This window comes from Pseudomonas sp. SORT22 (genome assembly GCF_018417635.1).
GTDB lineage: Bacteria > Pseudomonadota > Gammaproteobacteria > Pseudomonadales > Pseudomonadaceae > Aquipseudomonas.
The window spans coordinates 2249136-2305137 of sequence record NZ_CP071007.1 but is presented as its reverse complement, the minus strand read 5'-3'; the positions used below and the strand labels follow the sequence as shown (position 1 = coordinate 2305137).

61 protein-coding genes, 3 tRNA genes and 2 pseudogenes (2 of these 66 only partly in view) are annotated in these 56002 nt (G+C 59.0%); 19 read left to right on the top strand and 47 right to left on the bottom strand.

Annotated elements, in window-relative coordinates:
* Window positions 1-854, top strand: partial view of an aminotransferase-like domain-containing protein gene (locus JYG36_RS10745; protein WP_213603885.1) — the 3' portion only. It extends 568 nt beyond the left edge of the window; 854 of the gene's 1422 nt are visible here — the last part of the coding sequence; its start codon lies off the left edge, out of view; it ends in the stop codon at window positions 852-854.
* Between the two features lie 24 nt (window positions 855-878).
* Here JYG36_RS10745 and JYG36_RS10740 read toward each other — a convergent pair whose 3' ends face one another.
* Window positions 879-1802: a LysR family transcriptional regulator gene (locus JYG36_RS10740; protein WP_213603884.1), complete on the bottom strand. Its 924-nt coding sequence runs from the start codon at window positions 1800-1802 to the stop codon at window positions 879-881.
* Window positions 1803-1899: 97 nt separating this feature from the next.
* Here JYG36_RS10740 and JYG36_RS10735 point away from each other — a divergent pair, with 97 nt between their 5' ends.
* The 4 genes and pseudogenes from JYG36_RS10735 (at window position 1900) to JYG36_RS26805 (ending at window position 6950) form a co-directional block, all read left to right on the top strand.
* A complete protein-coding gene (locus tag JYG36_RS10735) occupies window positions 1900-3102 on the top strand; it encodes an MFS transporter (protein WP_213603882.1) in 1203 nt (400 codons plus the stop codon).
* A 257-nt stretch (window positions 3103-3359) separates the two neighbouring features.
* On the top strand, window positions 3360-4748 hold the full coding sequence (locus JYG36_RS10730) for an APC family permease (protein ID WP_093381219.1): 1389 nt from the start codon (window positions 3360-3362) through the stop codon (window positions 4746-4748).
* Window positions 4749-4823: 75 nt separating this feature from the next.
* Window positions 4824-6044, top strand: a pseudogene (locus JYG36_RS26810) (cache domain-containing protein); the annotation flags it as partial.
* A 150-nt stretch (window positions 6045-6194) separates the two neighbouring features.
* Window positions 6195-6950, top strand: a complete 756-nt coding sequence (locus JYG36_RS26805) for a methyl-accepting chemotaxis protein (protein WP_502937517.1) — start codon at window positions 6195-6197, stop codon at window positions 6948-6950.
* A gap of 72 nt (window positions 6951-7022) precedes the next feature.
* Here the strand turns inward: JYG36_RS26805 and JYG36_RS26595 are convergent, their stop codons facing one another.
* Entirely contained in the window at window positions 7023-7355 is a 333-nt protein-coding gene (locus JYG36_RS26595; RefSeq protein WP_249744419.1) for a YdcA family protein, read from the bottom strand.
* A 293-nt stretch (window positions 7356-7648) separates the two neighbouring features.
* On the opposite strand from JYG36_RS26595, the gene JYG36_RS10720 reads away from it, so the two are divergent.
* Complete coding sequence (locus JYG36_RS10720) at window positions 7649-8986, top strand: ferredoxin reductase family protein (protein WP_213603878.1); 1338 nt, start codon at window positions 7649-7651, stop codon at window positions 8984-8986.
* A gap of 77 nt (window positions 8987-9063) precedes the next feature.
* Here JYG36_RS10720 and JYG36_RS10715 read toward each other — a convergent pair whose 3' ends face one another.
* The 10 genes from JYG36_RS10715 to JYG36_RS10670 form a co-directional block, all read right to left on the bottom strand.
* The gene (locus JYG36_RS10715; RefSeq protein ID WP_213603876.1) at window positions 9064-9930 is read right to left on the bottom strand and encodes a hypothetical protein; all 867 of its coding nucleotides are present in this window, start codon (window positions 9928-9930) and stop codon (window positions 9064-9066) included.
* A gap of 30 nt (window positions 9931-9960) precedes the next feature.
* Window positions 9961-10398: a hypothetical protein gene (locus JYG36_RS10710; RefSeq protein WP_213603874.1), complete on the bottom strand. Its 438-nt coding sequence runs from the start codon at window positions 10396-10398 to the stop codon at window positions 9961-9963.
* A 43-nt stretch (window positions 10399-10441) separates the two neighbouring features.
* Complete coding sequence (locus JYG36_RS10705) at window positions 10442-10852, bottom strand: hypothetical protein (protein ID WP_213603872.1); 411 nt, start codon at window positions 10850-10852, stop codon at window positions 10442-10444.
* Between the two features lies 1 nt (window position 10853).
* Complete coding sequence (locus JYG36_RS10700) at window positions 10854-11273, bottom strand: hypothetical protein (protein ID WP_213603871.1); 420 nt, start codon at window positions 11271-11273, stop codon at window positions 10854-10856.
* A gap of 73 nt (window positions 11274-11346) precedes the next feature.
* On the bottom strand, window positions 11347-11778 hold the full coding sequence (locus tag JYG36_RS10695) for a hypothetical protein (protein WP_213603870.1): 432 nt from the start codon (window positions 11776-11778) through the stop codon (window positions 11347-11349).
* Window positions 11779-12320: 542 nt separating this feature from the next.
* A complete protein-coding gene (locus tag JYG36_RS10690) occupies window positions 12321-12728 on the bottom strand; it encodes a hypothetical protein (RefSeq protein WP_213603869.1) in 408 nt (135 codons plus the stop codon).
* Between the two features lie 26 nt (window positions 12729-12754).
* Window positions 12755-13663: an NAD synthetase gene (locus tag JYG36_RS10685; protein ID WP_213603868.1), complete on the bottom strand. Its 909-nt coding sequence runs from the start codon at window positions 13661-13663 to the stop codon at window positions 12755-12757.
* Between the two features lie 389 nt (window positions 13664-14052).
* Window positions 14053-14226 carry a YhfG family protein gene (locus JYG36_RS10680; RefSeq protein WP_156160163.1) on the bottom strand — a complete coding sequence of 58 codons (174 nt, stop codon included), beginning with the start codon at window positions 14224-14226 and terminating at the stop codon, window positions 14053-14055.
* 136 nt (window positions 14227-14362) lie between these two features.
* Window positions 14363-14806 carry a hypothetical protein gene (locus tag JYG36_RS10675; protein WP_213603866.1) on the bottom strand — a complete coding sequence of 148 codons (444 nt, stop codon included), beginning with the start codon at window positions 14804-14806 and terminating at the stop codon, window positions 14363-14365.
* 294 nt (window positions 14807-15100) lie between these two features.
* Window positions 15101-16366, bottom strand: coding sequence for a phospholipase D-like domain-containing protein (locus JYG36_RS10670; RefSeq protein ID WP_213603864.1), 1266 nt, complete (start codon window positions 16364-16366; stop codon window positions 15101-15103).
* Window positions 16367-16478: 112 nt separating this feature from the next.
* Here JYG36_RS10670 and JYG36_RS10665 point away from each other — a divergent pair, with 112 nt between their 5' ends.
* Entirely contained in the window at window positions 16479-17822 is a 1344-nt protein-coding gene (locus JYG36_RS10665; RefSeq protein ID WP_213603862.1) for a hypothetical protein, read from the top strand.
* Between the two features lie 88 nt (window positions 17823-17910).
* On the opposite strand, the gene JYG36_RS10660 is transcribed toward JYG36_RS10665, so the two are convergent.
* From JYG36_RS10660 to JYG36_RS10650, 3 genes are all read right to left on the bottom strand, one after another.
* Entirely contained in the window at window positions 17911-18762 is an 852-nt protein-coding gene (locus JYG36_RS10660; protein ID WP_213603861.1) for a hypothetical protein, read from the bottom strand.
* A gap of 102 nt (window positions 18763-18864) precedes the next feature.
* Window positions 18865-19155, bottom strand: coding sequence for a DUF3077 domain-containing protein (locus tag JYG36_RS10655; RefSeq protein ID WP_213603860.1), 291 nt, complete (start codon window positions 19153-19155; stop codon window positions 18865-18867).
* A 24-nt stretch (window positions 19156-19179) separates the two neighbouring features.
* Window positions 19180-19464: a hypothetical protein gene (locus JYG36_RS10650; RefSeq protein WP_213603859.1), complete on the bottom strand. Its 285-nt coding sequence runs from the start codon at window positions 19462-19464 to the stop codon at window positions 19180-19182.
* A 426-nt stretch (window positions 19465-19890) separates the two neighbouring features.
* Here JYG36_RS10650 and JYG36_RS10645 point away from each other — a divergent pair, with 426 nt between their 5' ends.
* A complete protein-coding gene (locus JYG36_RS10645) occupies window positions 19891-20853 on the top strand; it encodes a bifunctional GNAT family N-acetyltransferase/nucleoside diphosphate kinase regulator (protein WP_213603858.1) in 963 nt (320 codons plus the stop codon).
* A 113-nt stretch (window positions 20854-20966) separates the two neighbouring features.
* Here JYG36_RS10645 and JYG36_RS26800 read toward each other — a convergent pair whose 3' ends face one another.
* The 15 genes from JYG36_RS26800 to thrS all read right to left on the bottom strand — a co-directional run bounded on the left by JYG36_RS26800 (window position 20967) and on the right by thrS (window position 35109).
* Window positions 20967-21125, bottom strand: coding sequence for a DUF3077 domain-containing protein (locus JYG36_RS26800; protein ID WP_502937516.1), 159 nt, complete (start codon window positions 21123-21125; stop codon window positions 20967-20969).
* 200 nt (window positions 21126-21325) lie between these two features.
* On the bottom strand, window positions 21326-21754 hold the full coding sequence (locus JYG36_RS10635; protein ID WP_249744437.1) for a very short patch repair endonuclease: 429 nt from the start codon (window positions 21752-21754) through the stop codon (window positions 21326-21328).
* A 126-nt stretch (window positions 21755-21880) separates the two neighbouring features.
* Window positions 21881-23275, bottom strand: a complete 1395-nt coding sequence (dcm, locus tag JYG36_RS10630) for a DNA (cytosine-5-)-methyltransferase (RefSeq protein ID WP_213603855.1) — start codon at window positions 23273-23275, stop codon at window positions 21881-21883.
* 608 nt (window positions 23276-23883) lie between these two features.
* Window positions 23884-25098: a type II restriction endonuclease gene (locus JYG36_RS10625; RefSeq protein ID WP_213603853.1), complete on the bottom strand. Its 1215-nt coding sequence runs from the start codon at window positions 25096-25098 to the stop codon at window positions 23884-23886.
* Window positions 25099-25352: 254 nt separating this feature from the next.
* Entirely contained in the window at window positions 25353-25805 is a 453-nt protein-coding gene (locus JYG36_RS10620) for a hypothetical protein (protein WP_213603851.1), read from the bottom strand.
* A 31-nt stretch (window positions 25806-25836) separates the two neighbouring features.
* The gene (locus JYG36_RS10615) at window positions 25837-27348 is read right to left on the bottom strand and encodes a GmrSD restriction endonuclease domain-containing protein (RefSeq protein ID WP_213603849.1); all 1512 of its coding nucleotides are present in this window, start codon (window positions 27346-27348) and stop codon (window positions 25837-25839) included.
* Between the two features lie 287 nt (window positions 27349-27635).
* Window positions 27636-27712: transfer RNA gene (locus JYG36_RS10610), tRNA-Pro, on the bottom strand.
* 106 nt (window positions 27713-27818) lie between these two features.
* On the bottom strand, window positions 27819-28175 hold the full coding sequence (locus JYG36_RS10605) for a MerR family transcriptional regulator (protein WP_010222411.1): 357 nt from the start codon (window positions 28173-28175) through the stop codon (window positions 27819-27821).
* Window positions 28156-28458: an integration host factor subunit alpha gene (ihfA, locus tag JYG36_RS10600; RefSeq protein ID WP_002553164.1), complete on the bottom strand. Its 303-nt coding sequence runs from the start codon at window positions 28456-28458 to the stop codon at window positions 28156-28158. The genes JYG36_RS10605 and ihfA overlap by 20 nt, the downstream gene beginning before the upstream one ends.
* A 3-nt stretch (window positions 28459-28461) precedes the next feature.
* Entirely contained in the window at window positions 28462-30837 is a 2376-nt protein-coding gene (pheT, locus tag JYG36_RS10595; RefSeq protein WP_213603847.1) for a phenylalanine--tRNA ligase subunit beta, read from the bottom strand.
* 36 nt (window positions 30838-30873) lie between these two features.
* Entirely contained in the window at window positions 30874-31890 is a 1017-nt protein-coding gene (pheS, locus tag JYG36_RS10590; protein ID WP_038994580.1) for a phenylalanine--tRNA ligase subunit alpha, read from the bottom strand.
* A gap of 104 nt (window positions 31891-31994) precedes the next feature.
* Window positions 31995-32351, bottom strand: coding sequence for a 50S ribosomal protein L20 (gene rplT / locus JYG36_RS10585; RefSeq protein WP_010222414.1), 357 nt, complete (start codon window positions 32349-32351; stop codon window positions 31995-31997).
* A 29-nt stretch (window positions 32352-32380) separates the two neighbouring features.
* On the bottom strand, window positions 32381-32575 hold the full coding sequence (rpmI, locus tag JYG36_RS10580) for a 50S ribosomal protein L35 (protein WP_045194535.1): 195 nt from the start codon (window positions 32573-32575) through the stop codon (window positions 32381-32383).
* Between the two features lie 60 nt (window positions 32576-32635).
* Window positions 32636-33187 (bottom strand): translation initiation factor IF-3, encoded by a 552-nt coding sequence (gene infC / locus JYG36_RS10575; protein WP_174242331.1) that lies wholly within the window; start codon window positions 33185-33187, stop codon window positions 32636-32638.
* Window positions 33187-35109 carry a threonine--tRNA ligase gene (gene thrS, locus JYG36_RS10570; protein WP_213603845.1) on the bottom strand — a complete coding sequence of 641 codons (1923 nt, stop codon included), beginning with the start codon at window positions 35107-35109 and terminating at the stop codon, window positions 33187-33189. Before thrS ends, infC begins: the two co-directional genes overlap by 1 nt.
* Before the next feature lie 383 nt (window positions 35110-35492).
* Here thrS and JYG36_RS10565 point away from each other — a divergent pair, with 383 nt between their 5' ends.
* Window positions 35493-35795, top strand: coding sequence for a hypothetical protein (locus tag JYG36_RS10565; RefSeq protein WP_082075393.1), 303 nt, complete (start codon window positions 35493-35495; stop codon window positions 35793-35795).
* Window positions 35796-35958: 163 nt separating this feature from the next.
* Window positions 35959-36171 carry a cold-shock protein gene (locus JYG36_RS10560; protein ID WP_007956027.1) on the top strand — a complete coding sequence of 71 codons (213 nt, stop codon included), beginning with the start codon at window positions 35959-35961 and terminating at the stop codon, window positions 36169-36171.
* Between the two features lie 131 nt (window positions 36172-36302).
* Here the strand turns inward: JYG36_RS10560 and JYG36_RS10555 are convergent, their stop codons facing one another.
* Together JYG36_RS10555 and JYG36_RS10550 are read right to left on the bottom strand one after the other, a co-directional pair.
* The gene (locus JYG36_RS10555) at window positions 36303-36620 is read right to left on the bottom strand and encodes an I78 family peptidase inhibitor (RefSeq protein WP_045194542.1); all 318 of its coding nucleotides are present in this window, start codon (window positions 36618-36620) and stop codon (window positions 36303-36305) included.
* 130 nt (window positions 36621-36750) lie between these two features.
* Window positions 36751-37053: a hypothetical protein gene (locus JYG36_RS10550; protein ID WP_093381147.1), complete on the bottom strand. Its 303-nt coding sequence runs from the start codon at window positions 37051-37053 to the stop codon at window positions 36751-36753.
* A gap of 191 nt (window positions 37054-37244) precedes the next feature.
* Here JYG36_RS10550 and JYG36_RS10545 point away from each other — a divergent pair, with 191 nt between their 5' ends.
* Entirely contained in the window at window positions 37245-37457 is a 213-nt protein-coding gene (locus JYG36_RS10545; RefSeq protein ID WP_195884595.1) for a hypothetical protein, read from the top strand.
* Here the strand turns inward: JYG36_RS10545 and JYG36_RS10540 are convergent.
* The 7 genes from JYG36_RS10540 to JYG36_RS10510 all read right to left on the bottom strand — a co-directional run bounded on the left by JYG36_RS10540 (window position 37429) and on the right by JYG36_RS10510 (window position 44370).
* Complete coding sequence (locus tag JYG36_RS10540) at window positions 37429-38400, bottom strand: nucleoside hydrolase (protein ID WP_502937508.1); 972 nt, start codon at window positions 38398-38400, stop codon at window positions 37429-37431. The genes JYG36_RS10545 and JYG36_RS10540 overlap by 29 nt on opposite strands.
* 72 nt (window positions 38401-38472) lie before the next feature.
* The gene (gene rbsD, locus JYG36_RS10535; protein ID WP_213603841.1) at window positions 38473-38877 is read right to left on the bottom strand and encodes a D-ribose pyranase; all 405 of its coding nucleotides are present in this window, start codon (window positions 38875-38877) and stop codon (window positions 38473-38475) included.
* Complete coding sequence (gene rbsK / locus JYG36_RS10530) at window positions 38874-39782, bottom strand: ribokinase (RefSeq protein ID WP_213603839.1); 909 nt, start codon at window positions 39780-39782, stop codon at window positions 38874-38876. The genes rbsD and rbsK overlap by 4 nt, the downstream gene beginning before the upstream one ends.
* Before the next feature lie 14 nt (window positions 39783-39796).
* Window positions 39797-40819, bottom strand: coding sequence for a LacI family DNA-binding transcriptional regulator (locus JYG36_RS10525; protein WP_213603837.1), 1023 nt, complete (start codon window positions 40817-40819; stop codon window positions 39797-39799).
* A 4-nt stretch (window positions 40820-40823) separates the two neighbouring features.
* The gene (locus JYG36_RS10520; RefSeq protein ID WP_045194554.1) at window positions 40824-41816 is read right to left on the bottom strand and encodes an ABC transporter permease; all 993 of its coding nucleotides are present in this window, start codon (window positions 41814-41816) and stop codon (window positions 40824-40826) included.
* Window positions 41813-43363 carry a sugar ABC transporter ATP-binding protein gene (locus JYG36_RS10515; RefSeq protein ID WP_213603835.1) on the bottom strand — a complete coding sequence of 517 codons (1551 nt, stop codon included), beginning with the start codon at window positions 43361-43363 and terminating at the stop codon, window positions 41813-41815. Before JYG36_RS10515 ends, JYG36_RS10520 begins: the two co-directional genes overlap by 4 nt.
* A gap of 47 nt (window positions 43364-43410) precedes the next feature.
* A complete protein-coding gene (locus JYG36_RS10510) occupies window positions 43411-44370 on the bottom strand; it encodes a sugar ABC transporter substrate-binding protein (RefSeq protein WP_213603833.1) in 960 nt (319 codons plus the stop codon).
* Between the two features lie 335 nt (window positions 44371-44705).
* Between JYG36_RS10510 and JYG36_RS10505 the strand changes: the two genes are divergently transcribed.
* From JYG36_RS10505 to JYG36_RS10495, 3 genes are all read left to right on the top strand, one after another.
* Window positions 44706-45794, top strand: coding sequence for an asparaginase (locus JYG36_RS10505; protein ID WP_038994567.1), 1089 nt, complete (start codon window positions 44706-44708; stop codon window positions 45792-45794).
* Between the two features lie 165 nt (window positions 45795-45959).
* A complete protein-coding gene (locus tag JYG36_RS10500; protein WP_045194563.1) occupies window positions 45960-46229 on the top strand; it encodes a DUF1654 domain-containing protein in 270 nt (89 codons plus the stop codon).
* Between the two features lie 6 nt (window positions 46230-46235).
* Window positions 46236-46928 (top strand): endonuclease, encoded by a 693-nt coding sequence (locus tag JYG36_RS10495; RefSeq protein WP_045194565.1) that lies wholly within the window; start codon window positions 46236-46238, stop codon window positions 46926-46928.
* A gap of 3 nt (window positions 46929-46931) precedes the next feature.
* On the opposite strand, the gene JYG36_RS10490 is transcribed toward JYG36_RS10495, so the two are convergent.
* The 4 genes from JYG36_RS10490 to JYG36_RS10475 all read right to left on the bottom strand — a co-directional run bounded on the left by JYG36_RS10490 (window position 46932) and on the right by JYG36_RS10475 (window position 48533).
* Window positions 46932-47357 carry a bifunctional (p)ppGpp synthetase/guanosine-3',5'-bis(diphosphate) 3'-pyrophosphohydrolase gene (locus tag JYG36_RS10490; protein ID WP_045194567.1) on the bottom strand — a complete coding sequence of 142 codons (426 nt, stop codon included), beginning with the start codon at window positions 47355-47357 and terminating at the stop codon, window positions 46932-46934.
* 135 nt (window positions 47358-47492) lie between these two features.
* Complete coding sequence (locus JYG36_RS10485) at window positions 47493-48065, bottom strand: SPOR domain-containing protein (RefSeq protein WP_093381124.1); 573 nt, start codon at window positions 48063-48065, stop codon at window positions 47493-47495.
* 155 nt (window positions 48066-48220) lie between these two features.
* A tRNA-Val gene (locus JYG36_RS10480) sits at window positions 48221-48297 on the bottom strand.
* A gap of 159 nt (window positions 48298-48456) precedes the next feature.
* A tRNA-Val gene (locus JYG36_RS10475) sits at window positions 48457-48533 on the bottom strand.
* Window positions 48534-48719: 186 nt separating this feature from the next.
* Between JYG36_RS10475 and JYG36_RS10470 the strand changes: the two genes are divergently transcribed.
* Window positions 48720-50003 carry an NAD(P)/FAD-dependent oxidoreductase gene (locus tag JYG36_RS10470; RefSeq protein ID WP_045194571.1) on the top strand — a complete coding sequence of 428 codons (1284 nt, stop codon included), beginning with the start codon at window positions 48720-48722 and terminating at the stop codon, window positions 50001-50003.
* A 22-nt stretch (window positions 50004-50025) separates the two neighbouring features.
* Here the strand turns inward: JYG36_RS10470 and JYG36_RS10465 are convergent.
* A pseudogene (locus JYG36_RS10465) lies at window positions 50026-50764 on the bottom strand (peptidase C39 family protein).
* Window positions 50765-50925: 161 nt separating this feature from the next.
* Between JYG36_RS10465 and JYG36_RS10460 the strand changes: the two are divergent.
* Entirely contained in the window at window positions 50926-51102 is a 177-nt protein-coding gene (locus JYG36_RS10460; protein ID WP_177329140.1) for a hypothetical protein, read from the top strand.
* A gap of 77 nt (window positions 51103-51179) precedes the next feature.
* Here JYG36_RS10460 and JYG36_RS10455 read toward each other — a convergent pair whose 3' ends face one another.
* Entirely contained in the window at window positions 51180-51929 is a 750-nt protein-coding gene (locus JYG36_RS10455; protein WP_045194575.1) for a TerC family protein, read from the bottom strand.
* 32 nt (window positions 51930-51961) lie between these two features.
* A complete protein-coding gene (locus JYG36_RS10450; RefSeq protein WP_045194576.1) occupies window positions 51962-52204 on the bottom strand; it encodes a hypothetical protein in 243 nt (80 codons plus the stop codon).
* 137 nt (window positions 52205-52341) lie between these two features.
* On the opposite strand from JYG36_RS10450, the gene nhaR reads away from it, so the two are divergent.
* From nhaR to JYG36_RS10435, 3 genes are all read left to right on the top strand, one after another.
* Window positions 52342-53238 (top strand): transcriptional activator NhaR, encoded by an 897-nt coding sequence (gene nhaR, locus JYG36_RS10445; protein ID WP_213603829.1) that lies wholly within the window; start codon window positions 52342-52344, stop codon window positions 53236-53238.
* A 198-nt stretch (window positions 53239-53436) separates the two neighbouring features.
* Window positions 53437-54648 carry a serine/threonine transporter SstT gene (gene sstT, locus JYG36_RS10440; protein WP_195884603.1) on the top strand — a complete coding sequence of 404 codons (1212 nt, stop codon included), beginning with the start codon at window positions 53437-53439 and terminating at the stop codon, window positions 54646-54648.
* 96 nt (window positions 54649-54744) lie between these two features.
* Window positions 54745-55389: a YceH family protein gene (locus tag JYG36_RS10435; protein ID WP_045194583.1), complete on the top strand. Its 645-nt coding sequence runs from the start codon at window positions 54745-54747 to the stop codon at window positions 55387-55389.
* Between the two features lie 85 nt (window positions 55390-55474).
* Here the strand turns inward: JYG36_RS10435 and JYG36_RS10430 are convergent, their stop codons facing one another.
* Window positions 55475-56002: the 3' portion of a shikimate 5-dehydrogenase gene (locus JYG36_RS10430; protein ID WP_213603827.1), read on the bottom strand. 291 nt of this gene lie beyond the right edge of the window; only the last 528 of its 819 coding nucleotides appear in the window; its start codon lies off the right edge, out of view; the stop codon is at window positions 55475-55477.

Genomic DNA, 56002 nt, shown 5'->3' with positions numbered 1-56002 from the left:
TGGCCGTGCGCACCCTGGTGCGCCCGGGCGACGTGGTGCTGGTGGACGACCCCGGCTACCCCAACCTGATGAGCATTTTGCGCTTTCAGGGCGCGACCCTTCTGGGCGTACCGCGCACGCCCAACGGCTACGACCTCGACCACCTCGAACGGCTGCTCGAACACCACCGGCCGACGGTGTTCTTCACCCAGCCGCACCTGCACAGCCCGACCGCCTCGCGCACGCCGCTGGCGCAACTGCACCGCCTGCTGCAACTGGCTGCGCGCCACGGCTTTCGCCTGGTGGAAAACAACCTCTACGCCGACATGATCAACGAGCCGCTGCCGTGCCTGACCAGCCTCGATCACCTGCAGCAGGTGGTGTACGTCGGCAGTTACTCGAAGAGCATCTCGCCGAATGTGCGGGTCGGTTTCATGCTGGCCAACCCCGAACTGATGCAGCAACTGCTGCAACTGAAAATGCGTTCGGGCCTGACCACCTCGCAGGTGATGGAACGGGTGGTGTACGCGGCCATCACCGACGGCCGCTGGCGTAAGCACCTCAAACGCCTGCGCCAGCGCCTGGCCGATGCGCAGCAGCAGGTCAGCGAACAGCTCACGCGGCTGGGTTTCGAGCGCTTTATCGAAGGCGATGAAGGCATGTACCTGTGGACCCGCCACCCGGCCATCGCCGACAGCGCGGCGCTGGTCGACGACGCCCTGGAGCAAGGCATCATGCTCGGCCCTGGGCAGTTGTTCATGGTCGACTCACAAGCGACCGGGTGGATGCGCTTCAACGTGGCGTTCAGTACCGAGCCTGCGTTGTGGGAGAAGCTTGAGAAGTTGCTGGTCAAGCATGGGCGGCGCGGACAGTAATGCCTGCTACCGCTTTGCCGTCGATCACTGGAAAAACCGCGAATCCAGCTTCTCCACGAGAAAATCAATAAACACCCGCACCCGCTGCGGCAATTGTCGGCCGGGGCCGAAGAACAGCGCGTGCAGGGTGTCGACCTCTGCGCTTTCAAACGCTTCGAGTAGCGGCACCAGGCGCCCCGCCTCGATATCGGCGCCAACATGAAAGTCCGCCAGCCGCGCAATCCCCGCGCCGCCCAGGGCCAGCTGGCGCATGCTTTCGCCATCGTTGAGCAGCAGGTTGCCTTCAGGCTCCACCTCAATCCGCTGCCCCTGCCCATCGCGATACACCCACGCCTGTGACTGGCGATGAAAGCCAAAACCCAGGCGGTTGTGCCGGAGCAAGTCCTCCGGCGTTTGCGGCGTGCCCATGCGTTGCAGATAGGCCGGCGCCGCCACAGTGCGCAAGCGACTGCGCCCCAGATGACGCTGCACCAGGCTCGAGGCCTTCATCGGCCCGGAACGAATGGCGACATCGGCCCGTCGCTCAAGCAAATCGACCACGGTATCGGTCAGCTCGATGTTGAGGATGATCTGCGGGTAAGCCTCGACAAACTGCGGCACCAGCGGCAGCAGGCAATGCAAACCGAACGGCAGATTACTGTTGACGTTAATCAGCCCGCTCGGCCGTGAAGCATTGGCCACATCGCGTTCGGCGTTATCGATCTGCTCGAGAATGCGCAGGCTGTCGGCATGGAAGCGCTCGCCTTCGGCAGTCAGCTCCAGGCGCCGGGTCGAGCGCAACAACAGCCGGGCGCCGAGGCGTTGCTCCAGGCGCGCGACCAGCTTGCTGACTGCCGATGGGGTCATGTCCAGGCGCCGCGCCGCCTCGGAGAAGGTCCCGGCGCCGACCACTTCGCTGAACACCTGCATCTCGCCGGAACGGTTGATGTCCTTGATACGGCTATACATGAACTCAATTCACAGATGATTTGAATTCCACCAGTCTACATCACAGCAGCCTGTACTCGTATCGTGGGCGCCATTGATCCCACTTGCGAGTTTTCCCATGACTTCCAACGCTTCTACACGCATCCATCCCGGGGTGTTCGTACTCGCCATGACGGCCTTTGCCATTGGCGTGGCCGAGTTCATCGTGGTCGGCATTTTGCCAGCGATTTCCGCAGACCTTGGCGTACCCCTGGCCACTGCCGGTGGCCTGGTGGGCCTGTATGCCCTGGCCCTGGCCATCGCCACGCCGTTTATCGTCCTGCTGCTCGGCCGCTTGCCGCGCAAGCCGGTGCTGTTCGCCCTGGTGGCGGTGTTCCTTGGCGGCAATCTGCTGTCGGCGTTGTCCAGCGACTACACCACGCTGCTGATCGGGCGGATTGTCACCGCCGTGGCCCACGGCAGCTTCTTCGCCATCGGCGCCACCGTGGCCGCAAGCCTCGCGCCCAAGGGCCAGGCCAGCAAGGCGATTGCGATCATGTTTGCCGGGCTGACCCTGGCCATGGTCATTGGCGTGCCGCTGGGCAGCTTTCTGGGCAACGCCATGGGCTGGCGCCTGCCGTTTTTCGCCGTCGCCGGGTTGAGCGCCGTTGCACTGCTGGCCACAGTGTTGTGGCTGCCGGCGCTCAAGGCCGGTGACGCCGGCAGCATCCGCACGCAACTGGCGGCGCTGGGCCAGCCGGCGATCTGGGCGATGATGCTGGTGACCATTCTTGGCTTTGGCGCAAGCTTTGCGGCCTTCACCTTCATCACCCCGATTCTGACCGACATCAGCGGTTTTTCTTCCTCCACGGCCAGCAGCCTGCTGGTGGTGTTCGGCATCGCCACCCTGATCGGCAACCTGGCCGGTGGCCGCCTGGCCGACAAACTCGGCTGGCAGCGCGCCCTGCGCCTGCTGTTCGTGCTGCTGGCCGGGATCATGGTGCTGCTGGCGTTGTCGTTGCAATCGCAAGTGGCCATGGTCGTGGTGCTGTTCATCTGGGGCGTGCTGGCCTTTGGCATGACCCCGGGCTTTCAGGCCGGGATGCTCAGCACCGCCGAGCGCTACACGCCCAAGGCCGTCGACTTCGCCTCGGGGCTGAACATCTCGGCGTTCAACCTCGGCATCACCCTGGGCGAAACCGCCGGCAGCTACCTGGTGACCCACGGCCAGCTGGCTCTGACGCCCTGGGCTGGTGTCGCCGCCGCGGTGCTGGTGCACCTGCCGCTGGCCTGGCTGGTTTGGCGTGGCAAGCGTGGGCAGTTCAGTGCTGCTACTACCTGAGTAATGGCCTTGCAGATCACCGATAAAAATCGGTGATCTGCAATACTCAACGTAAAACCGTCTGTTTTTATCAACAGACGCGCCTCGCAAAAATCATTGAAATAGAGCCTTAAAAAGTAGATTCCCGGCAAAAAACCGGCGCAACCCCGAAACACTTTGTGAAAATTTAATTGACACACCTCTGTCACTCTTCTTATTTTCCCTCCCTGCCTCACCTTCATAAAAATAATTTCAAACCCTACGGGCAAGCGCCATCCATGCCAGTCTCTTCGCGTGCAGCACACCAGCAGAACACAGGAACGGTTCTCGACTCCGCAGCGGACGCACACTTCAAAAAGACCCTGAAACTCTGGCAGGTGGTCATCATTGGCCTGGCCTACATCGCCCCGATGACCGTGTTCGATACCTTCGGCATCGTCTCCGGCATCACCAATGGGCATGTGCCTAGCGCCTACGTGCTGGCGCTGCTGGGCATCCTCTTCACCGCGGTCAGTTATGGCGTGCTGGTTCGGCGCTTTCCCGAGTCTGGTTCGGCCTATACCTACACGCGCCGGGCAATCAACCCACACGTGGGCTTTCTGGTCGGCTGGTCGTCGCTGCTCGATTACCTGCTACTGCCGATGGTCAACGCCCTGCTGGCCAAGCTCTACCTGTCGGTGATGTTCCCCGAGGTGCCGGCCTGGGTCTGGGTGGTGGGCTTCGTCACGGTGATGAGCCTGATCAACATGCGCAGCATCAACCTGGTGGCCAACTTCAACACCTTGTTCGTCGCCATCCAGGCGCTGATCATCGGCGTGTTCATCTACCTCACCATACGCGGCCTGCACAGCGGCGAAGGACTCGGCACTTCGTGGAGCCTGCTGCCGTTTGCCGATCAAGGCACGCACTTCAACGCCCTGGTCGCCGGCGCCACCATCCTCTGCTTCTCGTTCCTGGGTTTCGATGCGGTGACCACCCTGTCGGAAGAAACCGAGAACGCGCAGAAAGTCATCCCACGGGCGATCTTCCTGATTGCTTTGATCGGCGGCCTGGTGTTCATCGTCGTGTCCTACTACATCCAGGCGTTTTTCCCGACCATGGACCGGTTCCAGGACCACGAAGCGGCCCTGCCGGAAATCGCCCTGTATGTCGGCGGCAAGCTGTTCCAGTCGATCTTCATCTGCTGCACCTTCATCAACACCCTGGCCTCGGGCCTGGCTTCGCAAGCCAGTGTGTCGCGCCTGTTGTACGTCATGGGCCGCGACAACGTCATCCCGCGGCGCTACTTCGGCCGCCTGCACGGCAAATGGAAAACCCCGGTGATCAACATCGCCATCGTCGGGCTGATCTCGCTGTCGGCGATCTTCTTCGACCTGGTGACCGCCACCTCGGTGATCAACTTCGGCGCGCTGGTGGCCTTCAGCTTCGTCAACCTCTCGGTGATCGTGCACTGCTACCTGCGCGAGGGCTGCAACAAGACCTGGCTGGACAAGCTCAAGTACCTGGTGGTGCCGACCATCGGCTTTTGTATCATCGCCATCCTCTGGCTGGACCTGGACAGCCACTCGCTGCTGTTCGGCGGGGTGTGGGCGACGCTGGGGGTGTTGTACCTGGCGTACCTGACCAAAGCCTTCAGGGTTGCACCGCCCAGCTTCATTGCCGAGTAACTGCCCGTAGGAAACAGCCCGTCGATACTGACGGGCTTTGTGCATTCAACAACCCGACAGAACAAGGACGCCCTCATGCTGCTGCGCCGCCTGCTGATTCAATGGAAGATCACTTTGCTCGCCGGCCTGTGCCTGCTGGCTATCGTGGTGGTGCTGATGGCGGCCACGCTGATGCAGTCGAGCCGCAGCGCCGCGCTGGTCAACACTGCCAACACGCAGATGCTCGACCACAACGCACGGCTGCGCCTGCACACCTCGGCCCAACTGCAGGCGGCGAATATCCAGCGCTACTTTCGCGATGCGTATTTGTATGGCGATGGCGTCGCGCAACTGGTGATGTTCTTGAAGGCCCAAGGCAACGACAACCTGCGCCACGACCTGACCGAACAGACCCGCAAGGCCTTGGGCAAGAACCCCGACCTGCTCGGCCTGTACCTGGTGTTCCTGCCCAACGCCCTGGACGGCAAGGACAGCGCCTTCAGCGATCAGGCCGCGGTCGGCAGCAACGAGAACGGACGCTTCTCGCTGTACTGGTCGCAGCCCAAGCCCGGCGAGCTGGAGTCTGAAGCCATGCCCGAGTCGATGCTTGCCGACACCAGCCTGTCGGCCAACGGCTCGGCCTACAACCGCTGGCTCACCTGCCCGCTGGAAACCGGTGAAGCCTGTGTAGTCGATCCGTACTTCGACAGCGTCGGCGACCGTACGCCATTGATGACCAGCATCGCCTTCCCGCTCAAGCAGGACGGCAAGATCGTCGGCGTCATGGGCCTGGACATCAGCCTCGACAACCTGCAGCAACTGAGCCTGGACGGGCGCAAGGAGCTGTTCGACGGCAACGGCCAGGTCAGCATCGTCAGCCCCGCCGGTTTGCTCGCAGGGCATAGCCGCGATGCCGCGCAGCTAAGCAAGAAATTCGAGCAAGTGTTCGGCCAGCAGGCCAGCGCCGTGGCCGCGCAGATGCACGCCGGCAAGGCGGCTGAGTTCAGCGACAACGGCGTGCTGCAGGTCAGCCAGTCGTTCGCCCCGGTGCCCGGCGCACAACCGTGGAGCGTGCTGCTGGAAGTGCCCGAACAGGTACTGCAAGCGCCGGCGATTGAACTCAACGCGCGCCTGGATGCGCACAACAGCAGTGCCAACCTCAGCAGCCTGCTGATGGCCCTGGCGGCGGCCTTGGTGGGCCTGGTGGTGATCTGGCTGACCGCCCGTGGCGTGACCCGGCCGATCCTGAGTGTGGCGGCGATGCTCAAGGACATCGCCAGCGGCGAAGGCGACCTGACCCGGCGCCTGGACTACGCCAACAAGGACGAACTCGGCGAATTGACCCACTGGTTCAACCGCTTTCTCGATAAGCTGCAACCGGTGATTGCCGACGTCAAAGCCTCGGTGCAGGACGCGCGCAGCACCGCCGACCAATCGGCGGCGATTGCCAGCCAGACCAGCGCCGGCATGCAGCAGCAATACCGCGAAGTCGACCAGGTGGCCACCGCCTCCCAGGAAATGAGCGCCACCGCCCAGGATGTCGCCCGCAACGCCGCGCAAGCCGCCGAAGCTGCGCGCGGCGCCGACCTTGCCAGCCGCGAAGGCCTGAGCATGATCCGCAACACCACCCAGGCGATCGAACGCCTGGCCAATGAAATGACCGCCGGCATGCAAGAAGTCCAGCAACTGTCCAGCCGCAGCGAGCAGATCGGCTCGGTGCTGGAAGTGATCCGCGCCATCGCCGAGCAGACCAACCTGCTGGCCCTCAACGCCGCCATCGAAGCGGCCCGCGCTGGCGAGGCCGGGCGCGGCTTTGCGGTAGTGGCCGATGAGGTGCGCAACCTGGCCAAACGCACCCAGGACTCGGTGGACGAAATCCGCGTGGTGATCGAAGGCCTGCAACAAGGCACCCGCGAAGTGGTCGACACCATGCACAGCAGCCACCGCCAGGCCCAGGACAGCGTCGCCCAGGCCGAACAGGCGCTACCGGCGCTGCAGCGAATTGGCGAAGCGGTGACGGTGATCACCGACATGAACCTGCAGATCGCCTCGGCGGCCGAAGAGCAAAGCGCGGTGGCCGAAGAAGTGAACCGCAACGTAGCGGGGATTCGCGACGTGACCGAGTCGCTGTCGGGGCAGGCGCAAGAATCGGCGCAGATCAGCCAGGCGCTGAACCGCCTGGCCAATCATCAGCAGGGGTTGATGCAGATGTTCCGGGTGTAGCGCTCCCCTGTGGGAGCGGCGGTGCGACGACTCGACTTGACCCGCGATGAGACCAGCAGCCAATGCACGATCTCACCGCCGCCGATAACTCTTCTTGCCACTGGGCGTCAGGCAGTACACCCCACCCCGCGGCCCCGTGCAGAAGCTCCCGGTCCCACAGCCACAGCCCTCACTTGCCCCGCGCAACGGCTGTAGCGCGGGCCGAGCCGCCCTGCCACCCATGGTCGCCGAGCAACTTTTCTTAGAAGCACTGATCGACCCGTCATTACACAAAAACAGATCGCCATCACATCCAGCAATCCCCCCCTTGCGCCCGGAGCAAGGCGTGTTGCCCGCCAACGCCGTGGACGCCGCCAACACCAGTACCAGGGCCAACCCTAGCCGCCCGTAAAAACAACGTGCCACAGCATTCCCTCCGTAGAATATGGCCGAATGCTATCAGCGTTGCCATAGCTCAGCAAAACCCGGCCATCCGTGCTCCCAGGGCAAAGCTGATTGTCCCCGTCGACTATCAACCCGGTGGCGATCCGCTAAAGGCGTAATGAGTAACGTTCACAGCAAAGTCCAGCGGAAAATCTCACTTTAATCGCTAACCGATTGATCTATATCAATATTTAACCAGTTAACCTATCAACAGATGCCCGCAACTGCCCGTTTAATGCCGAGAATGTCTACACCATTCACGGTGGAGAGTAGAGTTGAAGCGCATCAAGATAGTGTTGTGGTCGTTGTTCATCGGCTTGACCCTGCTATGGGCACTGGCAGATACCTTTGTGCCCACCCCACTGACTTACTTCTCGCTACGTTCAGTGCTGGTGCAATACACCGGCGTCATCGCCATCGCCGCCATGAGCGTGGCGATGATGCTGGCCGTGCGCCCGCGCCGCCCGGAACCGCTGTTGGGCGGGCTCGACAAAATGTACCGGCTGCACAAATGGCTCGGCATCAGCGCCCTGATATTCGCCAGCGTGCACTGGGTCTGGGCCAAGGGCACCAAGTGGGCGGTCGGCTGGGGTTGGCTGGTCAAGCCGGCCAAGGGCGGCGGCGCGGCGCCGGAACTCGGCGCGATCGAGCAGGCGCTGCGCAGCCAGCGCGGCCTGGCTGAAACCCTGGGGGAATGGGCGTTCTACGCCATCGGCGTGCTGATCATCCTGGCCCTGGTCAAGCGCTTCCCGTACCACTGGTTTGCCAAGACCCACACGGTGCTGGCGGCGCTCTATCTGGTGCTGGTGTTCCACACCGTGGTGCTGCTCAAGTTCGACTACTGGCTGCAACCCATCGGCATCGTCACCGCACTGCTGCTGGTCGGCGGCACGCTGGCAGCGCTCCAGGCACTGTTCAAGCGCATCGGCAAGCAGCGCAAGGTCCAGGGCCAGATCCAGACCCTGATCCACTACCCGCAGGCGAACCTGCTGGAAACCCACATCGCCCTGCAAGCGGGCTGGCCCGGGCACCAGGCTGGCCAGTTTGCTTTTGTGACCTCGTCCGAGTCGGAGGGGCCGCACCCGTACACCATCGCCTCGGCCTGGGACCCGCAAGCGGCGCAACTGCGCTTTATCACCAAAGGCCTGGGCGACCACACCCGCCGGCTGCCAACGCGGCTGAAAGAAGGCGACCCGGTGACAGTGGAAGGCCCGTACGGCTGCTTCACCTTCGAAGACCAAAAGCCCCGGCAGGTCTGGATTGGGGCCGGCATTGGCATCACCCCCTTCGTGGCCCGGCTCAAGCAACTGGCGCTGGAGCCGGACCGGCAACACAGTATCGACCTGTTCCACCCGTGCGGCGCGGATGCTGCCGACGCCATCGACAACCTGCGCGCCGACGCGGCCGCGGCCGGCGTGCGTTTGCACCTGTGTGTGTCTGGCCAAAATGGCCGGCTCAGTGGCGAACGCCTGCGCAAGGAAATTGCCGACTGGCAGCAGGCGAGCTTCTGGTACTGCGGCCCTGCCGACTTTGGCCAGGCCCTGCGTGACGACCTGGTAGCCCATGGGCTGAAGCCGAAAGACTTCCATCAGGAGTTGTTCCAGATGCGCTGACGATCAGGCGGGCGCAGCCGCCACCAGCATCGCCGAACCGTGTGGGAGCGGGCTTGACCCGCGATGAGGCCAGCACATTACCGACCAGCCTTACGCAACCGCATAACCACAGCAAAACGCTTACAAAACTGCCGATGGTGGTGACTGCTCAACAAAACCAGCGCCACCGCAGGCAGTGCAATCGACGTCGCGGAAAAAAACAGATGGAGACCGGCTCCCAAACTGGCGATGGCCATCAGCAGACTCGTCACCGCAACCGCAACGAGACACCATACCCCCCAGGCAAAACCGTTAGCGATCAGACCAGCGCCTACGCCACACACCGCCGCCCCGAGCAAAATCACAATCAGCACATACCCCATGTTCTCGAGATGCCCGGCAAAGTAGGCGTACTCCAGCTGCACCGTTGCCAGCGCAATAGAGGCCATGGTCAAGAAAAACGCGGCGAAAGATCGGCCCATGTAGCGCCTTAAAAACGCCGCCATCCCCGGATACCGCAACACATCCACAGGCTGCCCCGGCAAGCGCTTGGCCCGCGGAGCCTTGCTGATCTCGACAAACCTTGCATATAGCCGCCGATAGCCCTGGCTGTTGAACACCAGCAGGCCGGCCAGGGGACAGAAAAGCGCCAGGTAACAAACCAGCCCAGGTGGACGCTGGGCATACATCCCCAAAGCGACCAGCAAGCAGCACACCAGCAGTGCCACCAACCACCAGATCAACCGCGTGCTCCCCCACACCAGCAAGAGGTGCAGCAGGGTCGGGATAACCACGCCGTTCTTCACGCCGCGCAGGATGTCGGATGAACTCATGGCGCTCAGAGAGTGTGCGCCGTTAATCACCAGCATCAGGCTCATGAGGGAAGCAACTGACAGCAACCAGCTTAAAGTCAGCAGCGGGAAATTGCGGCGCAGGCAGGCGTTGATTTGTTCTTGGTGATTCATCCGTGAACCTTTGAGGGTGAGGGTTCGATTTTATCGGTTGCCAGACACAGGATTTAAGTGATTGCGCCGGATATCCGACAGGGTTTTGCTCATTTCTCGATAACGGCGGCTGTTATACGCCAACAGCGCCAACAAGGGGGCAATTACTGAAGCCACTGCCAGGAGTGCATCGTGAGCAAAGGGATAGGTCAGCACGCCGGCAATCAGACAAACGAGCAACAGCCCGACTACTGCACGGTTTCCGGATGAGTAGCCGCGTATTACAGCGAATTGGCCGATGCCGAGGGTGAATGATCCCAGCATGATAAAAGCGACGATGTATCCGGGCTCGGCGGGGTTGCCTACGAAGATGGTCTCACCTGCGCGGATGGATGCGCTGGTGAGAGATATGACTGCTAGGAAAAATCCGCTCCACAGCGTGGGGTAGTAGCGCCGTATGAAGGCCGGCAATTGCGCTAGATCTAGCACAGGGTCGCTCTCCTTGCCAGACCTGCTAAACGGACTCGTCTCTTCATCGGTTTTCCCTCTGCCGCAACCTCATCAGCCGCCGTCGCATCTCGCGGTGGCGCTCGCTGTTGAACAAAAGCAGAGCCAGCAAAGGTGCCAACAGCGCTAGGGTAAAAAGTGGCATGGGCGTGCGGGGACCATAGGTGGAAAGGGTTAGTAACATGCACGCGCCAAGCACCATGACGACAAGCCACATGCCGGAGCGCCGCCCTCGAAGCTGAAGCATGTTGCCCACGCTCAGCAGCAAAGAGCAGACCACGAGTGAAGAAATGATGTACTCGGGTAAGTCGGGATGGGTCTTGAAATGAAGCAGGCTCGCGAGTGCTATCGCCAGTGAGAAGGAAAAACAGCTCAGCATCAATGCTGCGGCGTATACGGGGAAGTAGCGCTGTGAAAACCGCGAAGCCATGCTCATCTCAGCGGACTCTCCACTTTTTACGCTGCTTACGTATCACCACCAGGCGTTTGCACATCATCCGGTAACGGCGGCTGTTGATCGTGAGCAGGGCAGACAAGGAGGTAGCCAACGACACCGCGAAAAACATCCGGTGGGTGGAGGGTCCGTATGTCGAGAGCGTTGCCAGCAGGCTGATCACAACAAATGTGACGCTGATCCAGACCGTGCTAGTAAAGCCGCGTAGCAACATAAAATGGCCCACACACAACACGAATGTAGCTGCCAGTAACACAAGCAATAATCGTTTGATGTCATGCACGTAAACGCCAAGGACGTGCACCATTGCAAATGTTATGGAAAAACCTGTAAGAAAAAACCCGGTGACGAAACGGGAAAAATATCGCTTCATCCGTTCAACGACGGCAGGGAGGAGCGTCACCTCGCCACCTCCAACCTGCCACGGTGGGAGCGGGCTTGCCCCGCGATGCGACCAGCAAAAATTGCCTCGTCATTCATTCGTTAGCACCGCCCGCCACACATCGGTTCCGCATCCTGCGTATGACCACCACACGCTTGCACATCTGGCGAAATCTTCGGCTGTTGATCACGAGCAGCGTCGACAGCGGAACCAATAGAGAAAAGACGGAAAACAGCTTATGAGGCGTTCTCTCAACAGTTGAAATCACGGCGAGAAGACAAGCCAATAGAAGCCCGACGATCACCCAGACTCCCCATACCCGCCCCCGAATAAGGACGTAGCTGCCATAGGACAGCAAAAATGCGGCAGTCACTACCGAGCCGACAGCGTATTCATTTTCATAGGGATGATTATGGAAGAAGGCATACGTTACATTCAAAGTGGCAAACGAGAAGGAAGCGGTGGCTAGCAAGATTGCTGAGATCAGTCGCGGGAAATAGAGTCGCCTAAAGGTACGAACATTCACGAATGAATTAATTTTTCAGCCCCCCAAAAAACGTACGAGCAGGAATTGGTGAAGCGAATACAGTCGTCATAATTTTTCACAGACGCCCCTACTAGCGGCTCCTTGAATCCGCATCCGGCGTATAGCTACCAACTGTTTGCACATCTGACGATAGCGCCGGCTATTCAGCAGCAAAGAAAATAGTGGAAAGCAAACGGAGATTGTCACTAACAGCTTATACGAGGAACGATAGTAGGTTGAAAGGCTCGCTAGTAGACAACCGCACAAAAGTGCAACCATTGCCCACACACCCCAAACACGCCCTCGGATGACAAAAAATTGCCCGATGCTTAGTAGAACGGCCCCAACGGAAAGCAGGATAAAGGCGTATTCCACTTTATGTGGAAAGCCTGAAAGGTAGACATCAAAGACATTGAGCGTTGCCAACGTGAAGGAAGCGATCGTTGAAAACATAGCAGCTAACATCCTTGGAAAAAACCGACGCACGAATGCGTTCCATAGCTCGGCGCTGATCATATACTTCTTCTCAGTTACCACACGGCTCAAAGTAACGGCCACGCGCCACGCGCTCGCTGGCGCCTGACAACAGCCAGACGTTTGCACATTTGTCGATATCGTCGGCTATTAATCAGGAACAACGCGAGCAGAGGAATGCAACCCGACACCAGAGCTACAGATTTGTAAGGAGAGCCGCCAAAAGTCACCAGCGTCGTCAGCAAGCATACTACCAATAAAACAGCGATGATCCAGATGCCCCACGACAACCCCCGAATCACAATGAAGTTCCCCACACTGGTGACCAAGGCCCCCACGGCAATAATGCCAAGCGAGATTCCCGACACTTGTGGATGAGCCACAAAATGAGCGTTGATTACATTGGCTGATGCTATAGAGCACGCAAAAATGGTCAGGCAATATGCCGTGATCAGTAGAGGAAAATAGCGGCGCATGAAGGTTCGTATGTTTACGACAGGTCTCACTGTTCAGGCTCCTCAAACAGGCTCAATGCTATGGTTTGAACGTTACTACTGCCCGCAACGCCAAGAGCACCTGAAATCGAGTCTCGGATCATTGCTGTAGTCGAGTGTTTGAGCTCTGTCGGTGTGTAGCGCTTTTGAATAGTACCCATATGTTGGGCCAGCTTGAGCTGTTTAGCCGTCAGAGAAGGATGTTTGATTAACAACAGCTCGGTAGTCAACGCCTTGCGCTGCTGTCGACTCAAGGTTCTGGTGATTTCATACCAGTTGACGCCCGTTGCTGCTTTGCGCACCAGGAGAAATCTCACCGTATTCAGCGCGTTTGATACCACGCCAAGTAGTGAAACCACATCAAGTATGGGTACGGCTGTACGATACCAACCTTGCTGATCAAGCAGGTCATTGAGCTCTGGGTTGACCACTTCCTGATAAACCCTGTGAAGACCGATCCCACATTGGAGCCCGGTTGCGACAATACTTGAAATACCGGCAGCGGACACCATTAACCCCAAAGGCCCCGTAAACATTGTCATCATGCCGCCCTTGAGTATCACCACGGCACTGATAATCAGACCTATACACGCTGGCGCCGCACCTGCCGCCTCCCACCACACCCGTGACTCCCGAGGTGTGCGCATGGCCTGGTCTACATACTGCTCAGGCGTCAAATACCGCTTCACCTCCTGCAACACCACCCGCTTAGTCAACACACTACAAATCGGCCGAAACTCCCGCAACGTCACCACGTTGTAGTCCGCATCGATGTACACCACCCCTGCGCCGACGATCCCAGGATCGGCATCAATCGCTGCAAACAGCCTCGGCACGTTGACCAGGCTTTCAATCCGCTGGCGCGCAAAGTACTGCGACGGGCTCGCGCCAAGCCCGCTCATCCTTGAGTCGTTCATGGGGTCTCCTGAAACGTGAAAGCGCCTGCAAACCCGAAGATTGCAGGCGCTTGAGCGGCCTAGTTTTAGCAGCTAAAAATCAACGTTTCAGAAGTGTATTTTTGCTGTGTGTGTCGTCCTACACGCTCAAAAGAGGAAGTAAACGAAGGGGGCGTAGGACGCATCTTTTTATGCTTGAATGATCGTGCCCCATCAGATTGCTAGTTGCCGATATCCTGGACCGGTGTACACGAGTGATACGACAAACGTCTGCTATGCACACGGTTTAAGTCGTGCCAATAGTCATGCCAGACACTCGAACAAATCTTAAGCGCGTAGCAGAGTGCCGTCTTGAATCGTCATACCGGTATAGCGGTATGGATCCTGACCTACCCCATACTGATCCAGAATTAGCCCTTGGCTTGTTGTCGATAGGCTTCGAGGATCGCTTCACGGGCAGGTAGCTTGCGTTCAGCATCATCCGGTGTGACATCGATGCCTGCGAGACGCAGGCTGGCCGAATAATTGGACTGACGTGTCTTGGCGCAATGGGCTTTCTTGGCGTGCAAGCTTGGCGCTTTCAAAGGACTGACCTCATGGCTGGGCAATGACGCCGAGTAACAACTCCAGGAACGGCCATCCCCTCTCCCTCTAACCGCTGTCGGCCAGAGTGGGAGCGGGCTTGCCCCGCGATCAAGCCTGTACTGCTTACCTTGCCAATCATACTGTATCACCGCTTGCTAGCCATCGATTCCGCATCCTGCGTATGACCAACACACGTTTGCACATTTGGCGGTAACGTCGGCTGTTGATGATTAGCAAGCCGAGCAAGGATGCAGTCAATGAGGCCACAAACAGAAGCATATGAGATGACCAACCGTAGGTTGAGAGCGTGGCAAGGAAGCAAACAAACAGCAGCACAACAATCATCCATACCGCCCAAGTGCAACCACGAATCAGGATGAAGGTCCCTAACGTGATCGCCAGCGTACCGACCGCCAGCATGCCCATCGCAAGCTCTGACTCGTAGGCGTGCTTCAAAAAATAGGTATTGATTACGCTTAATGTAGCCATTGCCGTAGCGAAAAGTGCCAATAGGTATGTACCGATCAAACACGGGTAGAATCGACGAATAAATACCCACATCTGGGCCTGACTGATCACGATTCACTTCCCTCGACTAGACTAAGCGCTACTGACTGTACAGCACTGCTTCCCCCAAAGTACTGCGACGGGCTCGCGCCAAGCCCGCTTATCCTTGAGTCGTTCATGGGGTCTCCTGAAACGTGAAAGCGCCTGCAAACCCGAAGGTTGCAGGCGCTTGAGCGGCCTAGTTTTAGCAGCTAAAAATCAACGTTTCAGAAGTGTATTTTTGCCGGTTATGTCGTCCTACAAACTCAAAATAAGAATGAAAACAATACCTTGTAGGAAGAAACCCTGAGAGCGCTTGTAGACCTGTTACCCAGCCATTGTTTCCACCGGGTCAATCACCTGTAACGCTACGTTTGAGCTCAGTTCGACCAGGCAGAGCAGGTGCGAAGTTCCATCACCGCCGAAGAACTTGTCCGCTCGATCGCCGGTCAGTTTTTCCTGGAACTTGAACGGTGTCGTGATAATTCGCTTGATATCTTCCTTGAAGCTCTGCGTATTGGCGTTGATCCATTCGGCTGCCTTGCGTCGCTCGGCAATCGGCGCTTTGGGCGTGTCTGTGCTCCTGAGCAAGACGGCAGGATCAATATCAAGGTCTTCGGTGTTGTAGCGCATGAACACATGGCACAGCTCATTACCCTGGTGGTCAGCAACCGCCACACGCAAGTTGTACCCGCCCCTCCTCGCCTTGCACGCCTGCTCGGTTGCATCAACGCCAACCTCCCACTGCACCTGACCTCTGATTTCGCCCTTTTCCATATCGATCTGGTTTTCGATGAACGAGTACACCGTCCTGTTCACCCTGACCCAGCCGAGCTTGCCGGCACCGGATATACACAAATAGCGGTGCTGAGGTTTGAGCTCGTGGGGGGCCTTGCCGACGGACCAGGTCAACAGCTCTTCGCCTTTCAACGAGTGTTGAAGCTTGGCGTTTTTTTCATCGTAGCGCGAAACGATGGTGCACTTTCTGGGGTTGGACTGCGGCCGCTTGGCCAACTCCGAGCGAACCTCGGCATCGATTGCCCGCTCGCCGCGTTGCACACTTGCGCGCGATTTCTCGGCAGCAATCAAGTCGCGATCCAGTTTGTCGGCCTGCTCACGCAACGCCTTGTATTCGCCAGCCAGCGCCTGCGCAGCTTTATTCACCGACTCCAAAAAGCCTGGCGTCAGCAAGGTGGCCTGGCGTTCCATCTTCGCCACCAACGCCTGCACGCCCTTGCTGACCCCACGAACGCGAATGTTGGTTTCAAGGTTTGCAGTCGCACCCCGCTCGGTAAAATTCTGGCTGCCCAAGGTCACAAAGCGGTCCTTGGCAACGACCATCTTCGCGTGAAGTTTGGGCAATACGTAGACCGGGATCTCATTGTCCAATAGGGTTTTGATGGTGTCGCAATTCGAAGCGCCCGAGGCAAGCACCTGCACATTGACCAACGTATAAACCTTGGCGCTTTTACCCAGCTGGGCAATTTCCAGCGCGGCCGAACCGGTCAGGTACGGCGAGAAAATCTTCAGATCAACCTTGTCGTTTTGCAGCTGTTCTTTTATCAGCGGCACAATATTGCTAGTGAACTTCAATCGTCGGCTTCCTTGTACGAATCTCTGCCGACAATACTACATTGCCACTATCAACCGATTAGCCCAAAATCCCGCCCCTTGCACGCCCAAGCCGCCCTACAAGGAAACCGCCATGGCCCAGCCCCTGCTCGACGCCTTCATTGCATGGATGAGCGCCAACCTGGACAACGCCACCCTCGCCCACGGCTACCAGAACCGCATGAGTGGCGAGCCCTGGCACTGCAGCAGCCTGTTCAACGCCTATGAAACCTACCACTGGCCGCACCCGGCGATTGCGCACCTGGACATCGACAAGGGCAGCGACATCACCAGTAACACCCGCGCACTGACGGCGCTTGAGCAGCAACTGCAACGCGCCCTGGCGCCCGCGCCTGAAGACCTCGCCGCCAGCCGCGCAGCCATTGATGTGATGATCTGGGGTGGCGTACAAAACGGTAACGTCAGTTGGCTGACCAACAATGCCGAGGGCTTGGCCCAGCTGTTGATCGACACCCGCGACGCAATCGACAGCGGTGCTCTGCACCATCAACTGCTACTGGACCCCGAGCTGCGCTTCAACGCCGGCATGACCAAGGTCTACTCGCTGATCTGCAAGCAGTTGGTGATCTACGACAGCCGCGTTGCTGCCGCGCTGGGTTGGGCAGTGGTGAAGTTTTGCAAGCAGGTCAAGCCTGAACTTACCCAGGTACCGCCCCACCTGGCCTTCCCCTGGGCGTCGGCCAGGCCGAACAAGGGCATCTCCAAACAGCGCGATCCGTCCCAGGGCAACTTGCAGTTCCCGCCGCTGCAGGGCGGTACGCTGCACGCGCAGTGGAACATCCGCGCCAGCCAGATACTCGCGGCGGTACTTGCCCATGACAATGCAAAGCACAGCGGCTTCAACCAAGACGACGGTACAGGCAGCAGCCCGTTGCGACGCCTGGAAGCGGCGTTGTTCATGATCGGCTACGACCTGGGCGGCGGTACGGTGACAAATTCGCAGCCAAAGGCTACCAGCCAGAGCGCGATGATCGCACCAACGGTCGGCTGGACTGAAGGCTGGACGCCCAAACAGCGCAAGGCTTTTCTCTATCGCCTAACCGATCAGGGCTTCGAAGCCCGCGGCACGAGTATCACCCGCTACCCGCTGCAGGTAATCAACGACACTCTCAACTACCTGTGGCAGCAGTTCGGTCGCGGGCAATTCCCCCTGGCCAACAGTGCCGACGGCGTGCCGGCTGGCACCAGCGAAGCAGGCATCGGCACCGCTTACTACCAGGCAATCAACCGGCAACAGCGGGTGCCGGAGTCGAGCCGCCTGGCTGCGATCCTTGAGGACCTCGGGGTGATTCAGCTAGTGAGCCGTGGGAAAAAACACTGGGTGTTGAACCTGGAGTTGCTGGACGCTACTGATAAAGGCACTTTGGATATCGAGCCGCTGGTGCTGCGTTTGCTTGAAGACGAGGCGCAGGACTGAGTTAACGATATACAGGGGTGACCGAGCACTGAGCGCTCGGACACCCGCCCCTACATCACGAATTCGCGCTCGTCAGTCCTCCCAACACTCAGGCCGACTCAGCTCGAGCCTTATCCAGCACCTCGCGAGCCTTGCGTACCATCGGGTCCAAGCGGTCCACCAGTTGGATCATCGCCTCCAGGGTGTCCATCTCCTCATCACCGTCATGCTTGTCCAGCAGCTTGCCGATACACTCCACCACCGCTGGCGACCAGCGCGCATCTTCTTCACCCATTTCTATCAGTGAATGCAAGGTATTGAGCCCGCGCTGCCCGCCCGCAGTAATCGCCTCGGCCTCTTCGGTCAGCGCAAACGCTGGCTGTGCTTCGGCCAAAAACTCTGGCGCGAAGTCTTCATCCTCGACCCTGGCCGTTACCTCTGTAGAGGCCGCGTCCGAACCTGGTTCCCCCTCAATCTCAACCGCCCGCACCAACTCGCCGATAAAGCTTTTAGCCTCACCGCTGAGGTACTGCACCGTGGCCAAATGGGTGTTGCGCTTGGGCGACTGCGGCAGAAAGAAGCGCACCTGCTCGCCTTCGCCCAACACCGCATCGCTCCAGTCGCGCAAGGTGGCGCCGTAGGCCAGTCGCGGGTAATTGACACGCGGATACAGACGCTCAACCACCTCATCGCTCAACGACTCTGGATCAACCAGCACGCCATACTTGTAAAGCAGATCGAAGGTCACCTTCGAGCGCTGGTCCAACAGCTGCGGATCGACCCCCTTGTGATACGGCCCTGCCTGCACCCGCTGCGCGGCCAGCAACGTACGGTTGTCCAGCACCCCCAACAACTCATCCAGCGCCTGCTCGGCGCTTATGCCCTCTGACGGAACCCATTGAGCAAGAATCGACTGGGCGTTGGCCACCGCGTCGGCAATGGTCTGGTTGGCACTAGGCATGAGAGGTCCTTTCACAATGGCTTGGAAATCAAGGCGTTCCCGCGAAATGGCGAATTGCTAGCCATCTATGCAAGCACACCTTGATTGGCGCCAATCAGCGCATCATTGCGGCCGGTCCAGCATGGCGTGAGCCACATCCTCCACCAGAGCTTTGGCCATGCCGCTAAGGTAATGCGCCGCCCAGGTCAGCTTGGGGTCGTGCTCGATGCCGGCTTGCAGGGTCAGCCGGTTTACGCAGCCCATCAGCAGCGACGACTGCTCCAGAGCGAACGCCGCACTGTGGCCGGGCTCGACGCGGAACAGCCTTTGTGTGGAATGCCCACTTTCGCCTTCACCGAAGGCCGCGATGCCAGCGGTCTTATAGGTGCTGGCTGCTTTCAAGTCCTCATCCATTGACAGGTCCTCCTGCTGAAATCGCTAGCCCGCGTTGCCAAGGGATTTCGTCAGCAACGCGGGCGCCTGCTGATTGGCAACTCTGTGGCGCGACTGCACCTTGCTCAAGGCCACTTCGACCAGAGCCCAGGCGTGTTCGATTTCATGCAGGGTCGCCAAGGTGAGGACCTGGTCGGGAGCTTTGGGATGAAGCAGGACGGATTGTCGGGCGATGGTCTGGGCGCGGACCAGGTATTCGGAGGTCTGGACCAGGAGGTCTTCGAGGGACTGGTTGGGGTGGTGAGGTGGGTCGGGGACGATTTTTAACATTACGAACTCCTTTGCTTTACGGAGCCGCCACACATTTGCTGTCAAACAAAAGGTGGCAGCCATACGTGGGTTGACAGACCGGCAAAGCAAAGGAAAACCCGGCGCACACGAAGGTGCCCCACGTACAGCCGCCATAACGCGAGCACATGCGGATTCACTTTGAATTCGGTCTGTCAAAACCGGTCGTTGAATTGGCAACGACTGGCGGAGACTAGAGCGCCAAAGGAACCACTGCAATGGCTTAAAGGCGGTGCGAGTATGATTGGGAAATGGACTACAGGGAATCAGGAAATTCTGAAGAATTTGAGGGGCGGATGTTCATCGGCAAGGTCATCGAAAAGAACGGCAGCGCCTGCCAGAGTGCGCAGGCTGTTCGCCATTCACTAGCGTTTTGCCATAAAATGGCCGGTTGCCGAAAGAACCGTCATGGCCATAGCCATGAAGGGCTTTCATTCTTTCCAAATAACTGTGGTGAAGATGAACAAGCCTTTCATTTCGCTGTGCCCGGAAATTACTCGGGCACACGCACTGACGCTCATGGATTGGTTGGAAGATGAGCGCGTTACCTGCTACTTGAGCGATTCGCGTCATGTCTCCCGCTCCATCGAGCAAGTTATCGATCGGACCCAATTGCCGATCCTGACCCATCTATTCAACCGGGGCGGCCGATTCTTCATGGCCTACGACCGGCATGACGCCCCGGTGGGCTTTGTCCGCCTGATCAAGACCGGCTCCAATTGCGAAATCGTCCTGGTCATCGGAGACAGCGACAAATGGGGCCGAAACCTTGGCGCCCGCACAATCCGCGAAGGCATGAAACTGGCCTTCCTCGACATGCGCGCCGAGAAGCTCATCGCCAAGATCCACCCCGACAACACCCGCTCGCTGAAAGCCTTTGTGCGCAGCGGTTTTCTGCTTGAAAGCGAAACACCGACATTGCAGTCATTTTCCATGACGGCGGCGCGCTATCTGCAGTTCTTGCGCGAAGGTGCCGTGGCCGACTCCACGGAGATCTACATCACCGAAATCGACAAGGCCAGGCTGGAGAGCCTGATCGCGCTCGAGCAAGGCCCGGCCGTTGTTGAGCTCGAACATGAGCTTGAGAGAGCCATCGTCGTCACACCGCAGCAGGTGGCGCGCAATGTCGTCACAATGAACTCCAGGGCCTTGCTGCAGCTGGACGACGAAGAGATCGAAGTGGCCCTGGTCTACCCTGAAGACGCCGACAGCAGCGCCGGAAAGTACTCCGTGTGCTCCGACATCGGCGCCGCCATCCTCGGCTACCAGGAGGGGGACGCCATCGACTGGCGAGTTTCTGACCGCACCCGCCGGATCGGGATCAGGAAAGTGCTTTACCAGCCGGAGGCTGCGGGCGATTTCCACCTGTAATTGAACCTTTAGCTCAGTGTTCGTCCATCAGGCGCGAAGATCCCCAAGGCTTTCCGTGCCTGATGCAAACCCTCGTACTGACCGCAGGACTACGCAGCGTGCTACTCGCGAGATCAACCTGCGCCCTGTCCGGCCCCCGACTCAACGACCATGCAATGGGCCACATCCTCAAACAGCGCATTGGGTATCCCCGCCAGATAATGCGCTGCTCGCGTAGACGTACCTTCCTGCTCAAGGCCGGCTTGCAACGTCAGTTGGTGCGCACAGCCCATCATGATCGAAACCTGCTCCAGCACAAACGCCGCACCGTGCCCCGGTTCGAAACAACCGCTCAGCGCCTGCCCCGCTCTCGCCTTCAGCGAATGTACCGATGCCTACTGTCTTGAGCTACAACGGCGAATCCTCATCCAATCACCAGGAGCCTTTCTATATGCGGATGACTGGTCAGAATCAGGTATAATTTTTAAAGCGGTTACGAGAGTTTTCGTACTAGCTCATCAAACTCGGCGTACTCTCCCCCCACCTTGATCCAGTCCGATATTTCGTCGATCAGAGTTGAGGTCTTCTCTTTGACCATAAGTCGCACCGCACACTCCCATATCACCAGCACCCTCCACTCCGCTTTTCTTAGAAGGCCAATCTGCAATGCATCTCGTGCCTGGTTTTTGCCAATTTTGTCGAGCCAGAATTCAGGACGAGTTTTGGGTACTTTGAAGTACCTGCAGGTGTGGCCATGCCAAAAGCAGCCGTGGACAAGTATCACAACCTTATACCTCGGAAATATCAAATCAGGTCGACCCGGCAATTCCTTTGCATGAAGGCGGAAACGAAAACCGCGTGCATGTAGTCCTTTCCGGATAAGCACTTCGGGGCTGGTATCCTTCCCTTTAATACCGGCCATCATTCTGGAGCGCGTTGCTGGGCCAACTACGTCTACCAAACATCCCCCGTGATCCGTGCAAAGTGAACAGAATCGAACTCACCGTACCCTTAGCCGAGTAACCAGCATAGGCAAGGTGATGATGGACTACTCCGCTATATCAAGTTTCATCTGGCCTATTTCAGCCTCGTCTGTCTTGGCTTTAGCAGCCATGATCCGGCCCTTCATTAATCGGGCAACAGCCTCAAACACCGGCACAGCAACTGAATTACCAAATTGTCGATAAGCCTGAGTATCAGAGACAGGAATGACAAATTTACTCTCACCCGGCTTGTCAAAGCCCATGAGGCGGGAACATTCCGTAGGAGTCAAGCGCCGAGGCCGGTTCATCTGGTTCTCTGGGGAATAGAAATCTGCCAGATCATTGAAGCCCCGATCAACCAGAATCTCTGAACCATCCTTGTGGTAGCGTGCCGATAAAGTCCGCGCTACATCTGTGGAACGCGTCAATCCAAAACCGAAGCCATTACCCTTCTCGCGATGCTTCTGGGCGTAGCGATACAAATACTCCCACAGCTTGGGTGTCAGCACATACTTACTGTTCACATCTTTATCGAGCAGGTCTCCGAAGGAAGGACGTGACGCAGGGTAGTATTGCTCAATAGCTTTGAGGGTGAAGCCTTGGTGAACATCAAGGTCCTTCCTGAAGCCTACTAGCACAATGCGCTCACGGTGTTGTGGAAGAAAATGCCTTGAATCAATAACTTTCGGGTCGCTGCCTTTCGGTGCGTCAACATCCGCAACTACATACCCGAGCTCTTCCAGGGTCTCGCAGATAATGCGAAATGTATTGCCCTTATCGTGACTTTTGAGGTTTTTAACATTCTCAAGCAAAAAAGCTGCCGGGCGCTTGGCCTGTAAAATCCGGGCAACATCGAAGAAGAGCGTACCTTGCGTGTCACACTCAAAACCGTGCTTTCTTCCCAATGAGTTCTTCTTCGAGACCCCCGCCAATGAAAACGGTTGACAAGGAAATCCGGCCAGAAGGACGTCGTGATCGGGGATGTGTTCGTCGATGTGCCTGTAGGCCTCGTCCTCAGCAACTTCGAGATTGCCCGACAGAGTAACCTCACGGATATCCCGGTTAAATGTATGCCGATCCGGATCAGAGTAATGGTTGGCTTTATAGGTTCGGACAGCGTACTCGTTCCATTCTGAGGTAAATACGCACTCCCCTCCGATAGCTTCAAAGCCTTTGCGAATGCCGCCTATTCCGGCAAACAGATCAATAAACTTGAAAGCCCTCTCACCACCTTTTGGTTTCGGCAGCAGACCACTTAACCGGTCGAACTCAATGTGTGAGAGCTTGGGGGACGCCTTGCCTTTTGACCACCGATTCACGGTTTCTCTGCACCAATGCCCCGGCGTCACCGAGTTCAGCGTCTCGGCGATGAATCCTTGGTCATAGATCTCCAGCAATTTGTGGAGTAGGTCCAGATCGGACGAGTCGTTTGGGTGGCTAGGGGACGTCAATGTGTTCACGGCATTTTCTCTGGGTCAAATCTGTGACAAGCGATCACTAGTCTATCCCTTTCCCCCCAAAAAAGCGCGCAAAATCTGAATGCACGACCTCACTGGGAGCATAGCGGACCTATAACTGTATATAAACACAGTGAAGCGCTCAGCACCACTGATTGGTCGAGAACTTTGTATCTACCGTGACGCATAAGCACCAACGCTGGGCACGATCAGTTAGACGTTGATTACATCGTTGCTTCTTAAAGCTGGGCTGCACCGGGATCATCTGGGATAAATAGGAGCCAGGATAGGATGGCTGGAGAACACGTGCCCTCTTTGCTAGCTGTGGACGGTGGGATCACAGCATAATCGACACCAGAGTCGTGTCGACACACTCGAAAAACAGATCCGCCCCGCACTGGAAACTGTCCTAGATTCGGTTGGGACGACCAAGCGCATCAAGTTCAATGCCACAGCGCTCGGCATGGCAACCGGACCAATAGCCCTGCATAGGACGACTGGTCACAGTCTAAGATAAGCCGTTACAAAAAGTCGTGCATTAGCAACCATTCCTGGGGACCAAAACCAAGAATCTGAGTTATTGATGCACTCATGACCAACTTTGAAAGTTCTTAGCCTATGGGGTCAAGATTTTTTGTTTCGGCGATAAATCTGTTAAGAGTCATCAAATTGGGCCGCACTTGTTCAGGGTACTTCTTATGCAAAGGCTCTGGAACAACCAAAACAACATTCTTACCTGTCATTTCTGAAAATTGGTGAGGAGATACTCCCTCTTGAAGTGTGAACAGATGGATTTTTTCCACTCTGTCAGCTTCGTTCAGAATCTGACGCCAGCGGTCTTTGCAGGTCGTCTTTACAGCCAACATACGCAAATCTTGACCAGGGTAATCGAGGTCATGATAGGCAGAGCAGGAAGGGAAGATGAAATCTGGGCGCTTATTACCTTCTGTTTTACATTGCGCACTAAACGCCGTGAGACCAAATTTTCGAAATAAATGCTCTAGATGAATTTCAAGCGACTTCCCCGATCTTGACTTGCGGCGATTACTAACCGAATTTGCCAGTCGCATAAACTCATCCACCGAGCCAAACCCTTTCCGCACCTGACTGAGTATATGAAGTTCTTCAATCTGACGAAATAGCTTGTACTCGTTATAGCGCCTTTCGATGATAAGCTCATCAGGCGTCGTTTTTACAAAGCGAAATGCAGTTAATAAGTGGACTATAACTTCCTCCGCGCTTGGGAAATCGCTCGCCCAAGCTGGTGGAATGATCACACTGCTAGGCTCTATATCTGGGAAATTAACGACACCCGCGAACAAATTGTCTCCTCTGTCGAAAAGCCAAGTACCGGGAACTACTTCTCCAATCTGGTGCTCTACAAGCTCTTCTTCCTCGAGGTTCTTACATATCCAAACATCCAGAAATTCTGCATCTTTAGCGACACTGGGAGTGTAGAAGGCAAAGAACGCCAGTGCCCCTGTGTTTTCTGGGTCCTGGACAGGGTTGTCCTTGACGTCCGTGTTCCACCTCGTCAGGCGGTGCTCATTGCGTGACTTTCCAAAAAAGGAATTATTGTAATAGATTCCGCGCAGCGTCTGCTCCGGAAAACTATGGGAGGTAACCTGAGCCTTGACATTGCAATCGGGATTTAGAAATCCAGTAACGGAAATTGAGGGCAGCACTACGTTAACGATAGACTTTGGCAGATAAACGCCAACCCCATGGCCGCCAGTCAACCCAGTATCATTGGCAGAAAGTCGTTTGACGTAGATCCACCAGTCGTCACGGCTCTTGCCGTCAATCCATTGAGAAAAGCTTGTCATAGTAAAGGTTCTGACCAGTATAGAAATCGAAGTAACGTTTGCCCTACAGGTTCGCACGCATACTGATTCGAGTGCCTCACCTTGAACATATTTCTTATTCTAACAAATGCTAACACCCTACATTAACCTCTCACACCTGCCCACGACAAAAAAACAAAGCGAACTATCTTTTTCACGAAGCCGGCGCTCTAACTCACAATTAACAACACATCCAAAAGACACGAGTGGCGCCCATATAGAAACGTCAAATAAACCTATCTCGCAGCTGTTCTATGCACTGCACTCTCTAACGCAACCAAAACCTGATCAGCGCATTTTATTGTTTCTTCAAGCTCAGCAAATGTAGCATTACAAGTACCTTTATGAGCAATATCATGCCTCTTTGACAAAGCACTAGCATAAACAGTTACGGCCCTCTCATCCAACGCCCGATTAAATTCGTCTTTTGCACCTTGACCAAAGTATCCAATAAATTTGGACAAATCGGTCTTGCCAACACTTCGAATCAATTGCTTTGTCGTTGAGGACATGAAACTCTTAATACTATCATCACTTATCACCTGACTGCGCTCATCCGCGATCTTATAAATCTCCTGCTGAACCTCAGCACTTAGAAGTATCAAGATATGCTGCGTTAGATATGAAGATATCTCCCAACCCACATCGGCGGCACCGTCAAGAAATTGCTTTGTATTCTCGTAGGCCAAGGTAGTTTTCAGTAATCGGCTAGACATTCGGCTACCTACCAATTACTTCTAGTGCCAAATTAATACGACCATGCACATTTTTTTCATCGCTAGTGCTCATGCGACACATTGCCTCATATTCAATGTTCGCCAAAAGGCTATCAAATTTTTCTTTTAAAGAATTCGCGTCACACCCTTGGGAAACTGCAACAAACATAGAGTCAAGTAAAGCAAAATTTAGACGCCCATACACATTGAACGGTTTCTCTCCAAGTGCATCAACAATATCCTCACAGGCTCTATTAAAACCACTTTCGATTTCATCAAGCTCAGCAACCAACTCAAGCTTAGCTTTATTCTTCAGATCTATTAGAAACTTATTAAGAAAACCTTTCATAGGCTTTTCATATTGCCGCCAAGATTTCCATAGCGCTACGCAACGCAAAGCAAGCTCAACATCTCGCATTCGTTTATCTGGCTCATCCGTACCGAGAATCTTCCTCCAAGACGAATTCAAGTTCATATTTTCTAACCGCCGAATGAAATCACCATAATAGACACAGCGACGAACCTCCATAGGGTTCAGGTTTATCCCCCCGGTATTCAATCTTTCAAATATATAGTAGATACTCGAATCATCATGAGGATCCAGCTGCTGAATGATCGTAGCGCGCAAGACAGTGTCACTTATCTGAAATCTATCTGACTCTTCCAACTCTTCAAATGTCTTCCCCTCCCATTTACTATGCACCCCCTTCAAGCGAAACAATTTCTCCCCGAAAGCCCCCTTCATGAACCTTAGCGCAGATGTAATCCGTTGCTGCCCGTCAATTATCAGCAGCTTGTTACTCTTCCTATCCTTATAAAGAAAAACGCCAGGCACAGGCAGACCAAGCATGAAGGACTCTATGAGCTTACTTGCCTTTACTTGATCCCAAACGTAGTTTCGTTGAAAATCTGGAATTATCAACTGGTCCTGCCTGTCCTTTTCAAGATACCCACTGATTGTCATATCAGCCGGATAACTCGTAATCTGATACTGCACAATATCCTGCTCTTCCGACTCAGGAATCTCAGTATTATCAAACTCAAAAACCTCACCCACAATAAGCCCCCTCAATATTTTAATCTCATAAACCGAAGAATATTTATCTCTAGAGATTTCTAAAACATCACCCTCTTTAGCAGCAACATCCTGAAAATACTCGGCAACACAAGTGATGCGATACTCATCCCTAGTCCCATTATCAGTATGTTTGTTATTGTAATAAACAAATCGAAAGCTTCGCTCTATTCCATCTTCATCTATACACAGCAAGATGGAATCAGGATTTTTAACACTGAGATCCAGCTCAGGAAACAACGCCCCTCTAGCATCAGATTTTGGTATTAAAATACCGCTTTGATGAGCACCAGTAGCGCCCACATCATTTGGGCTCAGTTTTTTCCTTACAATATCCATGGCATACCAATAATTTCGATAGTTATCAAAGTTAACCACTCTAGATTGGCGACCTCTGGCCAGCTCCAGAATGGCACTCTTAACAAAAACCAGCTCGCCCACATCAACACATCCAAGACTATCCATTCCACAGGATGCACAAACCGTAGGCTATCAAAATGCCAGACGAGCTCATAAGAGCAAAGTGCCATTATTTTTCTGGTAACTCAAGACCGAGAGAAGGCACATTCTTAAGCTAGGTGACGCTCAGCTAGCGATCGAGAGAAAGATACCGGTGCTTTGACCCCACGAATGGGAGATAAAGATAGCAAAAAACTGTGAACTATTTTCTGAGCATAAATTTAAGCAACAAAAAAGCCACCCGAAGGTGGCTTAGTCGTTCTAAATAATGGTCGGGACGGAGTGATTCGAACACTCGACCCCTTGCACCCCATGCAAGTGCGCTACCGGGCTGCGCTACGCCCCGACTGGGCTTGAAGCATGTTCCCCTGGTTGCTGAGAACGTTGAAGAATGTACCCTAACCTTTTGAATTATGGAAGCATTTTTTCCAAAATTCCGGGCCCGATAAGGGCTACTTCTTCAGCACCACCAACACGTCTTCCAACTCGACAATCATCTGCCGGATCAGTTGCTTGTACTGGGTGGTGTCGTCCTTGGCTTCGTCGCCAGAGAGGCGCAAACGCGCCCCGCCGATGGTGAAGCCTTGGTCGTACAGCAGCGCGCGGATCTGGCGGATCATCAGCACGTCCTGGCGCTGATAGTACCGCCGGTTACCGCGGCGCTTTACCGGGTTGAGTTGCGGGAATTCCTGCTCCCAGTAGCGGAGCACGTGCGGTTTTACCGCGCAAAGCTCACTCACTTCACCAATGGTGAAGTAGCGTTTGCCTGGAATCGGCGGAAGCTCGTCGTTATGACTTGGTTCCAGCATAGGCCTCAACTCGGGCTTTCAACTTCTGCCCTGGACGAAAGGTGACGACCCGACGCGCCGTGATCGGGATTTCTTCCCCGGTCTTGGGGTTGCGGCCCGGCCGCTGGCGCTTGTCGCGCAGGTCGAAATTGCCGAATCCGGACAATTTGACCTGCTCGTTGTCTTCAAGAGCGTGCCTGATTTCCTCAAAGAACAGCTCGACCAATTCCTTGGCCTCGCGCTTGTTCAGGCCCAGCTCCTCGTACAGCCGTTCGGCCATCTCAGCTTTCGTCAGAGCACCCATACGCTATTTCCTTAACGTGGTGTTCAACCTTTGTTCGAGCGAGGTGAGGATGTTCTGGGTTGCAGTATTCACCTCTTCATCATTAAGAGTGCGCGATGGATGCTGCCAGGTCAAGCCGACGGCCAGGCTTTTTCTATCAGGATCAATGCCTTTACCCTGATAAACATCAAACAGCCTGAGGTCTGTGAGCCATTCGCCTGCATTGTCACGAATTACTTCAAGCACCGAGCTCGAAGCAACATCACGTCCTGCGACCAAGGCCAGGTCACGACGCACTTCCGGGAATTTCGACAGTTCGCTGAACTTCGGCAGGCGGCCTTCGGCCACTTCACCCAGCACCAGCTCAAACACGTACACCGGACGATCCAGGCCCAGGGTCTTGGCCAGCTCCGGGTGGATGGCACCCAGGTAGCCGACTTCGCGACCGTCGCGCTCGATGCGTGCGGTTTGGCCCGGGTGCAGCGCCGGGTGTTGGCCCGCAACAAAAGTGAACTCGGCGAGCGAGCCAGAGAAGCCCAGTACCGCTTCAACGTCGGCTTTCACGTCGAAGAAGTCGATGCTGTCACGGCCGTTGGCCCAGCCTTCCGGCAGGCGGCTGCCGCAGACCACACCGGCGAGCATCGGCTGCTGCTTGAGGTCGCCCAGCTGGCCGACGAAGCGCAGGCCGCTTTCGAACATGCGCACGCGGTCTTGCTGACGGTTGAGGTTGTGCTGCAGCGACTTGACCAGGCCCGGCCACAGCGAGGCACGCATGGCCGCCATGTCGTTGGAGATCGGGTTGGCCAGCAGCAGCGGCTCGACGCCCGGGCTGAACAGCTCGAACAGTTTCGGGTCGATGAAGCTGTAGGTGATGGCTTCCTGGTAACCACGGGCCACCAGCAGGCGGCGCAGCGCTGGCAGTTCGCCACGGGCCTCGGCCTTGGCTTGCGGGGCCAGGCGCGCTTGCGGGTAACGCACTGGCAGGCGGTTGTAGCCGTACAGGCGCGCCAGTTCTTCGATCAGGTCGACTTCCAGGCTGATGTCGAAGCGATGGCTTGGTACTTCAACCTGCCACTGGCCTTCGCCGGCGGTGGTTTTCAGGCCCAGGCCGTTGAGCAGTTGTTCGACCTCGGCGCTGGCCATTTCCATGCCCAGCATCTGGGTCAGGCGCTCGGCACGCAGGGTGACCGGGGCCACCTTGGGCAGGTGCGCTTCGCTGGTGACGTCGATCACCGGGCCCGCTTCGCCGCCGACGATCTCCAGCAGCAGGCCGGTAGCGCGCTCGATGGCTTCGCGGGCCAGTTGCGAGTCGACGCCGCGCTCGTAGCGGTGCGAGGCATCGGTGTGCAGGCCGTAGGAACGGGCCTTGCCAGCCACGGAAATCGGCTCGAAGAAAGCGCTCTCGAGGAAGATGTCGCGGGTGCCCGCGGCAACGCCACTGTGCTCACCGCCCATCACACCGGCGATGGCCAGGGCGCGGCTGTGGTCGGCGATGACCAGGGTATCGGGGCGCAGGGTGACTTCCTGGCCGTCGAGCAGTACCAGCTTCTCGCCCTCTTCGGCCATGCGCACGCGGATGCCGCCGTTGATTTCGGCGAGATCGAAGGCATGCATCGGCTGGCCGAGCTCGAGCATCACGTAGTTGGTGATGTCGACGGCAGCGTCGATGCTGCGCAGGTCGGAGCGACGCAGGCGCTCGACCATCCACAGCGGGGTCGGCCGGGTCAGGTCGACGTTACGGATAACGCGGCCCAGGTAGCGTGGGCAGGCAGCCGGTGCCAGCACTTCAACCGGGCGCACTTCGTCGTGAGTGGCGGCAACAGCCGGCACTTGCGGACGGGTCACCGGTACGTCGTACAGGGCGCCGACGTCGCGAGCAAGGCCGGCCAGCGACAGGCAGTCGCCACGGTTCGGGGTCAGGCCGATCTCGATGCTGGCGTCGTCCAGGTCCAGGTACAGGCGAATGTCGGTGCCAACCGGGGCGTCAGCCGCCAGTTCCAGCAGGCCGTCGTTTTCTTCGCTGATCTGCAGCTCGGCCGCCGAGCAGAGCATGCCGTTGGATTCAACGCCACGCAGCTTGGCTTTCTTGATTTTGAAGTCGCCCGGCAGTTCGGCGCCGATCATCGCGAACGGGATCTTCAGGCCAGGGCGCACGTTGGGCGCGCCGCACACTACCTGGAAGGTCTCGCTGCCATTGCTGACCTGGCACACGCGCAGCTTGTCGGCATCGGGGTGCTGTTCGGTGCTCAGCACCTCACCGACGATGATGCCGCTGAACTGGCCGGCGGCCGGGGTGACGCTGTCGACCTCAAGGCCGGCCATCGACAGACGGGCGACCAGATCGTCACGGGATACCTGCGGGTTGACCCAACCGCGCAGCCACTTTTCACTGAATTTCATCCTGCTCTCCTGAAAGATTCGTTACGGGTGCGCGACCTAGCGAAATTGCGCAAGGAACCGCAAGTCGTTGTCGAAGAACAGGCGCAAATCGTTGACGCCGTAACGCAGCATGGCCAGGCGCTCGGCGCCCATGCCGAAGGCAAAGCCCTGGAACTCTTCCGGGTCGATGCCGGACATGCGCAGCACGTTCGGGTGAACCATGCCGCAGCCCATGACTTCCAGCCAGCCGGTCTGCTTGCACACACGGCAACCTTTGCCGCTGCAGATCACGCACTGGATGTCGACTTCAGCCGAAGGCTCGGTGAAGGGGAAGAACGACGGACGGAAACGTACCGCCAGCTCTTTTTCGAAGAACACCCGCAGGAACTCTTCGATGGTGCCTTTGAGGTCGGCGAAATTGATGTCGCGATCGATCAACAGGCCTTCGACCTGGTGGAACATCGGCGAGTGGGTCAGGTCCGAGTCGCAGCGGTAAACGCGGCCCGGGCAGACAATGCGGATGGGCGGCTGAGTGGACTCCATGGTCCGCACCTGCACCGGCGAGGTGTGGGTACGCAGCAGCATGTTGGCATTGAAATAGAAGGTGTCGTGCATTGCCCGGGCCGGGTGGTGGCCGGGAATGTTGAGCGCTTCGAAGTTGTGGTAGTCGTCTTCGACCTCAGGGCCTTCGGCAATGCCGTAGCCGATGTGGGTGAAGAACTGCTCGATGCGTTCCAGGGTACGGGTGATCGGATGCAGACCACCGGAGGTCTGTCCACGGCCCGGCAAGGTTACATCAATGCACTCGGCGGCCAGTCGGGCGCTGAGCTCGGCCTCTTCAAACGCCGCTTTGCGCGCGTTGAGGACCTCGGTGACGCGTTCCTTGGCGTCGTTGATCAGCGCACCGACTTTCGGCCGCTCTTCGGCTGGCAGGTTGCCCAGGGTCTTCATCACCTGGGTCAGTTCGCCTTTCTTGCCAAGGAATTGCACCCGGATCTGTTCCAGGGCATTGATGTCTTCAGCGCGTTCCACGGCCTCCAGGGCTTGGGAGACCAGCGCGTCCAGGTTTTCCATGTACAGACTCCAGATACGAAATAGGGGAAGAGCGCAGGCTCTTCCCCTATTAAGACGTTTAACACCAGGCGCCGGAAATGACGCCAGGTGATTGTCGGGGGTACTTAAGCCAGCGAGGCTTTAGCTTTCTCGACAATCGCAGCAAACGCCGCTTTTTCGTTCACTGCCAGATCGGCCAGAACCTTGCGGTCGATTTCGATCGACGCTTTTTTCAGGCCAGCGATCAGGCGGCTGTAGGACAGACCGTTGATACGCGCACCAGCGTTGATACGAGCGATCCACAGAGCGCGGAACTGACGTTTTTTCTGACGACGGTCGCGGTAGGCGTATTGGCCTGCCTTGATGACCGCTTGCTTGGCAACACGGAATACGCGCGAGCGAGCGCCGTAGTAGCCTTTAGCCAGTTTCAGAATTTTCTTGTGACGCTTACGAGCGATGACGCCACGCTTTACACGAGCCATGAGTAACTTCCTCTATCTAGAACCAAAAATTAACGAAGGCGCAGCATGCGCTCGACTTTTGCCACGTCCGACGGGTTCAGCAAGCTGCTACCACGAAGTTGACGCTTACGCTTGGTCGACATTTTGGTCAGGATGTGGCTCTTGAAAGCGTGTTTGTGCTTGATGCCGTTAGCCGTTTTCAAGAAACGCTTGGCCGCACCGCTTTTGGTTTTCATTTTTGGCATGTTCGGATACTCCGCATTCAGTTGATAAACATAACCGCAAGGCCTGCCGTGCCCTGGTGGTTATTTCTTTTTCTTGGGTGCGATGACCATGATCAGCTGGCGTCCTTCCATCTTAGGATGCTGTTCGACGGAACCGTATTCCAAAAGGTCAGTTTCGACCCGCTTCAACAGTTCCATACCCAGCTCCTGGTGGGCCATCTCACGACCGCGAAATCTCAAGGAAATCTTGGCCCTGTCCCCATCACTCAGGAAACGTACCAGGTTGCGTAGTTTTACCTGGTAATCCCCCTCCTCCGTCCCTGGACGAAACTTGATTTCTTTAATCTGGACCTGCTTCTGATTCTTCTTGGCCTCGTTAGCTTGCTTCTTCTTTTCGAAGAGGTGCTTGCCGTAGTCCATGACCTTGCAGACAGGCGGTACTGCGTCGGCAGAAATCTCTACCAGGTCCAGCTTCGCTTCTTCAGCGATACGAAGCGCTTCATCAATCGAGACGATGCCAATCTGCTCGCCGTCAGCGCCAATTAACCGAACCTCGCGTGCCGAGATATTCTCGTTGATCGGGGCCTTCGGTGCAGCTCGTTTATCGTTTCTCATTTCACGCTTAATAGTAATTACTCCGATTCTTGGCGACCACGCCGGGAAACCGCTTGAGCGAGGAATTCAGCGAATTGAGCGACGGGCATCGAGCCCAGGTCAGCGCCTTCACGAGTACGCACAGCGACGGTTTGCGTTTCGACTTCGCGATCCCCTATAACCAAAAGGTAAGGGACCTTGAGCAAAGTATGCTCGCGGATTTTAAAGCCGATTTTCTCATTTCTCAAGTCGGACTTGGCACGGAACCCGCTTTCATTGAGAGTTTTTTCAACATTCTGGGCGAATTCGGCCTGCTTGTCGGTGATATTCATGATCACCGCCTGGGTTGGCGCGAGCCAGGCCGGGAATGCACCTTCGTAATGCTCGATGAGAATTCCGACGAAACGCTCGAACGAACCGAGGATTGCACGGTGCAGCATCACCGGATGCTTGCGGCCGTTGTCTTCGGAGACGAATTCTGCGCCCAGACGGATCGGCAGGTTGAAGTCGAGCTGCAGGGTACCACACTGCCAGACGCGGCCAAGGCAATCCTTCAGCGAGAACTCGATCTTCGGCCCGTAGAAGGCCCCTTCGCCCGGCTGCAGGTCGTACGGCAGGCCGGCGCTGTCGAGGGCGGCGGCCAGTGCGGCTTCGGCGCGATCCCACAGCTCATCGGAACCGACGCGCTTTTCAGGGCGGGTCGAGAGCTTCATTTCGATGTCTTTGAAGCCGAAGTCGGCGTAGACATCCATGGTCAGCTTGATGAAGGCAGCGGATTCGGACTGCATCTGCTCTTCGGTGCAGAAGATGTGCGCGTCGTCCTGGGTAAAGCCACGCACACGCATGATGCCGTGCAGCGCGCCCGACGGCTCGTTACGGTGGCAGGCACCGAACTCGGCCAGACGCAGCGGCAGCTCGCGGTAGCTCTTCAGGCCCTGGTTGAACACCTGCACGTGGCATGGGCAGTTCATCGGCTTGATGGCGTAGTCGCGGTTTTCCGACTGGGTGGTGAACATGTTGTCGGCGTAGTTGGCCCAGTGGCCAGACTTTTCCCACAGCGAACGGTCAACAACCTGCGGAGTCTTGATCTCCAGGTAGCCGTTGTCGCGCTGAACCTTGCGCATGTACTGCTCGAGTACCTGGTACAGGGTCCAGCCGTTCGGGTGCCAGAACACCATGCCCGGCGCTTCTTCCTGGAGGTGGAACAGGCCCAGGCGCTTGCCGATTTTACGGTGGTCGCGTTTTTCTGCTTCTTCGATGCGCTGAATGTAAGCAGCCAGCTGCTTCTTGTCGGCCCAGGCGGTGCCGTAGACGCGCTGCAGCTGCTCGTTTTTAGCGTCGCCGCGCCAGTAGGCGCCGGACAGCTTGGTCAGCTTGAAGGATTTCAGGAAACGGGTGTTCGGCACGTGCGGGCCGCGGCACATGTCGACGTATTCTTCGTGGTAGTACAGGCCCATGGCCTGTTCATCCGGCATGTCCTCGACCAGGCGCAGCTTGTAGTCTTCGCCGCGGGTCTTGAACACTTCGATCACTTCGGCGCGCGGAGTGACTTTTTTGATGACGTCGTATTCGGTGTCGATCAGCTGCTGCATGCGCTGTTCGATCGCCGCCATGTCTTCGGGCGTGAAAGGACGCTCGTAGGCGATGTCGTAATAGAAGCCTTCATCGATGACCGGACCGATGACCATGCGCGCAGTCGGGTACAGCTGCTTGACCGCGTGGCCGACCAGGTGGGCGCACGAGTGACGGATGATCTCCAGCCCCTCTTCGTCCTTGGGCGTGATGATTTGCAGGCTGGCATCGTTCTCGATCAGGTCGCAGGCGTCGACCAGCTTGCCGTCGACCTTGCCGGCGACGGTGGCTTTGGCGAGGCCCGCACCAATGGATGCGGCGACTTCGGCAACCGAAACTGCCTTGTCGAATGAACGTTGACTGCCATCGGGAAGAGTAATAATGGGCATGGCGCCTCCTCTCCTAGTGGTGACCCCTACCAAAGGTCACGTGGGTTGGGATGAGCCAGTACGCGATCCGCCCCTGTCTTTGCACAAGCAAAGCCTGCCTCACAGTGGCAGAAGCCCGAAGGCCTGCCAGGGAACGAACCAGAGTGACTGGAATAGTAAAAAACAGTTGGGAGCTGCAAGCTGCAAGCTGCAAGAAACAGCCGGCGGCGAGCTCAAGGCCAGCATGCTAGCACAAAGCTTTCGGGCGATTGCGGGCAGATTGACCGGCTGGGCAGAAATATTCGCAAATTGAGCTTTGGCGGTGAACTTGCGCGGATTTTTTCCGCTCAGAGTTTGTGAAGCGTCCTACTCTTGTGAGACTCGACCCCAAGGAGTGTTTGGTTATGCGACTTCAGTCTCTTCTGGCCCTGGCGGCTGCCTCTGCCCTGCTGCTGCCGTTGGGAGCCCATGCTGGCAAACTGCCCGGCAACTACCAGTCGACCTGCGTAGCGCAGGCGCAGAAGCAAGGCCTGGCAAAGGATAAAGCCGAACAGCACTGCAAATGCGCCGGAGACGTGCTCCAGAAAAATCTCAGCGACAAAGAGATGAAAGACCTGGATACCCTGGAGGATGGCGTTGATGCGGCAGTAATGGAGCGCGCGCAAAAAAATATTGCAGCGGTCTGCGGCCCGAAAAACCCGAAATAATAGGGCCTTTGGCCAGTTATCCATCGCTAATTTGCTCCAGATCAGCAATCTGCGAAGGTAAAAGGGGCTACAAGCCCATAATTAGACTATGATGGTCGGCGTGCACCCTGTTGGCCTCGGCAACACCGCACTACTGAAAATCATGTTTCCTGGAGATACACCCATGTCTAATCGCCAAACCGGCACCGTAAAATGGTTCAACGATGAGAAAGGCTTCGGCTTCATCACTCCACAAGGTGGCGGCGACGACCTGTTCGTTCACTTCAAGGCTATCGAAACCGACGGTTTCAAAAGCCTGAAGGAAGGCCAGACTGTCTCCTTCGTTGCCGAAAAAGGCCAGAAGGGCATGCAGGCTGCACAAGTTCGTCCAGAGTAAGATCTGACCGAATAAAAAAACCCGTCCTTGTGGCGGGTTTTTTTGTGCCTGGGATTTGGGAGCGGGCTTGCTCCGCGATAGAACCAGTAATGGCCCTATCGCGGGTCAAGCCCGCTCCCACAGAGACCGTTTTAGCCGCAGTTTACGCGGGTGATCACGCCTTGTTCGTCGGCGTTGAGGTTCAGGCGCTCGGAGCGGTATTCCAGGGTCATGACGTCGTGAGGCTTGAGCACACGGGCCAGTTGCGAGCCGCTGGCTTTACGCGCCTGCTCGAGCAACTCGGGGGTGGCCGGCTTGCCGATGGCGAACTCGGCGCCGCTGGCCTGGCAACGGCCATCGGTGTTGGCAGTAGCCTGCGGGGCCTTCGACGAAGAGCCGCCAGTGCTGCTGCAACCTGCCAATACGGCGACAGCCAACAGGCTTACCAATGATGCACGCGTGCGGAACATGAATCCTCCTTAAATACTTGAATGCTGCCTATGTGACAGCACTCCTGGTTTTTCGTTGCAAAACCGGACCATTGTGCCCGAGCCAGAGCGCTCTAGGCCAAGGCTAATCGTGACCGGATTTTGCGCAAGCTCAATACAGGTCGATGTAATCGCTGGCAGGTTTGGGCCAGTTATTTCTCAGGGCGTTGTACACCTGGCGTATCCAGCGCTCGTCATCGGCCACCTGCGGGCCGACACAACCGGAGCCCGCCGCCCAGGTTTCCAGACGAAAGGACAGGCCCTGCAGTTCGCGGCCACCGGTGACCTGGGACAACCAGGCGATGCCCTTGTGATTGACCCGCAGCTGGTTGTGAACCGCACCATTGCCGGCCACCAGCAGGGCCCGGACGTTGTCGAGGGTAAAGTCGTTGGGGTTGTTGAGGTCGATCTGCACTGCGCTGTCCCGGCAAGCTAAAACACCGATAGTTTGCCACGCCCCTGCGCTTATGCCTAAGTCGCAGTGCGATGCAGGCGGCGGCCATGATTTACTGCAGCTATCGGCGGAGCGCAGGCCAGCCTCCCCTTCAAACGCCAGGGCCCGGCATTTGAACCGACAGCGCGCGCAGGTTTCACTCGAGAATGTTCATGACAAGCCACATCATCGATGCCGACATCAAGGTCAAATGGCCCGAGGGCCAGAGCGCCTACAGCCCGGCCAGCGCCGAGGAACTGATGCTGATCGCGATCGATCTTCTAGTCAAAGACCTTGGCTCAGGCAACGCCCGCAGCTTCGTCGACCAGGTCTTTGAACGCTACACCCCTCAGGAAGCTACGGCAGTCGTGCCAGACGGGCACTGAGCAGATCAAAAAAGCCCTGGGCATCCCCCTCGGTAATCCAGGTGACGTTGCCCGGCTCTTTCAGGGTGCCGTACCAGTCGGTAATGGTCTGGCCGAAGGTCGGGCCGTCGCGGCTGTCGACCTGCATGAACACCTGGCGGCCGCGGAACAGCTCGGGCTTGAGCAGGTAGGCAATCACCGTGGTGTCATGCACCGGGCCGCCAGGCATGCCGTAGTGCTTCATGTCCTGCTTGATGTAGGCGTTGAGGATATCCACCACGCGCTTGCTCGCCCCATTGTTGAGGTCGGCAATCTGTTTGAGCCGCGCCTCGCTGGTCAGCACCTTGTGGGTGACGTCCAGCGGCAGGTAGGTGAGCTTGACCCCGCTATTGAGTACTACTTCGGCAGCGTGAGGGTCGGCGAACAGGTTGAACTCGGCCACCGGGGTGATATTGCCGCCATTGAAGTGGGCACCGCCCATGACGATCACTTCCTTGATGCCATTGACGATCTGCGGCGCTTCAATCAGCGCCAAAGCCAGGTTGGTCTGCGGGCCGAGCATGGCGATAGTGATGCTGTGCGGCTTGGCGCTGCTCAAGGTGTCGATCAGGTAACGCACCGCACTGCCGTTGGCCAGCCCCTTCTGCGGCTCGCTGACCGTTACCCCGGGCAAGCCTTCTTCGCCATGGATATCGGCGGCGTAGATCGGTGTACGCACCAGCGGTTTCGGCGCGCCGGCGTATACCGGAATGTCTTCGCGCCCGGCCCATTCGCGAGCCAGGCGGGCATTGCGCGAGGTCTTCTCGAGTCGCACGTTGCCGGCCACGGTGGTGATGGCGCGAATCTTCAGTTCATCTGGCGAAGCCATGGCCAGGAACAGCGCCACCACGTCGTCAGCGCCGGGGTCGGTATCGATAATCAGGTCAATGGGCGCCGCCTGGGCGCCAGCCGAAAGCACGGACATCAGCAACACTCCTTGGAGCAAACGTTTGGCACAGCTCAACATAAGACACGTCCTTATGATCAGATGGAACAGCTAGAAGGTCACCCCGGCAACCAAGGCAATGTTGCTGTAGGGCTGGCACTCGCCGGTGCGCACGATGGCGCGGGCGCTGCGGCTCAACTGCTTGAACTCTTCGTGACTGAGCAGGCGTCGGGCGCCCAGTTCGCCCTGGGCGGTCAACTGCTCGACGGCGGTAAGGCCCGGCGGCTGATGCTGAAGGATTTCCTTCGCCAGCACGTGGCTTTCGACCTGCATTTCCGTCAGCACAATGCGCAGGGTGCTGGCGAAATCCGGAATACCCGGGGTCAGCGCCAGGTCGATCAGCTCCACCCCCGCCGGCACCGGCAAACCGGCATCGCCAATCAGCAGGATGTCGCCATGGCCGAGGGAGGCGATCAGGCGCGACAGGGCAATGTTCAGCAAGGGCGTCTTCTTCATGGCTGCAGCTCGCTCAAGTGCGGGATTGAAGGCTGCGCACCGGCGCGGGTAACCGACAGGGCCGCTGCACGCTGACCAAAGGCAATTGCCGCGCCCTGCGCTTCGCCACGCGCCAGGGCCGCGGCGAAACCGCCGACAAAGGTGTCGCCGGCCGCCGTGGTGTCCAGCGGCTGCACCACTGGCGCCGGGAAATGCCTGAACCCCTGGCCATCGGCAAACAGCGCGCCCTGGGCACCGAGGGTGACGATGACCTTGCCAACGCCCATGCCCAGCAACCGCGTGGCGGCCGCCTTGGCGCTGTCCAGGTCGTTGACCGGCAGCCCGCTCAGGGCTTCGGCTTCGCTTTCGTTAGGGATCAGGTAATCGATATGGGCAAACCATTTGGCCGGCAGCGGGCCGCTGGCCGGTGCCGGGTTGAGGATCACCGTCTTGCCCAGCGCCCTGCCCCGCTCAAGGGTGTAGGCGACGGTGGCCATCGGCACTTCCAGCTGGCAGATAATCACCTCGGCGTTTTGCAACAAGGCGTCGAAGCGCTGTACTGATTCGGGCAGCAACTGGCCATTGCCACCAGCAACAATGACGATGGCGTTCTGGCTGGCGGCATCAACCACGATCAGCGCCACGCCACTGGACACCCCGGCAGCGATGCTCACTGCCTGGCAGTCGATCTGTTCATCAGCCAGGGCCTGGCGCAGTTGCTGGCCGTAAGCGTCGTCACCGACGCAGCCGACCATCGCCACCTGCGCGCCCAGGCGCGCCGCCGCTACCGCCTGGTTGGCGCCCTTGCCGCCTGGCACGGTGACGAAGCTTTCGCCCACCAGGGTTTCGCCGCCGCGCGGCAGGCGCTGGGCACGCGTCACCAGGTCCATGTTCAGGCTACCTACCACTACTACATTGGCTTGCATGTGCGGGCTCGTTCTCAGCGGTAATCATTGAAAAGGTCGGGGCGCGGCGCGGTGGATTCGCGCAGGACGATGCTCGGCGCAACAATGCGCTGCTCTGGCGCGCCGCGCAGGGGTTCGGCGATGCGCCGCAGCAGCAGTTCGGCGGCGCTCTCGCCCAGCTCGCGGATCGACTGGCCGACGGTGGTCAGCGCCGGGAATACGTACTGGCTGATCTGGATATCGTCGAAGCCGATCACCGACAGCTCGCTGGGCACGCAGATGTTGCGTTCGGCGGCAGCGCGCAATACGCCGATGCCGATCATGTCGTTGCCGGCAAAAATCGCCGTCGGCCGCTCGCCTTCGAGCAGCGCCGCTGCCGCGCTATAGCCACCGATACTGGTAAATTCGCTATTCAGCAGCCACTCCTGGCGCGGGCAGACCCCGGCTTCGGCCAGCGCCCGATGGAAACCGGCCAGGCGCATCTGGGCGACGCTGGTGGTCGCCGGGCCGCCGATGCAGGCGATGTCGCGATGGCCGAGCTCGAGCAGATGGCGGGTCGCCAGATAAGCGCCCTGCTCGTGGTCGATACGTACCAGGTCGGCGGCCACGCCTTCCAGGGCGCGGTCGACGATGACCATCGGCGTGCGCACGCTGGCCAGGCTATCGAGCAGGTCGTTGTCTTCACCGACCGAGGCGACGATCAGGCCGTCGATGCGTTTTTCCAGCAGCACGCGCAGGTAGCTGCGCTGCTTTTGCGGGTTGTCGTCGGAGTTGCAGAGGATCACGCAGTAGCCGTTGCGCTCGCAGCCGTCCTCGATGCCGCGGGCCAGCTCGGCGAAATACGGGTTGACGCTGTTGGGCACCAGCAGGCCGATGGTCGCGGTGCTGCGCGCCTTGAGCGAGCGCGCTACGGCGCTGGGCACGTAGTCGAGTTCGGCGATCGCCGCTTCGACCTTGAGGCGCACCGGCTCACTGACCGGGCGGGTCTTGTTCAGTACATGCGACACGGTGGTGTAGGAAATCCCCGCCAGTGCCGCGACATCTTTGATGGTTGCCATTGTTTCAGTTCCGCCTGCGCGCGCGCCGGCTGCGGTAGGTGTCGAGGACCACGGCGATGACGATCACCGCCCCGGTGATAATGCGTTTGGTTGGCTCCGAAGCGCCGATCTGCGCCAGGCCTGCGGCCAGCACCGAGATGATCAACACGCCAAAGAAGGTGCTGATCACCGAGCCGCGCCCGCCCATCAGGCTGGTGCCACCGATGACCACGGCGGCGATCACCTGCAGTTCAAGGCCGGAGCCGGCGTTGGGGTCGGCGGCTTCCAGGCGGGAAATCTGGAACAGCGCAGCCAGCCCTGCGAGCAGGCCCATCAGCGAGAACACCAGGATCTTGTACGGGCGCGGGTCGATGCCGGCCAGGCGCACCGCCTCTTCGTTGGTGCCAATGCCGATCAGGTAGCGGCCGAACACCGTGCGCGTGAGTACCAGCTGGGCGAGGATGATCACCAGCAAGGCGATCAGGAACGACGGCGAGATGCCAAAAGCCAGCGGGTTGGACAGCCAGGCAAAGGCATCGCCAATGTAGGCGGTGCGCGAATCGGTCAGTTGGTAGGCCATGCCCCGGGCCATTTCCAGCACGCCGAGCGAGACGATAAACGACGGAATGCGCCAGGCCACGGTGATCGAGCCGGTGATGCTGCCGGCCAGCGCCGCCACGGCCATGCCGAGCAAGGCGGCCGGCATCACGCTCCAGCCCCAGCCGAGCATCGCCACACTGACCGCGGAACCGGCCAGGGCCAGCACCGAACCCACCGACAGGTCGATGCCGCCGATGATCAGCACAAAGGTCATGCCCACCGCCAGCACCATCAGGTCGGGGATCTGGTTGGCCAGGGTGCTGAAGGTGGCGTAAGACCAAAAGTGGCTGCTCAACAACGAGAACAGCACGATCATCGCCAGCAAGGCGCCGGCCAGGCCCAGGTAGGTGCCGAGGCCGTAGTAGCTGCCGCTGCGCTTGGCGCTGGGGGCAGCGGTGTCCAGTTGGGTGGTTTTCATGGGGTCGTCCTGGGCGCCGCTTCGTGCAGCAACGCATCACGTTTCTGATAGCCGGCAAAGGCTGCGGCCAGTAGTTGGTCCTGAGTCCAGCTGTCGCGCTCGAAGGTGTCGATCAGGCGCCCGGCACTGAGCACACCGATGCGGTCGCAAATCAGCATCAGCTCGCGCAGATCACTGGACACCACCACCAGCGCCTTGCCCTGGCGCGCAAGCTCGGCCAGCAGGCCATAGATGTCGAACTTGGCGCCGACGTCGATGCCGCGGGTCGGCTCATCGAACAGCAGCACCGAACAGTCGCGCTCCAGCCAGCGGCCGATCACCACCTTTTGCTGGTTGCCGCCCGACAACTCGCCGACCACCTGCTCGGGGCTGGAACTGCGGATACGCATGGCGGCGATCTGCCGTTCGGCCAGTTCGCGCTCGGCGCCGCTGTTGACGATGCCGGCGCGGGAAATCGCCGGCAGGTTGCCCAGGGCGATATTGGCGCTGATCGACTGGCTCAGCAGCAGCCCTTCGCCCTTGCGGTCTTCAGTGATCAGGGCAATGCCCTGACGCACCGCCGCCACCGGCGAATCGACGCGCACTTCGCGCAAAGGATTGCCCAGCTCGATAGTGCCGCTGTCGGCGCTGTCGGCGCCGAAAATCAGCCGCAGCAGCTCGGTGCGCCCGGCGCCGATCAGGCCGGAGATGCCGAAGATCTCGCCGCTGCGCACCTCGAACGAGACGTCCTTGACCTTGTCGCTACGGCCGAGGCCGTTGACCTTGAGGATCGGCGCGCCGATGTTGCGCACGCCCAAATCGATATGCTCGCCCAGCTCGCGACCGACCATCAGGTTGACCAGTTGCTCGCTGTTGTAGCGCTGCATCGGCTCGACGCACACCAGCTTGCCATCGCGCAGCACGGCAATGCGCTGGGCGATGCGCTTGAGTTCTTCGAGGCGATGGGAGATGTAGACGATGGCCACGCCGCGCTGCTGCAGGCGCTCGATCTGGGTAAACAGCAGCTCCACCTCGCGGGCGGTGAGCATCGCCGTCGGCTCATCGAAAATCAGCACATGGCAGTCGCCAATCAGGTTGCGGGCAATCTCGACCATCTGCTGATGGCCGATGCCCAGCTCGCCCACCGGGGTGTCCGGGTCGATGGCATCCAGGCCGACCTGGGCCATGGCCGCCACCGCCAGTTGGCGCAGGCGTTTGCGGTTGATCCAGCCGGCGCGCCCGGGCAAGTTGTCGAGAAACAGGTTCTCGGCCACGGTCAGGGTCGGCAGCAGGTTGAGCTCCTGCATGACCATGCGCACGCCCAAGCGCTCGGCAGCGGCGCGGCTACCGGGCTGGTACGGCTGGCCCTGGTAAAGCATATGGCCGGTGGTGGGCCGTTCGAGGCCGCCGATGATTTTCGACAGGGTGCTCTTGCCCGCGCCGTTTTCACCGGTCAGGGCCAGCACTTCGCCCCGCAGCAGGCTCAGCTCGATATCACCGAGCACCGGCTGCGCGTAGGTCTTGCCGATGGCGCTGACTGAAAGTACGACATCCGCAGTCGCTGACATTGCCTGTTCTCCTGGCGCCCACCCCGTGGCAGGCGCGCACGCTGCGACTAGGGTTGGGTAACCAGCTCGACCGGGGTCTGGATGACGTTGTCGGCGTCGACATCGGTTTTCTCACCCTTGAGCATCTTCAGCGCCGCCTCGATGCCGAACACCGCTTGTTTGGCGGCGTACTGGTCGGCGGTGGCAAGCACGCGACCGTCCTTGAGCATCGGCTTGATGGCGTTGATGTTGTCGTAGCCGACCACCTGCACCTGGCCGGCCTTGCCTGCGGCGCGCACCGCCGATACAGCACCCAGGGCCATGCTGTCGTTGCCGGCCAGCAGAGCCTTGAGGTCGGGGTTGGCGTTGAGCAGGGAGGCGGCGACGGCATTGCCCTTGGCAATTTCCCAGTCGCCCGATTGCACCGAGACCACCTTGATCTGCGCCGCTTCCATTGCATCCTTGAAGCCGGCGGTGCGCTGCTGGGCGTTGGTGGTGGTCGAGACGCCTTCGATAATGGCCACCTGATCGCCGGCCTTGAGCTTCTGCCTGGCCAGGTATTCACCGACCAGACGCGCGCCCTTGCGGTTGTCGGGGCCTACGAACGGCACGCTGAGGTGTTTGCTCTTGAGCACCTCGGGGTCGAGGCGGTTGTCGATGTTGATCACGGTGATGCCGGCATCCATGGCCTTTTTCACCACCGGCACCAGGGCCTTGGAATCGGCCGGAGCGATGACCAGGGCGTTGACCCCGGAGACGATCATCTGCTCGACGATACGGATCTGGTTACTGGAGTCGGTCTCGTCCTTGATGCCGTTGGACACCAGCTCGAATTCAGTGGCGTGGTCTTTCTGGTAGGCCTTGGCGCCGTCTTCCATGGTCAGGAAGAACTCGTTGGCCAGCGATTTCATCACCAGCGCGACTTTCGGCTTGGCGTCGTCGGCCAGGGCGTGGGAAACGGGTGTGGCGAGGGACAGTGAGGAAAGTACGGCGAGCGCCAGCAGGCGTCCAGCAAAGGGCAGCTTCATGGGTTTACTCCGGATCTTATGATTTTTATCGGGCCGCAAACGTTTGCGTTAACTCACTATGAAAACGTAACCAAACTTTGTCAAATCCGCTGCCGCAGGCCATTTGGAAAGCGCACGTAGGAATTATCCTAAAAATAACCGGAAAACCGAACACCTCTTGTACACAATATTCGGAATTCCGAATAGGAAAATGCTTTACCGACGTTTTCCCGAGCGCTCTGAGCCCATGAAAATCAATAGATTGAAGATGAAAACCGACGAACGGCTGTTCTGGTACGGAATCTGCCTCTGTTAGCGCGTTACACAGCGAACTCCAGACACAAGAGAGATCAACGATGAAAGCTGCGCTTAATTCCTTCGTTCCGGGCGCTTTGGCCCTGCTGCTGTTAATGCCCGCAGGCGTCAACGCCAAGGAAGTCGAGAACCAACAGAAACTGGCCAACGTGGTGATCCTCGCCACCGGTGGCACCATCGCCGGCGCCGGCGCCAGCACCGCCAACAGCGCCACCTACCAGGCCGCCAAGGTCGGTGTCGACAAGCTGATCGCCGGCGTTCCGGAACTGGCCACCCTGGCCAATGTGCGCGGCGAACAAGTGCTGCAGATCGCTTCCGAAAGCATCAGCAACGAAAACCTGCTGCAACTGGGCAAGCGCGTTGCCGAGCTTGCCGACAGCAAGGATGTCGACGGCATCGTCATCACCCACGGTACCGACACCCTGGAAGAGACCGCCTACTTCCTCAACCTGGTCGAAAAAACCGACAAGCCAATCGTCGTAGTCGGCTCGATGCGCCCAGGCACCGCCATGTCGGCTGACGGCATGCTCAACCTGTACAACGCCGTGGCTGTTGCCAGCAACAAGGACTCGCGCGGCAAGGGCGTGCTGGTCACCATGAACGACGAGATCCAGTCGGGTCGCGACGTCAGCAAATCGGTGAACATCAAGACCGAAGCCTTCAAGAGCCAATGGGGCCCGCTGGGCATGGTCGTCGAAGGCAAGTCCTACTGGTTCCGCCTGCCGGCCAAGCGTCACACCGTAGACTCGGAATTCGACATCAAGAAAATCAGCAGCCTGCCTGCGGTCGACATCGCCTACGGTTACGGCAACGTCACCGACACCGCCTACAAGGCCCTGGCACAAAATGGCGCCAAGGCGATCATCCACGCCGGTACCGGCAATGGCTCGGTGTCTTCTAAAGTAGCCCCGACCCTGATCGACCTGCGCAAGCAAGGCGTGCAGATCATTCGCTCGTCCCACGTCAATGCCGGCGGCTTCGTGCTGCGCAACGCCGAGCAGCCTGACGACAAGAACGACTTCGTCGTCGCCCACGACCTGAACCCGCAAAAAGCCCGGATCCTGGCCATGGTTGCAATGACCAAGACCCAGGACAGCAAAGAGCTGCAGCGGATCTTCTGGGAATACTGATCAAGTAGCCCCCAAGCGCTTGCCCGCCCTGTAGGACGGGCAAGTCTGCTTCCCCTACCCTGGCAAAAAATACTTTAAACAGACCGCAGCAAACCGCGCGGTTTGCGGTCACATGCGCTCTTTCACCGACGAGCTGTTGCGAAATTGCTTACAGTAAAATACTGTATGCGCATACAGCTAAAAAAGGAACGCTTTGTGGCCACCACTTCCGCCCCTGCCAGCAGCTACGAGCAACTGGGCACCCGCATCCAGAAAATCATCAATTCCCCCACCGCACAAAAAGCCCGGGCCGCGCTGATCTTCCGCCTGGAGCACGAAACGCCTGAAGACTGGGCCACCCTGCTCGACGAAATCGCCGAGAACGACAACGTCACCCTCGCCTACCGCGATGACGGTGGCGTGCAGATTTTCTGGGTTGTGCCGAAGGAAGATTGAAAGCGAATGAGATTTCCGGTTTTTGCAGTAGCTTGTTTGTTGTTCAGTGTCACCACCGCCCACGCCGATGCACCGCGCACCTTCAGCGAAGCCAAGAAGGTCGCCTGGCGCTTATATGCGCCGCAGTCCACCGAGTTTTATTGCGGCTGCAAATACAACGGCAACAAGGTCGATTTGCAGGCCTGCGGGTATGTGCCGCGCAAAAATGCCAACCGCGCCTCGCGCATCGAGTGGGAGCATATCGTCCCGGCCTGGCAGATCGGCCACCAGCGCCAGTGCTGGCAAAGCGGCGGGCGCAAAAATTGTTCGCGCAATGACAAGGTCTACCAGCGCGCCGAGGCCGACCTGCACAACCTGGTGCCGAGCATTGGCGAGGTCAATGGCGATCGCAGCAACTTCAGTTTTGGCTGGCTGCCCGAGCAGCGCGGGCAATATGGCTCATGCCTGACCCAGGTGGACTTCAAAGCCAAGAAGGTCATGCCGCGGCCGTCCATTCGCGGCATGATTGCGCGCACCTACTTTTATATGAGCAAGCAGTACAGCCTCAAGCTGTCGAAACAGGACCGCCAGCTGTACGAAGCCTGGAACAAGACCTACCCGCCGCAGCCCTGGGAGCGCCAGCGCAACCAGCGGGTGGCTTGCGTGATGGGCCATGGCAACGAGTTCGTCGGCCCGGTCAACCTCAGCGCCTGCGGTTGAGGCTCAGGCCAGCGCCTGCAGGTAGGCGCTGGCCTGCTGGTAACGGGCCAGGCGGGCGATGTCATCGGGGCCGGGCATGGGGATGCGCGACAGGTCGCTGTTGTCGGCCAGATCAGCCAGCTTGACTACCCGCGCCAGCGGATCATCGCCGACCCGCACCACGAAGGCTTCGTAGCTTTCGTCATCGCGCCGGCTCAGCGCCTGCACGGCGGCCAGGATCTTCAGGGCGAAGCCTTCGCGGGCAAGGTCAGAGAGGGTCATCGGTGAATCCTCGAGCACGTCGTGCAGCACCGCGACAATGCGCTGCTCGGCCGTCGACACCCTCAGCATCACCCGCAACGGGTGGAGGATATAGGCCGTTCCGCCTTTGTCGCACTGCCCTTCATGTGCCCTCGCCGCAACCGCAATGGCCCGCTCCAGCGTAGACATATGGCCCTCCTGCTCAGCGCGGCTGGCGTCGTAGACGCGCCATGCTGTAGACATCGATCAACTCACCGTCACGCATAGCATAGTCAATCAGTTGAGAATGAATACCTCGCCCTCATAACTCTCAACCTTAATAAACTAGCGCGGGGCGTCGTGCTGGATGACGATCGAGTCGGTGCCCAGGCGTGCCATGACATCGGCTTGCTGCGCCTCGGCTTGCGCCTTGTCGGGATAAGGGCCGAGCAGCACCACCGGCTTGCCGTTGCGGTAGACCACCGAGGACGGAATCTGCTTTTCGATCAGGCGTGCAGTCATGTCGCTGAGGGCGCCCATGTTCGCGCCCTGGACGATCTCGACATCCCAGCCTTGGGGCGCAGGTTTGTCTGCCGCAGCGTCGGCGGCGCGCTGCAGGTCGGCGCCACCGCATTTTTCGCGAATGGCCAGGTTGCTGCCCTGGTCGGCAATAATGAGCTGATAGTCGCCCGCGGCCTGCTTGATCGCCACGTAGCTGCGATACGGCACGAACACGCCGGCGTCGTCCTTGCCGCGCACCTGGCCGCAGATAATGCCTTGCTGGTCGAATCGCACGTTGGCGAACTTGGCTGTCTTGGGGTTCTGCAGGTGTTCGGCCACCTGCTTGTGCACGCCTTCGACTTCGTTTTCGCAACCGGCCAGAGCCAGCACCGCCATTACCACCGCCACTTTGCGCACGCGTCTATCTCCTGAATGCAAGCGGCGGATTTTAGCATTCTTGGCTGGCCTTTAGGGCCCTATCGCTGGGCAAGCCCGCTCCTACAGCTGAAATGCAAAAAGGGCGACCCTTGCGGATCGCCCTTTTTGTTACCACACAGCAGTGTGGATTTGTTTGGTAGGCACAATTGGATTCGAACCAACGACCCCCACCATGTCAAGGTGGTGCTCTAACCAACTGAGCTATGTGCCTGCTGTGGGGCGCATAATACGCAGGTCTTTAACCTTCGTAAAGCGAAATTTCATAAAAAAATCAGCAGCTTTGCTTTGCCGGCAAAAAATGCCCGCAAACAAAAAAGGCGACCCTCGCGGATCGCCTTTTTGTGTACCGCCAGCAGGGGCGGATTTGATTTGGTAGGCACAATTGGATTCGAACCAACGACCCCCACCATGTCAAGGTGGTGCTCTAACCAACTGAGCTATGTGCCTGCTGTGGGGCGCATTCTACCCAATCGCCGAAAGGTGTCAACTCTTTTTTTAACGCTAAGCCACTGAATATCAAAAGTATTTGCCAAAAGCCGGGGTAAAGGATTTTCAACACACGACTAGCGGGTGTTTATTATTATTGATAGCATCGGTACAGTCGTAAAAAATATAAAACAGAGGTTTCGCAGCATGGCCAATACCCCCTACCCTCAGTCCTACTACGCCGCATCGGCCAATCCGGTTCCGCCGCGCCCGGCGCTGCAGGAAGAGGTACAGACCGATGTCTGCGTGATCGGCGCCGGCTATACCGGCCTGTCCAGCGCCCTGTTCCTGCTGGAGAGCGGCTTCAAGGTCACCGTGCTGGAAGCTGCCAAGGTCGGCTTTGGCGCCTCGGGCCGCAACGGCGGCCAGATCGTCAACAGCTATAGCCGCGACATCGACGTCATTGAACGCACCGTCGGCCCCAAGCAGGCACAACTGCTGGGCCACATGGCCTTTGAAGGCGGGCGCATCATCCGTGAGCGCGTGGCCAAATACAACATCCAGTGCGACCTTAAAGACGGTGGCGTGTTCGCCGCCCTGACGCCCAAGCAGATGGGCCACCTGGAATCGCAAAAGCGCCTGTGGGAACGCTTCGGCCACACCCAGCTGGAGCTGATGGACCAGAAGCGCATCCGTGAAGTGGTCGATTGCGACCAGTACATCGGCGGCATGCTCGACATGAGCGGCGGCCACATCCACCCGCTGAACCTGGCCCTGGGCGAAGCTGCCGCGGTCGAGTCGCTGGGCGGCAAGATCTACGAGCAATCGCCGGCCATCCGCATCGAGCGCGGTGCCAACCCGGTGGTGCACACCCCACAAGGTAAAGTACGCGCCAAGTTCATCATCGTTGCCGGTAACGCCTACCTCGGCGGCCTGGTGCCGGAACTTGCCGCCAAGTCGATGCCGTGCGGCACCCAGGTGATCACCACCGAGCCGCTGGGCGAAGAGCTTGCGCGCAGCCTGCTGCCGCAAGACTACTGCGTCGAAGACTGCAACTACCTGCTCGACTACTACCGCCTGACCGGCGACAAGCGCCTGATCTTCGGCGGCGGCGTGGTGTACGGTGCGCGCGACCCGGCCAACATCGAAGCGATCATCCGCCCGAAAATGCTCAAGGCCTTCCCGCAGCTCAAGGACGTGAAGATCGACTACGCCTGGACCGGCAACTTCCTGCTGACCCTGTCGCGCCTGCCGCAAGTGGGCCGCCTGGGCGACAACATCTATTACTCCCAGGGTTGCAGTGGCCACGGCGTCACCTACACCCACCTGGCGGGCAAGGTGCTGGCCGAGGCTCTGCGTGGCCAGGCCGAGCGTTTCGATGCCTTCGCCGAGCTGCCGCACTACCCGTTCCCGGGTGGCCAGTTGCTGCGTGTACCGTTCAGCGCCCTGGGCGCCTGGTACTACAGCCTGCGCGATCGTCTGGGCTTCTAAGCCCCCTGCCCGGCTCGCGCCGTCACTGCCCCAGGGCGCTGACGGCCTGCCGGGCGGCTTGTTCCTGGCCCGCCTGGGCCAGGTCATTGGCCGCTTTCAGCCAGCGCTGACGGTCAACCTGGGCCGGCAACTGGCCCGGCTGCTGCACCAGCACCGCCCAACTCCCCTGCTTTTGCCAGGCTGATTCGAAGTCATCGAACTCCATCAGCAGGCGCCGGTTCATCCCCGCCCGCAACAATACCCGCTGCTTGTAACGGTCATAGCCGACCAGCAAGGCATAGCGTGGCTCGCTCCAGAACGTCGAACCTTGCTGAAAGCGCAGCAACACCGGGTTGCCCGCCGCTACCTGCGCCAGCAAGGCGTCCAGGCGTGGTTCGAGCGGATACACGACCATGCCGTACTCGCGGCCCACCCGCGGGATCGCCTGCTCAAGCTGGTCGATGTGCTGCGGCAGGCCCAGCGATTTGTCGAGCAGCCCCGGAGTGATGCGCACCCCCTGTTGCGAGAGCAAGGCCGCCAGGGCCATCGAGGCGCTCTGGTTGGCTTCGCCACGGTAGAAAGGCACCGAGCCGATCTCGACCCGTTGCGGCAGGTTTTTCAGCTGGGATGGCGGCTGGCTGGCACAGCCGGCCAGGGCCAGGCCGAGCGCACAGGCCAGCAGCAGGCGGCGCGGGGTGAAGGCGGTTAGGGAAGTCGGTGCAGGCATGAACACTCGCTCGATGACGGCCGGCAGCCACTGCCCGGCCCTGAGCGCTGATCATAGGCTGGCGCGCGCCGTGGGTATAGCCCGTTGCAGGCTTAGAACAAAGCGGCCCAAGCCTCTAGACCATCGGTCAATAGCCTGCAACCTGCATCGGGCTAGACTGAAGACGTGTCCGCGTGGCGAGCCTCGTTGCCTTGGCGCGGATTTGAGGAGGCACACATGAGCCTGACAATGGCAATTTTGCTGCTGCTCGGCGCCTGGTTGAGCGTCGCTGCTGCCATGCTCTGGGGGGTGCTGCGCATCGCCCGGCGTCATCACCCGCACCATCGCATCCAGCCTGAAGGCAAAGACGCTGTACCGCTACGGCGCAGCCGCCGGCATGCCGGGGCGCATTAGAAATCTTTGAAAAGCATCGCGGGGCAAGCCCGCTCCCACAATGACTGCAGGAGCGGGCTTGCCCCGCGATGGCTTTATCAGCCCTCAACCGCCTCGCGCTTCAAGCGTGCCCGGCGCGACATGATGTTGAGAATCTCGATCGCCGTCGAGAAGGCCATCGCCGCATACACATAACCCTTGGGTACATGAGCACCGAAACCTTCGGCGATCAGGGTCATGCCGATCATGATCAAGAAGCCCAGGGCCAGCATCACCACGGTCGGGTTGTCGTTGATGAAGCGGGCCAGCGGGTCGGCGGCCACCAGCATCACGATCACGGCACTGATCACGGCAATGATCATGATCGGCAGGTGCTCGGTCATGCCCACGGCGGTGATGATGCTGTCGATCGAGAAGACGATGTCGAGCACCAGGATCTGACCAATCGCCGCAGCAAAGCCCAGGGTGATGGTCGAGGACGCCTTGGCTTCAGCCTGGGCGCGCGGGTCGACACTCTCGTGGATTTCCTTGGTCGCTTTCCACAGCAGGAACAGGCCACCGGCGATGAGGATCATGTCCTTCCAGGAGAAGGTATGACCGAATACATCGACCACCGGCTCGGTCAGCTGGACGATCCAGGCCACGGTGCTGAGCAGGCCCAGGCGCATGATCAGGGCCATGCTGATACCAATGCGCCGCGCCTTGGAGCGGTACTCTTCAGGCAACTTGTTGGTCAGGATCGAGATGAAGATCAGGTTGTCGATACCGAGGACGATCTCCATGGCCACCAGGGTGGCCAGGGCGACCCAGGCGGTCGGGCTTGCAGCGAGTTCCAACAAGTATTCCATGAATCAAATCCTGCATCGGGGTAAGGGGTGGGTCAGATGTCCTGGGCGCTGGCGTCGCGCTCGGGTTTGCCTGCCTTGTCGCTGCCTTCGGAGCCGGTGGCTTCGCTCAGGGCCTGCTGGGCGGCTTCGTTGGTTTTGTCGATGGCCTCCTTGGCCGACTCCGCCGCCTGGTTGAGCATTTGCTGGGCGGACTTTTCCGCCTGCTCGCAACCGCTCATGGCCAGCAGGGCCAACAGCAACACCAGAGGTGTACCGATGGATTTGAAGTGAAGCATCTGTGGGTCTCCATGCAATTAAATCGGTGCGCATTCAGGGGCACCGGGATGGCAAGGGATTCTAAAGAGCCAGATACATCAGGAAAATTCGTATTTTCAGCGGTTATACTTCGGTTTTTACGAATCGGGAAATCGCCATGCTCAATTACCGCCAGTTGCATTACTTCTGGGTAGTGGCCAAGACCGGCAGCATCGTGCGTGCCTGCGAGCAACTGAACCTGACCCCGCAGACCATCAGCGGGCAGATCACCCTGCTTGAGCAAACCTACGGCATCGAGCTGTTTCGCCGGGTCGGGCGCCAGCTGGAGCTGACCGAGAGCGGCCGGCAGGCCCTGACCTACGCCGAGCAGATGTTTCAGATTGGCGGCGAGCTCGAGGCGATGCTGCGGGCCCGGCCGGATGAACAGCAGATACTGTTCCGGGTCGGGGTGGCCGATGTGGTGCCCAAGTCCATCGTCTACCGCCTGCTGGCGCCGACCATGGACATGGAAGACGCCCTGCGCCTGAGCTGCCGCGAAGACAAGCTCGAACGGCTGCTGGCAGACCTGGCGATCCAGCGCCTGGACCTGGTGATTTCCGACAGCCCCATGCCCAGCCACCTGGACATCAAGGGCTACAGCCAGAAGCTGGGTGAATGCGGCATCAGCTTTTTTGCCACACAGGCGTTGGCTGAACAGTACGGGCGCAACTTCCCCGCCTGCCTGCAACACGCGCCGCTGTTGATTCCCGGCCAGGAAACCGTGGTGCGCAGCCGCCTGCTGCGCTGGTTCGCCGAACAGCAATTGCAGCCGCGGATTGTCGGTGAGTTCGACGACAGCGCCTTGATGCAGGCCTTCGGCCAATCGGGCAGCGGCATTTTCATTGCCCCCAGCGTGATCGCCGACGAGGTCTGCAAGCAGTATGGCGTCGAGCTGATCGGCCAGACCGACGCGGTCAACGAGTCGTTCTATGCCATTTCAGTGGAGCGCAAGGTCAAGCACCCGGGTATCGTCGCCATTACCGAAGGCGCCCGCCGCGAGCTGTTCAACTGGTAGCCGGCGCGGGTTCATCGCCGTTTGCAAAGGGCGCGCAGACTACACTTGCGTCCTACCGTCTGACGCAGCGCAAACACCAAATGTGCCCTGCTGTGCTAAAGTCGCGCCCTTTTTCTCGGCCCTGCCCCGCCAGGTGCCCCATGCTCCAGCGCCGTGGTTCGCCCACCGCGCCCTGAACAAGACAGAGAAACACCTGCCATGACCCCTGTTCTAAACCTGTTGAACCGCACCAGCCTGGTGGTCCAGATCATGATCGGCCTCGCCGCCGGCATTGCCCTGGCCGTGTTCGCCCCCACGACCGCCGCAAGCCTCGGCTTCGTCGGCAAGGTCTTCGTCTCCGCGCTCAAGGCGGTGGCGCCGATCCTGGTGTTCATCCTGGTCATGGCTTCGATCGCCAACCACCGTCACGGCACCGAAACCCATATCCGTCCGATCCTGGTGCTGTACCTGTTCGGTACCTTCGCCGCCGCCGTGGTCGCAGTGATTGCCAGCATGGCCTTCCCGTCCAACCTGGCGCTGAGCACCTCGGACGTTGCCTTGAGTGCTCCCGGTGGCATCACTGAAGTGCTGCAAAGCCTGCTGCTGAGCGTGGTCGACAACCCGGTGAGCGCGCTGATGAACGCCAACTTCATCGGCATCCTGGCCTGGGCCATTGGCCTGGGTGTGGCCATTCGTCACGCCGGGGAGACCACGCGCACGGTGGTTGCCGACCTGTCCAACGGCGTGACTTTGATCGTACGCGTGGTGATTCGCTTTGCGCCGCTGGGGATTTTCGGCCTGGTCGCCTCGACCCTGGCGCAGTCCGGGCTGGACGCCCTGCTCGGTTACCTGCACCTGCTGGCCGTGCTGATCGGCTGCATGCTGTTCGTGGCGCTGGTGGTCAACCCGATCATCGTGTTCTGGAAGATTCGCCGCAACCCTTTCCCGCTGGTGCTGCTGTGCCTGCGTGAAAGCGGCATCACCGCCTTCTTCACCCGCAGCTCGGCGGCCAACATCCCGGTCAACATGGCCCTGAGCGAGAAACTCGGCCTGCACGAAGACACCTACTCGGTGTCGATCCCGCTGGGCGCGACCATCAACATGGCCGGCGCAGCGACCACCATCACCGTGCTGACCCTGGCTGCCGTGCACACCTTGGGCATCGCCGTCGACATCCCGACCGCGATCCTGCTCAGCGTTGTCGCCGCTGTCTGCGCCTGCGGCGCCTCGGGCGTGGCCGGCGGCTCGCTGCTGCTGATCCCGCTGGCGTGCAGCCTGTTCGGCATCCCCAGCGAGATCGCCATGCAGGTGGTGGCCGTCGGTTTCATCATCGGTGTGCTGCAGGACTCGGCGGAAACCGCGCTGAACTCCTCCACCGACGTACTGTTCACCGCCGCGGCCTGCCTGGCCAAAGAGCGCCAGGCCGCCTGAGCTTGACCTGCAGCCGGTGCGTCCTGCACCGGCTGCTTGTGTTTTACCCTGTTGCGCACCTAGGCTAGAGGCCTTTCTTCGCATAGAGACAGGGCCATGTCCGCCGAACACGAAACCGCTTCCGACGCCCGCTTCACCAGCACCGAGATCCGCGTGCTCGGCTCGCTGATCGAAAAACAGGCCACCAGCCCGGAAACCTACCCGCTGACCCTCAACGCCCTGGTGCTGGCCTGCAACCAGAAGACCAGCCGTGAGCCGGTCACCAATCTCAGCCAGGGCCAGGTTGGCCAGGCCCTGCGCGCGCTCGAAGGCCAGGGCCTGACCCGCCTGCAGATGGGCAGCCGCGCCGACCGCTGGGAGCAGCGCGTGGACAAGGCCCTGGAGCTGGTGCCGGCGCAGGTAACCCTGCTGGGGCTGATGTTCCTGCGCGGGCCGCAAACGGTTAACGAACTGCTGACCCGTAGCAGCCGCATGCATGAGTTCGAAGATGCCGAACAGGTGGTGCACCAGCTTGAGCGCCTGATCGCCCGCGGTTTTGCCCTGCACCTGCCGCGCCAGGCCGGGCAGCGTGAAGATCGCTACACCCATGCGCTGGGCGATCCGGCCGAAATCGAGGCGATCCTGGCGGCGCGCCAGCAAGGGCCGGAGCGTTCGGCCGGTGGCGCGGTATCGCTGGAGCGGATCGAAGCGCTGGAAGCACGGATTGCGGCGCTGGAAGAGCGCCTGGCGCAGTTCGAGTAACAGCATCGCGGGGTTGTGTACCACCAGACCCACTGTGGGAGCGGCGGTGCGGCGACCCGACTTGCCCCGCGATAGGTTTTACCCTTCAGCCGCGGGCAAACGCCACTGCCCGCGCCACCTGCTCCGCCGTTGGCCGTACCCCGGTGTACAGCACGAACTGCTCCAGCGCCTGCAAGGCAATCACCTCCAGCCCGGTAATCACCGGTATGCCCAGACGCTGGGCTTCGACGATCAACGGCGTCAGCGCCGGCATCGCCACCACATCGAATACCCGCTGCGCCGCCGCTATCGCCTCGGGGGCGAAGGCCAACTGTTCGGCTTCAACCCCACCGGCCATGCCGATCGGCGTGACATTGACCAACATCGGTGGGCACAGGTCGCCCAGCTCTGCCTGCCAGCGATAGCCGCAACTGTCGGCCAGTTGCCGCCCGGCTTGTTCATTGCGGGCAACGATGATGCCCTGGCTAAAGCCGGCATCGCGCAGGGCACTGGCCAACGCCTTGGCCATGCCGCCGCTGCCGCGCAGGGCAAACGCCGTCGACGGGTCCACCTGGTGACGCAGGAGCAAATGGCGCACGGCCAGGTAGTCAGTGTTATAGCCTTCCAGGTGGCC

Coding starts and splice junctions, on each gene's coding strand:
- sstT (WP_195884603.1), top strand. CDS start 53,437: ATGACCCCTGTTCTAAACCTGTTGAACCGCACCAGCCTGGTGGTCCAG.
- JYG36_RS10565 (WP_082075393.1), top strand. CDS start 35,493: ATGCGACTTCAGTCTCTTCTGGCCCTGGCGGCTGCCTCTGCCCTGCTG.
- JYG36_RS10500 (WP_045194563.1), top strand. CDS start 45,960: ATGCGCATACAGCTAAAAAAGGAACGCTTTGTGGCCACCACTTCCGCC.
- JYG36_RS10635 (WP_249744437.1), bottom strand. CDS start 21,754: ATGGCCGGTATTAAAGGGAAGGATACCAGCCCCGAAGTGCTTATCCGG.
- JYG36_RS10510 (WP_213603833.1), bottom strand. CDS start 44,370: ATGAAGCTGCCCTTTGCTGGACGCCTGCTGGCGCTCGCCGTACTTTCC.
- JYG36_RS10705 (WP_213603872.1), bottom strand. CDS start 10,852: ATGAGCATGGCTTCGCGGTTTTCACAGCGCTACTTCCCCGTATACGCC.
- JYG36_RS10515 (WP_213603835.1), bottom strand. CDS start 43,363: ATGTCAGCGACTGCGGATGTCGTACTTTCAGTCAGCGCCATCGGCAAG.
- JYG36_RS10545 (WP_195884595.1), top strand. CDS start 37,245: ATGACAAGCCACATCATCGATGCCGACATCAAGGTCAAATGGCCCGAG.
- JYG36_RS26800 (WP_502937516.1), bottom strand. CDS start 21,125: ATGGGCTGTGCGCACCAACTGACGTTGCAAGCCGGCCTTGAGCAGGAA.
- pheT (WP_213603847.1), bottom strand. CDS start 30,837: ATGAAATTCAGTGAAAAGTGGCTGCGCGGTTGGGTCAACCCGCAGGTA.
- JYG36_RS10490 (WP_045194567.1), bottom strand. CDS start 47,357: ATGTCTACGCTGGAGCGGGCCATTGCGGTTGCGGCGAGGGCACATGAA.
- rplT (WP_010222414.1), bottom strand. CDS start 32,351: ATGGCTCGTGTAAAGCGTGGCGTCATCGCTCGTAAGCGTCACAAGAAA.
- rbsK (WP_213603839.1), bottom strand. CDS start 39,782: ATGCAAGCCAATGTAGTAGTGGTAGGTAGCCTGAACATGGACCTGGTG.
- JYG36_RS10685 (WP_213603868.1), bottom strand. CDS start 13,663: ATGAACGACTCAAGGATGAGCGGGCTTGGCGCGAGCCCGTCGCAGTAC.
- JYG36_RS10715 (WP_213603876.1), bottom strand. CDS start 9,930: ATGAATCACCAAGAACAAATCAACGCCTGCCTGCGCCGCAATTTCCCG.
- JYG36_RS10435 (WP_045194583.1), top strand. CDS start 54,745: ATGTCCGCCGAACACGAAACCGCTTCCGACGCCCGCTTCACCAGCACC.
- JYG36_RS10450 (WP_045194576.1), bottom strand. CDS start 52,204: ATGCTTCACTTCAAATCCATCGGTACACCTCTGGTGTTGCTGTTGGCC.
- JYG36_RS10505 (WP_038994567.1), top strand. CDS start 44,706: ATGAAAGCTGCGCTTAATTCCTTCGTTCCGGGCGCTTTGGCCCTGCTG.
- JYG36_RS10625 (WP_213603853.1), bottom strand. CDS start 25,098: ATGACAAGCTTTTCTCAATGGATTGACGGCAAGAGCCGTGACGACTGG.
- nhaR (WP_213603829.1), top strand. CDS start 52,342: ATGCTCAATTACCGCCAGTTGCATTACTTCTGGGTAGTGGCCAAGACC.
- JYG36_RS10460 (WP_177329140.1), top strand. CDS start 50,926: ATGAGCCTGACAATGGCAATTTTGCTGCTGCTCGGCGCCTGGTTGAGC.
- JYG36_RS10495 (WP_045194565.1), top strand. CDS start 46,236: ATGAGATTTCCGGTTTTTGCAGTAGCTTGTTTGTTGTTCAGTGTCACC.
- JYG36_RS10665 (WP_213603862.1), top strand. CDS start 16,479: ATGGCCCAGCCCCTGCTCGACGCCTTCATTGCATGGATGAGCGCCAAC.
- JYG36_RS10470 (WP_045194571.1), top strand. CDS start 48,720: ATGGCCAATACCCCCTACCCTCAGTCCTACTACGCCGCATCGGCCAAT.
- JYG36_RS10655 (WP_213603860.1), bottom strand. CDS start 19,155: ATGGATGAGGACTTGAAAGCAGCCAGCACCTATAAGACCGCTGGCATC.
- rpmI (WP_045194535.1), bottom strand. CDS start 32,575: ATGCCAAAAATGAAAACCAAAAGCGGTGCGGCCAAGCGTTTCTTGAAA.
- ihfA (WP_002553164.1), bottom strand. CDS start 28,458: ATGGGTGCTCTGACGAAAGCTGAGATGGCCGAACGGCTGTACGAGGAG.
- JYG36_RS10560 (WP_007956027.1), top strand. CDS start 35,959: ATGTCTAATCGCCAAACCGGCACCGTAAAATGGTTCAACGATGAGAAA.
- pheS (WP_038994580.1), bottom strand. CDS start 31,890: ATGGAAAACCTGGACGCGCTGGTCTCCCAAGCCCTGGAGGCCGTGGAA.
- JYG36_RS10740 (WP_213603884.1), bottom strand. CDS start 1,802: ATGTATAGCCGTATCAAGGACATCAACCGTTCCGGCGAGATGCAGGTG.
- JYG36_RS10660 (WP_213603861.1), bottom strand. CDS start 18,762: ATGCCTAGTGCCAACCAGACCATTGCCGACGCGGTGGCCAACGCCCAG.
- thrS (WP_213603845.1), bottom strand. CDS start 35,109: ATGCCCATTATTACTCTTCCCGATGGCAGTCAACGTTCATTCGACAAG.
- JYG36_RS10735 (WP_213603882.1), top strand. CDS start 1,900: ATGACTTCCAACGCTTCTACACGCATCCATCCCGGGGTGTTCGTACTC.
- JYG36_RS10525 (WP_213603837.1), bottom strand. CDS start 40,819: ATGGCAACCATCAAAGATGTCGCGGCACTGGCGGGGATTTCCTACACC.
- rbsD (WP_213603841.1), bottom strand. CDS start 38,877: ATGAAGAAGACGCCCTTGCTGAACATTGCCCTGTCGCGCCTGATCGCC.
- JYG36_RS10455 (WP_045194575.1), bottom strand. CDS start 51,929: ATGGAATACTTGTTGGAACTCGCTGCAAGCCCGACCGCCTGGGTCGCC.
- JYG36_RS10605 (WP_010222411.1), bottom strand. CDS start 28,175: ATGCTGGAACCAAGTCATAACGACGAGCTTCCGCCGATTCCAGGCAAA.
- JYG36_RS10555 (WP_045194542.1), bottom strand. CDS start 36,620: ATGTTCCGCACGCGTGCATCATTGGTAAGCCTGTTGGCTGTCGCCGTA.
- JYG36_RS10690 (WP_213603869.1), bottom strand. CDS start 12,728: ATGCGCCGCTATTTTCCTCTACTGATCACGGCATATTGCCTGACCATT.
- JYG36_RS10650 (WP_213603859.1), bottom strand. CDS start 19,464: ATGTTAAAAATCGTCCCCGACCCACCTCACCACCCCAACCAGTCCCTC.
- JYG36_RS10730 (WP_093381219.1), top strand. CDS start 3,360: ATGCCAGTCTCTTCGCGTGCAGCACACCAGCAGAACACAGGAACGGTT.
- JYG36_RS26805 (WP_502937517.1), top strand. CDS start 6,195: ATGCAGCAGCAATACCGCGAAGTCGACCAGGTGGCCACCGCCTCCCAG.
- JYG36_RS10520 (WP_045194554.1), bottom strand. CDS start 41,816: ATGAAAACCACCCAACTGGACACCGCTGCCCCCAGCGCCAAGCGCAGC.
- JYG36_RS10645 (WP_213603858.1), top strand. CDS start 19,891: ATGGCCATAGCCATGAAGGGCTTTCATTCTTTCCAAATAACTGTGGTG.
- JYG36_RS10540 (WP_502937508.1), bottom strand. CDS start 38,400: ATGTCCGTGCTTTCGGCTGGCGCCCAGGCGGCGCCCATTGACCTGATT.